At 67.6% G+C, this 57,671-nt stretch carries 54 protein-coding genes (2 of these 54 cut by a window edge); 46 read left to right on the top strand and 8 right to left on the bottom strand.

Annotated features, from left to right (window positions below; all coding sequences use genetic code 11):
• The 5 genes in view from ACIPV5_RS13215 to ACIPV5_RS13195 are tightly spaced (at most 54 nt apart) and all read left to right on the top strand, a layout consistent with a single transcriptional unit that may run on beyond the window.
• On the top strand, positions 1-333 hold the 3' portion of the coding sequence (locus tag ACIPV5_RS13215) for an A24 family peptidase (protein ID WP_187249834.1). Its footprint begins 138 nt before the window's first position; the window shows 333 of its 471 coding nt (coding positions 139-471); its start codon lies beyond the left edge, outside the window; it ends in the stop codon at positions 331-333.
• Between the two features lie 38 nt (positions 334-371).
• Positions 372-584: a hypothetical protein gene (locus ACIPV5_RS13210; protein WP_042538484.1), complete on the top strand. Its 213-nt coding sequence runs from the start codon at positions 372-374 to the stop codon at positions 582-584.
• Positions 577-1,221 (top strand): CYTH domain-containing protein, encoded by a 645-nt coding sequence (locus ACIPV5_RS13205; protein ID WP_400341194.1) that lies wholly within the window; start codon positions 577-579, stop codon positions 1,219-1,221. Before ACIPV5_RS13210 ends, ACIPV5_RS13205 begins: the two co-directional genes overlap by 8 nt.
• 54 nt (positions 1,222-1,275) lie before the next feature.
• Positions 1,276-2,430 carry a type III polyketide synthase gene (locus ACIPV5_RS13200; RefSeq protein ID WP_230100706.1) on the top strand — a complete coding sequence of 385 codons (1,155 nt, stop codon included), beginning with the start codon at positions 1,276-1,278 and terminating at the stop codon, positions 2,428-2,430.
• Positions 2,427-3,146, top strand: a complete 720-nt coding sequence (locus ACIPV5_RS13195) for a methyltransferase domain-containing protein (protein WP_320488778.1) — start codon at positions 2,427-2,429, stop codon at positions 3,144-3,146. The genes ACIPV5_RS13200 and ACIPV5_RS13195 overlap by 4 nt, the downstream gene beginning before the upstream one ends.
• A gap of 56 nt (positions 3,147-3,202) precedes the next feature.
• Here the strand turns inward: ACIPV5_RS13195 and lpdA are convergent, their stop codons facing one another.
• Both lpdA and ACIPV5_RS13185 read right to left on the bottom strand, forming a co-directional pair.
• Entirely contained in the window at positions 3,203-4,600 is a 1,398-nt protein-coding gene (lpdA, locus tag ACIPV5_RS13190) for a dihydrolipoyl dehydrogenase (protein ID WP_053096802.1), read from the bottom strand.
• Between the two features lie 9 nt (positions 4,601-4,609).
• On the bottom strand, positions 4,610-5,269 hold the full coding sequence (locus ACIPV5_RS13185) for a copper resistance protein CopC (protein WP_400341191.1): 660 nt from the start codon (positions 5,267-5,269) through the stop codon (positions 4,610-4,612).
• A 99-nt stretch (positions 5,270-5,368) separates the two neighbouring features.
• Between ACIPV5_RS13185 and ACIPV5_RS13180 the strand changes: the two genes are divergently transcribed.
• The 3 genes from ACIPV5_RS13180 (at position 5,369) to ACIPV5_RS13170 (ending at position 7,185) form a co-directional block, all read left to right on the top strand.
• A complete protein-coding gene (locus ACIPV5_RS13180; protein ID WP_150115087.1) occupies positions 5,369-5,854 on the top strand; it encodes an FHA domain-containing protein in 486 nt (161 codons plus the stop codon).
• Positions 5,854-6,540 carry a MerR family transcriptional regulator gene (locus ACIPV5_RS13175; RefSeq protein ID WP_187249830.1) on the top strand — a complete coding sequence of 229 codons (687 nt, stop codon included), beginning with the start codon at positions 5,854-5,856 and terminating at the stop codon, positions 6,538-6,540. The genes ACIPV5_RS13180 and ACIPV5_RS13175 overlap by 1 nt, the downstream gene beginning before the upstream one ends.
• Before the next feature lie 99 nt (positions 6,541-6,639).
• Complete coding sequence (locus tag ACIPV5_RS13170) at positions 6,640-7,185, top strand: MerR family transcriptional regulator (RefSeq protein WP_053096796.1); 546 nt, start codon at positions 6,640-6,642, stop codon at positions 7,183-7,185.
• A gap of 93 nt (positions 7,186-7,278) precedes the next feature.
• On the opposite strand, the gene ACIPV5_RS13165 is transcribed toward ACIPV5_RS13170, so the two are convergent.
• Positions 7,279-8,091 (bottom strand): ParA family protein, encoded by an 813-nt coding sequence (locus tag ACIPV5_RS13165; RefSeq protein WP_053099164.1) that lies wholly within the window; start codon positions 8,089-8,091, stop codon positions 7,279-7,281.
• Between the two features lie 94 nt (positions 8,092-8,185).
• On the opposite strand from ACIPV5_RS13165, the gene ACIPV5_RS13160 reads away from it, so the two are divergent.
• The 3 genes from ACIPV5_RS13160 (at position 8,186) to def (ending at position 14,052) form a co-directional block, all read left to right on the top strand.
• Positions 8,186-11,593 (top strand): pyruvate carboxylase, encoded by a 3,408-nt coding sequence (locus ACIPV5_RS13160; protein ID WP_400341189.1) that lies wholly within the window; start codon positions 8,186-8,188, stop codon positions 11,591-11,593.
• A 66-nt stretch (positions 11,594-11,659) separates the two neighbouring features.
• A complete protein-coding gene (locus ACIPV5_RS13155; RefSeq protein WP_400341187.1) occupies positions 11,660-13,561 on the top strand; it encodes a MinD/ParA family protein in 1,902 nt (633 codons plus the stop codon).
• Entirely contained in the window at positions 13,561-14,052 is a 492-nt protein-coding gene (gene def / locus ACIPV5_RS13150) for a peptide deformylase (protein ID WP_072591465.1), read from the top strand. Before ACIPV5_RS13155 ends, def begins: the two co-directional genes overlap by 1 nt.
• Before the next feature lie 57 nt (positions 14,053-14,109).
• Here def and ACIPV5_RS13145 read toward each other — a convergent pair whose 3' ends face one another.
• A complete protein-coding gene (locus tag ACIPV5_RS13145; RefSeq protein WP_056278967.1) occupies positions 14,110-15,942 on the bottom strand; it encodes a long-chain fatty acid--CoA ligase in 1,833 nt (610 codons plus the stop codon).
• Between the two features lie 151 nt (positions 15,943-16,093).
• Between ACIPV5_RS13145 and ACIPV5_RS13140 the strand changes: the two genes are divergently transcribed.
• Positions 16,094-16,792: a 1-acyl-sn-glycerol-3-phosphate acyltransferase gene (locus tag ACIPV5_RS13140; RefSeq protein WP_053099163.1), complete on the top strand. Its 699-nt coding sequence runs from the start codon at positions 16,094-16,096 to the stop codon at positions 16,790-16,792.
• A 37-nt stretch (positions 16,793-16,829) separates the two neighbouring features.
• Entirely contained in the window at positions 16,830-18,170 is a 1,341-nt protein-coding gene (locus tag ACIPV5_RS13135) for a class II 3-deoxy-7-phosphoheptulonate synthase (protein WP_056278966.1), read from the top strand.
• Between the two features lie 119 nt (positions 18,171-18,289).
• On the opposite strand, the gene pknB is transcribed toward ACIPV5_RS13135, so the two are convergent.
• Positions 18,290-20,236, bottom strand: coding sequence for a Stk1 family PASTA domain-containing Ser/Thr kinase (gene pknB, locus ACIPV5_RS13130; RefSeq protein WP_400341184.1), 1,947 nt, complete (start codon positions 20,234-20,236; stop codon positions 18,290-18,292).
• 79 nt (positions 20,237-20,315) lie between these two features.
• On the bottom strand, positions 20,316-21,512 hold the full coding sequence (locus ACIPV5_RS13125) for a LysM peptidoglycan-binding domain-containing protein (RefSeq protein WP_400341182.1): 1,197 nt from the start codon (positions 21,510-21,512) through the stop codon (positions 20,316-20,318).
• Positions 21,513-21,726: 214 nt separating this feature from the next.
• On the opposite strand from ACIPV5_RS13125, the gene ACIPV5_RS13120 reads away from it, so the two are divergent.
• Positions 21,727-22,071, top strand: coding sequence for an Rv2175c family DNA-binding protein (locus tag ACIPV5_RS13120; protein WP_332257703.1), 345 nt, complete (start codon positions 21,727-21,729; stop codon positions 22,069-22,071).
• A gap of 26 nt (positions 22,072-22,097) precedes the next feature.
• Here the strand turns inward: ACIPV5_RS13120 and ACIPV5_RS13115 are convergent, their stop codons facing one another.
• Positions 22,098-23,198, bottom strand: a complete 1,101-nt coding sequence (locus ACIPV5_RS13115; protein ID WP_400341180.1) for a polyprenyl synthetase family protein — start codon at positions 23,196-23,198, stop codon at positions 22,098-22,100.
• A gap of 86 nt (positions 23,199-23,284) precedes the next feature.
• Here ACIPV5_RS13115 and ACIPV5_RS13110 point away from each other — a divergent pair, with 86 nt between their 5' ends.
• From ACIPV5_RS13110 to ACIPV5_RS12980, 27 genes are all read left to right on the top strand, one after another.
• Positions 23,285-23,656 (top strand): DUF3040 domain-containing protein, encoded by a 372-nt coding sequence (locus tag ACIPV5_RS13110; protein WP_053096778.1) that lies wholly within the window; start codon positions 23,285-23,287, stop codon positions 23,654-23,656.
• A 279-nt stretch (positions 23,657-23,935) separates the two neighbouring features.
• Positions 23,936-24,367: a division/cell wall cluster transcriptional repressor MraZ gene (gene mraZ / locus ACIPV5_RS13105; protein WP_053096776.1), complete on the top strand. Its 432-nt coding sequence runs from the start codon at positions 23,936-23,938 to the stop codon at positions 24,365-24,367.
• Positions 24,368-24,484: 117 nt separating this feature from the next.
• Positions 24,485-25,423 carry a 16S rRNA (cytosine(1402)-N(4))-methyltransferase RsmH gene (rsmH, locus tag ACIPV5_RS13100; RefSeq protein ID WP_400341179.1) on the top strand — a complete coding sequence of 313 codons (939 nt, stop codon included), beginning with the start codon at positions 24,485-24,487 and terminating at the stop codon, positions 25,421-25,423.
• The gene (locus tag ACIPV5_RS13095) at positions 25,420-25,995 is read left to right on the top strand and encodes a hypothetical protein (protein WP_400341178.1); all 576 of its coding nucleotides are present in this window, start codon (positions 25,420-25,422) and stop codon (positions 25,993-25,995) included. Before rsmH ends, ACIPV5_RS13095 begins: the two co-directional genes overlap by 4 nt.
• Positions 25,996-26,034: 39 nt before the next feature.
• A complete protein-coding gene (locus tag ACIPV5_RS13090; protein WP_056278962.1) occupies positions 26,035-27,816 on the top strand; it encodes a penicillin-binding protein 2 in 1,782 nt (593 codons plus the stop codon).
• A gap of 28 nt (positions 27,817-27,844) precedes the next feature.
• Entirely contained in the window at positions 27,845-29,257 is a 1,413-nt protein-coding gene (gene murF, locus ACIPV5_RS13085) for a UDP-N-acetylmuramoyl-tripeptide--D-alanyl-D-alanine ligase (RefSeq protein WP_400341176.1), read from the top strand.
• Positions 29,254-30,366 (top strand): phospho-N-acetylmuramoyl-pentapeptide-transferase, encoded by a 1,113-nt coding sequence (mraY, locus tag ACIPV5_RS13080; RefSeq protein ID WP_053096767.1) that lies wholly within the window; start codon positions 29,254-29,256, stop codon positions 30,364-30,366. The genes murF and mraY overlap by 4 nt, the downstream gene beginning before the upstream one ends.
• Positions 30,356-31,894, top strand: a complete 1,539-nt coding sequence (murD, locus tag ACIPV5_RS13075) for a UDP-N-acetylmuramoyl-L-alanine--D-glutamate ligase (RefSeq protein WP_372983375.1) — start codon at positions 30,356-30,358, stop codon at positions 31,892-31,894. The genes mraY and murD overlap by 11 nt, the downstream gene beginning before the upstream one ends.
• Complete coding sequence (ftsW, locus tag ACIPV5_RS13070; RefSeq protein WP_400341174.1) at positions 31,863-33,101, top strand: putative lipid II flippase FtsW; 1,239 nt, start codon at positions 31,863-31,865, stop codon at positions 33,099-33,101. The genes murD and ftsW overlap by 32 nt, the downstream gene beginning before the upstream one ends.
• On the top strand, positions 33,098-34,174 hold the full coding sequence (locus ACIPV5_RS13065; protein WP_053096761.1) for a glycosyltransferase: 1,077 nt from the start codon (positions 33,098-33,100) through the stop codon (positions 34,172-34,174). The genes ftsW and ACIPV5_RS13065 overlap by 4 nt, the downstream gene beginning before the upstream one ends.
• A gap of 64 nt (positions 34,175-34,238) precedes the next feature.
• Entirely contained in the window at positions 34,239-35,636 is a 1,398-nt protein-coding gene (murC, locus tag ACIPV5_RS13060; RefSeq protein WP_400341172.1) for a UDP-N-acetylmuramate--L-alanine ligase, read from the top strand.
• Between the two features lie 3 nt (positions 35,637-35,639).
• Positions 35,640-36,587, top strand: a complete 948-nt coding sequence (locus tag ACIPV5_RS13055; protein ID WP_400341170.1) for an FtsQ-type POTRA domain-containing protein — start codon at positions 35,640-35,642, stop codon at positions 36,585-36,587.
• A 175-nt stretch (positions 36,588-36,762) separates the two neighbouring features.
• A complete protein-coding gene (ftsZ, locus tag ACIPV5_RS13050; RefSeq protein WP_400341168.1) occupies positions 36,763-37,914 on the top strand; it encodes a cell division protein FtsZ in 1,152 nt (383 codons plus the stop codon).
• Positions 37,911-38,615: a YggS family pyridoxal phosphate-dependent enzyme gene (locus ACIPV5_RS13045; protein WP_400341166.1), complete on the top strand. Its 705-nt coding sequence runs from the start codon at positions 37,911-37,913 to the stop codon at positions 38,613-38,615. Before ftsZ ends, ACIPV5_RS13045 begins: the two co-directional genes overlap by 4 nt.
• Before the next feature lie 43 nt (positions 38,616-38,658).
• Positions 38,659-39,123: a cell division protein SepF gene (locus ACIPV5_RS13040; protein WP_053096751.1), complete on the top strand. Its 465-nt coding sequence runs from the start codon at positions 38,659-38,661 to the stop codon at positions 39,121-39,123.
• 3 nt (positions 39,124-39,126) lie between these two features.
• A complete protein-coding gene (locus tag ACIPV5_RS13035) occupies positions 39,127-39,426 on the top strand; it encodes a YggT family protein (protein ID WP_053096749.1) in 300 nt (99 codons plus the stop codon).
• A gap of 152 nt (positions 39,427-39,578) precedes the next feature.
• Positions 39,579-40,187 carry a DivIVA domain-containing protein gene (locus ACIPV5_RS13030; RefSeq protein ID WP_053096747.1) on the top strand — a complete coding sequence of 203 codons (609 nt, stop codon included), beginning with the start codon at positions 39,579-39,581 and terminating at the stop codon, positions 40,185-40,187.
• Between the two features lie 51 nt (positions 40,188-40,238).
• Positions 40,239-40,829 carry a signal peptidase II gene (lspA, locus tag ACIPV5_RS13025; RefSeq protein ID WP_072592313.1) on the top strand — a complete coding sequence of 197 codons (591 nt, stop codon included), beginning with the start codon at positions 40,239-40,241 and terminating at the stop codon, positions 40,827-40,829.
• 2 nt (positions 40,830-40,831) lie between these two features.
• Positions 40,832-41,752: an RluA family pseudouridine synthase gene (locus tag ACIPV5_RS13020; protein ID WP_053096743.1), complete on the top strand. Its 921-nt coding sequence runs from the start codon at positions 40,832-40,834 to the stop codon at positions 41,750-41,752.
• A 42-nt stretch (positions 41,753-41,794) separates the two neighbouring features.
• Positions 41,795-42,394, top strand: coding sequence for a GNAT family N-acetyltransferase (locus ACIPV5_RS13015; protein ID WP_400341164.1), 600 nt, complete (start codon positions 41,795-41,797; stop codon positions 42,392-42,394).
• Between the two features lie 31 nt (positions 42,395-42,425).
• Positions 42,426-43,010: an RNA polymerase sigma factor gene (locus tag ACIPV5_RS13010; RefSeq protein ID WP_400341162.1), complete on the top strand. Its 585-nt coding sequence runs from the start codon at positions 42,426-42,428 to the stop codon at positions 43,008-43,010.
• Entirely contained in the window at positions 42,997-44,118 is a 1,122-nt protein-coding gene (locus tag ACIPV5_RS13005; RefSeq protein WP_400341161.1) for a hypothetical protein, read from the top strand. The genes ACIPV5_RS13010 and ACIPV5_RS13005 overlap by 14 nt, the downstream gene beginning before the upstream one ends.
• 71 nt (positions 44,119-44,189) lie before the next feature.
• Positions 44,190-47,708: a DNA polymerase III subunit alpha gene (gene dnaE, locus ACIPV5_RS13000; RefSeq protein ID WP_053096735.1), complete on the top strand. Its 3,519-nt coding sequence runs from the start codon at positions 44,190-44,192 to the stop codon at positions 47,706-47,708.
• Positions 47,709-47,821: 113 nt separating this feature from the next.
• A complete protein-coding gene (locus ACIPV5_RS12995) occupies positions 47,822-49,252 on the top strand; it encodes a hypothetical protein (RefSeq protein ID WP_400341160.1) in 1,431 nt (476 codons plus the stop codon).
• Complete coding sequence (gene hisD / locus ACIPV5_RS12990; protein ID WP_400341277.1) at positions 49,252-50,559, top strand: histidinol dehydrogenase; 1,308 nt, start codon at positions 49,252-49,254, stop codon at positions 50,557-50,559. Before ACIPV5_RS12995 ends, hisD begins: the two co-directional genes overlap by 1 nt.
• A 10-nt stretch (positions 50,560-50,569) precedes the next feature.
• Entirely contained in the window at positions 50,570-51,040 is a 471-nt protein-coding gene (gene nrdR / locus ACIPV5_RS12985) for a transcriptional regulator NrdR (RefSeq protein WP_053096729.1), read from the top strand.
• 10 nt (positions 51,041-51,050) lie between these two features.
• Positions 51,051-52,073, top strand: a complete 1,023-nt coding sequence (locus tag ACIPV5_RS12980) for a quinone-dependent dihydroorotate dehydrogenase (RefSeq protein WP_053096727.1) — start codon at positions 51,051-51,053, stop codon at positions 52,071-52,073.
• A gap of 210 nt (positions 52,074-52,283) precedes the next feature.
• Here ACIPV5_RS12980 and ACIPV5_RS12975 read toward each other — a convergent pair whose 3' ends face one another.
• Positions 52,284-52,871 carry a DUF3043 domain-containing protein gene (locus tag ACIPV5_RS12975; RefSeq protein WP_053096724.1) on the bottom strand — a complete coding sequence of 196 codons (588 nt, stop codon included), beginning with the start codon at positions 52,869-52,871 and terminating at the stop codon, positions 52,284-52,286.
• Between the two features lie 46 nt (positions 52,872-52,917).
• Here ACIPV5_RS12975 and ACIPV5_RS12970 point away from each other — a divergent pair, with 46 nt between their 5' ends.
• The 5 genes from ACIPV5_RS12970 to ACIPV5_RS12950 form a co-directional block, all read left to right on the top strand.
• Positions 52,918-54,339, top strand: a complete 1,422-nt coding sequence (locus ACIPV5_RS12970) for a dipeptidase (RefSeq protein ID WP_400341159.1) — start codon at positions 52,918-52,920, stop codon at positions 54,337-54,339.
• A 71-nt stretch (positions 54,340-54,410) separates the two neighbouring features.
• The gene (gene erpA, locus ACIPV5_RS12965; protein ID WP_053096720.1) at positions 54,411-54,776 is read left to right on the top strand and encodes an iron-sulfur cluster insertion protein ErpA; all 366 of its coding nucleotides are present in this window, start codon (positions 54,411-54,413) and stop codon (positions 54,774-54,776) included.
• Between the two features lie 96 nt (positions 54,777-54,872).
• On the top strand, positions 54,873-55,772 hold the full coding sequence (gene coxB / locus ACIPV5_RS12960; RefSeq protein ID WP_053096718.1) for a cytochrome c oxidase subunit II: 900 nt from the start codon (positions 54,873-54,875) through the stop codon (positions 55,770-55,772).
• A gap of 3 nt (positions 55,773-55,775) precedes the next feature.
• Complete coding sequence (ctaD, locus tag ACIPV5_RS12955) at positions 55,776-57,509, top strand: cytochrome c oxidase subunit I (RefSeq protein ID WP_053096716.1); 1,734 nt, start codon at positions 55,776-55,778, stop codon at positions 57,507-57,509.
• Between the two features lie 3 nt (positions 57,510-57,512).
• Positions 57,513-57,671 carry the 5' portion of a cytochrome c oxidase subunit 4 gene (locus ACIPV5_RS12950; RefSeq protein WP_053096714.1) on the top strand. The gene runs 276 nt beyond the window's last position, so the window shows 159 of its 435 coding nt (coding positions 1-159); it begins with the start codon at positions 57,513-57,515; the stop codon falls past the right edge of the window.

Raw genomic sequence — 57,671 nt, 5'->3', positions numbered from 1 at the left:
CTCGGAGTCGTCGACGCCATCACGGTCGGCCAGAGTGCCCCGTTGATCAGGGCCGTATCCGGGTTGCTGATCCTCGGCGGCTTCTACGCGACGCTCCGTCTGCTCAGCCGGGACGGCATGGGCGGAGGCGATGTCAAGCTCGCCGCCGTCATCGGTCTGGTCCTCGGATGGCACAGCTGGCAGGCGCTCGCCGTGGGAGCAGCATCCGCCTTCGTGCTCGGCGCCGTGTTCTCCCTCTCGCTGATGATGCTCCGCAGGGCGGACGGCTCCACGCGGATCGCCTTCGGACCGTGGATGATCATCGGCGCGCTCCTCGGCATCCTGATGGAGTGAGGCGCCGTGCAGGGTGCCGTCGGCGATAGGGTGAGGACATGGCACTCGCACGACTTCACGGCGGCCCGCTCGACGGGCAGATCATTCCTCTCGGCGACGCGGACGACAAGCTGATCGTCCCCTACAGCGAGACCCAGGTGGTGTACAACCGGCGCGGTGACGCGCAGAACACCGGCGACACCGACGGTCCCACCGAGATCGACTACTGGTACGACGAATCCCTCGAGGACATCAGCCCGTCGGATGACTGAGCACCCCAGCGAGTCGCCGTCTGGCTCCGAGCCCTCCAGGGTCCTCGAGGTCGAGCGCAAGTACGACGTCGATGACTCCACGCCCCTTCCGGTGTGGGTGGGGATCCCCGGAGTGGATGCCGTGTCGTCCGGAGAGGTGCGCGAGCTCGACGCTCGCTACTTCGACACCGTCGATGCTCGGCTCTCCCGTGCAGGGGTAGCCCTTCGTCGCCGCACCGGCGGCCCCGATGCCGGATGGCACATCAAGGGACCGCGAGAAGGTGACGGTCGCCTCGAGATCGGCTGGCCCCTGGGCGAAGACGACAGCATCCCGGATGCCGTGACCGAGACCATCTCGCGATGGGCGACGGCGCCGCTCACACCCCTCGCGCGGATCGAGAACACCCGCACGGCGTACCTGCTCACCGGGACGGCCGGAGTCGTCGCCGAGTTCGTCGATGACCGCGTTCGCGCGACCGATCTCCGACACGACGTGCAGCGGGAATGGCGGGAGTGGGAGTTCGAGCTCGGCCCCGCCGCGCCTGCCGATGCGGCGGGGCGAGCAGCCCTTTTCGACGCCGTGGAGCGGGTCGTCTCCGATGCCGGGGGTCGCGACGCGTCATCCGGCTCGAAGCTCGCGCGTGCTCTGGGTTTCTGACGCCCGATGCAAGCCCCTTCCGTGCTGGCGCGCGGTCATGCTTGAGTGACAGACATGACCCGCGCTGCCGTGCTCCGCTCATTGCGGACGATCGTTCCCGACACCGTCATCGAGCAGCACGAGGTGCGCGACATCTTCGCCTCGCAGCCCGATGTCGGACGCCTCGCCCAGCGGATCATCGGCGCGTCGTTCAACGGCTCGGGCATCGACACCCGCCACACCGTCATCCGAGAGCTCTCGCCCGCGGCCGGCACGGACGACAAGATGTTCTTCGACCGTGAGACGGGCCGCCTGCAGTCGCCGGGCACCGCAGCCCGCAACGACCTCTATACGCGCGAGGCGTCGCGTCTCTTCGTGGAGGTGGCGCGCAGCGCCTTGGATGCAGACCCCGACATCGTCGCCGCAGACGTTACGCACGTCATCACCGCATCCTGCACGGGCTTCCACGCGCCGGGCCCCGAGTACGAGATCGTGCGCGGGCTGGGGCTGTCCGACAGCGTGCAGCGCTATCACCTCGGATTCATGGGTTGCTACGCCTCGCTGCCGGCGCTCCGTGCGGCGAGCCAGTTCTGCGCAGCCGACCCCACGGCCGTGGTGCTCGTGGTCAGCGTCGAGCTGTGCACCGTGCACCTTCGCTCGTCGGAGGACCCGGATCTCATCGTCGCCAACTCGCTCTTCGCCGACGGGGCGGCTGCCGGCATCGTCACCGCACGCGACCTCGCCACTCCTGTTCCTGCGGTGCGTCTCGACGGCTTCCACACGGCGATAGCCGCGGAGGGCGAGAAGGACATGGCCTGGACCATCGGCGACCACGGCTTCGAGATGATCCTGTCGACGAAGGTGCCGCAGATCATCGGGGAGACCATCATCGGCGCGATCCGTCCGCTGTACGCGCGTGAGGGCGAGCTCGCAGCCGCGTTCGACGAGGGGCGCGTGGGGGAGCGGGTGGAGCACTGGGCCATCCACCCCGGTGGACGTAGCATCCTCGACCGCGTGCAGGAGCGACTGAATCTCAGCGACGATCAGCTCTTCCCGGCTCGGGAGACGCTGCGCGAGAACGGCAACATGTCGAGCGCCACTGTGCTCTTCGTCATCAAGCGGATCCTCGACGACGGCGCGGGGGACGGGTCGCGCGTCGCCGCGATGGCCTTCGGCCCTGGGCTGACCGCCGAGAGCGCACTGATGACGGTCACCACCGGCATCTCGTGAGACACGACCTCTCGACACGCGCCACCGAGGCGCGCGAGCTCATGGACGACCCGCACGCGGACATCGGGATGCTGGAGCGCACCTACCGGCGCTTCCGTCTCGTGAACGCGCTCGTCTCCCGACCTCGACTGCTCTATCGCCAGGACATCCTGCCGCGCGCCCGCCGCGGCCCGATCCGCATCCTCGACATCGGCGCGGGTGGCGGAGACGTATGCCGGATGATCGCGGCGCGAGCGCGGCGAGCTGGTCTCGAGGTGGAGATCACGGCGCTGGACGCCGACGAGCGGGCGATCCGCTGGGCGGCGGAGCACGATGGAGGGGCCGGCATCGCATATCGCTGCGCCTTCTCGTCAGACCTCGTGGAGGAGGGCGAGCAGTTCGACGTGGTCTTCTCGAATCACGTGCTGCACCACCTCACCGGGGCGCAGCTCTACGGCCTGCTGCGCGACTCCGAGGCGCTCGTCGGCAGCGGCGGTGTCGTGGTGCACCGCGACATCGCCCGCACTCGACTGGCCTACGTGTTGTACGACGTCGCGACGTGGGTCCTCGCGGGCACGCTGTTCCGGGGCTCGTTCATCCGAGAGGACGGCCTCATCAGCATCCGTCGCTCGTACACGAGGGGAGAACTCGCCGCACTCGTGCCGTCCGGGTGGACCGTGCACTTCGGACTCCCCTCCCGGCTGGAGCTGCGCAGGCGAGCCGACGCGGTCTCATGACGCACGAAGGCCCGGCCACGCGTGAGCGTGCCGGGCCTTCGAGTCGATCGCGGTGATCAGAAGTTGATCATGTGACCTGCGAGGCCGTGGAAGCCCTCCTGCAGCGCCTCCGAGAGCGTCGGGTGCGTGTGCACGTTGCGAGCCAGCTCGAGGGCCGTGAGGTCCCACTTCTGGGCCAGCGTCAGCTCGGGCAGGAGCTCCGACACGTCGGGGCCGATCATGTGGGCGCCGATGAGCTCGAGGTGCTCGGCGTCGGCGATCAGCTTGACGAATCCGACGGGCTCGCCGAGTCCGTGCGCCTTGCCGTTGGCCATGAACGGGAACGTCGCGACCTTGATCTCGCGTCCCTCGTCCTTCGCCTGCTGCTCGGTAAGACCGAACGAGGCGACCTGCGGCGAGCAGAACGTCGCGCGCGGCATCATGCGGTAGTCGCCCAGCGTCTGGGTCTCCGCGCCGCCGATGGTCTCTGCGGCCACGACGCCTTGCGCCTCGGCCACATGGGCGAGCTGCAGCTTGGCGGTGACATCGCCGATCGCGTAGATGCCCTCGACGTTCGTGCGCATGTGGTCGTCGATGTCGATCGCGCCGCGCTCGGTGAGCTTCACGCCGGTGGCCTCGAGACCGAAGCCCTCGATGTTGGGGGCGAAGCCGACCGACATGAGCACCTTGTCGGCCTCGATCGAGCTCTGCTGACCGTCCTTGCCGGTGTAGGAGACGGTGACGGACGAGCCGTTGTCCACGACGGACTCGACCTTGGTGGAGGTCAGGATGTCGACGCCGTAGTTCTTGTACTGCTTGGCGATCTCCTTCGACACGTCGGCATCCTCGTTGGGGAGGGCACGGTCGAGGAACTCGATGATGGTGACCTTGACGCCGTAGTTCGTCATCACATACGCGAACTCCATGCCGATGGCGCCGGCGCCCACGATGACGATGGACTTCGGCAGCTCGCGCGAGAGGATCTGCTCTTCGTACGTCACGACGTTGTCGCTGAGCTGGACGCCCGGAAGAAGTCGGACCTTCGAGCCCGTGGCGATGATCGCGTTGTCGAAGGTGACCTCTTCGGTCGAGCCGTCGGACTTCGCGACCGAGATCGCCTTCGGGCCCGTGAAGGTGCCGCGACCGTCGTACTCGGTCACCTTGTTCTTCTTCATCAGGAAGTGGATGCCCTTGACGCGACCGTCGGCGACGACGCGGCTGCGGTCGAACGCCTTGCCGTAGTCGATCGTGAACTCACCCGAGATGCCGAAGAAGTCGGCCTTGTGGTTGAGCGTGTGCGCGAGCTCCGCGTTCTTCAGAAGAGCCTTGGAGGGGATGCAGCCCACGTTGAGGCACACACCGCCCCAGTACTTCTCTTCGATGATGGCGGTGGACAGACCGAGCTGCGCGCTGCGAACCGCAGCGACGTATCCGCCAGGACCTGCACCGAGGATGACGACATCGTAATGTGGCATGCCTTAAGCCTATCGCTCCGAGGAGAGGTCGGAATCGGCGGATGCCGGGTCGCGACGACCGCGGACGACGAGCCAGACGACGATGCCGACGATCACGAGGACGCCGACGATCGAGAGCACCCAGACCATCGTCATCGGCGCCGCTGAGTCGTCGCTCTCGGGGGCCGGGGTGGCGTCCGTCCCGGGGCCCGCGGTCGCAGCCGGCTCGGGTGCTGCGGTGGCACTGGCAGTGGGCTCGGAGCTGGGCTCCGAGGTGGGCGCGGCCTCCGTGCTGTTCGTGACCGTGAAGTCGAACTCTCCCGAGGTCGGATGGCCGTCGCTCGACACGACCTTCCAGATCACGTGATAGCCGCCGGCTGGGGCCTCGGCGGCGAGCGGCTGAGTGACGATCGCCCCCTCGACCGTGGCGGTTCCGTCGGTGACCGAGTTGCCGGACGGATCCGTCACGACGACCTCGGTCGCGCCGGTCTCGTCGATGAGCTTCGCGCTGAAGGTGAGCGTCAATGCGGTGGGAAGCGTGTCGACCGTGCTGTCGGCCTCGGGGGAGGAGGCGAGCAGGCTGTCGTGGGCCGAGGCGGAGAGAGGTGCGAACAGCACGAGGAATGCGGTCAGGAGGGCGGCCGCAAGGGCGATCGGAGCTGCGGGGAGGCGACGGGCTGTGGTTTTCACGTGATCAGCCTATGAAGTGTCGGTATGCGGTGCCTGATAGTGACGCGAGCTCCCGCGAGCGCCGTCCGATCAGTTAGTCTGGAGGACTAGGAGGGCATAGTGACAGACAGCCAGAATCGATCGGGCGGAGACGCCGCGATCCACCGTCCCGGCGAGCAGAGGCACGACGTGACGCAGACGTTCGGGCATGACTCGGACCTCTCCTTCGTGCCTTTTGGCGTGGAGCTCACCGACGTGGAGCAGGGCGCCATCGCGGCCCTTCCCTCCGGTTCCGCACTGCTTCTCGTGCGCTCCGGAGCTCTCGCGGGGGCCCGCTACCTTCTCGACACCGATGTGACGACCGTGGGCCGCCACCCCGAAGCCGACATCTTCTTCGATGACGTGACCGTCTCGCGTCGCCATGCGGAAGTGACTCGCAACGGATCGACGTTCGAGATCATCGACCAGCGTTCGCTCAACGGCACGTATGTGAACGGTGAGCGCGTCGACCGCAGTCCGCTGGTCGACGGCACCGAGCTTCGCGTCGGCAAGTTCCGGTTGAACTTCTTCGCCTCTCCCGTCGATCGCGTCGCGGCGATCGACTGATGGCGGCTTCCCCCGCCCGCGAACGCTCAGCGTCCGCGGGCCTTCTGAGCATCGGGCAGGTGCTGGCCCGGCTCACGCCCGAGTTTCCCGAGCTCACCTCCAGCAAGCTCCGCTTCCTCGAGGTGCAGGGGATCGTCAGCCCGTCGCGCACGGAGTCCGGCTACCGCAAGTTCTCGCAGGCCGACATCGAGCGACTGCGTCTCGGTCTCACGCTGCAGCGCGACCACTACCTGCCGCTCAGCATCATCCGCGAGCAGCTCGACGAGGCAGAGGCGAACGGTGAATCCGCGACCCTGGCTCCGCCGCCCTCGATCACGCCCACTCCCCGGCGCTACCGCCGAGGAGAGCTGCTGTCGGCAGCAGGCGCGGGCCCCCAGCTTCTCAACGACGCGATCAGCACCGGCGTGATCGTCGCGCAGGAGAGCTACCCCGAGTCGACCGTCACGCTGCTTCGCGGCCTGGTCGCCCTCGATCGCCACGGTATCGAGCCCCGCCACCTGCGCTCGCTGAGGCAGGGTGCCGAGCGAGAGGTCGCACTGATCGAGTCTGCGATGTCCTCTCTGCTGCGTCGTACGGACGCCGCGTCGAGGGCGAAGGCGAGCGAGATGGCACCGAGCCTCGCCTCGAAGATCGACGAGGTGCGCTCGCTCTTCGTCAAGGACGCGCTCACCAGGTTGCTTTCGTAACGAACTGATTGCGACACACCTTCGGTGTCCCACGGATGTCATTGCCGGTGCCGGAGGCCTGCTCTAGCGTGGAGGTAACAGCTCCAGGGAGGATTTCAAATGAATGCGGATGAGCGTGCAGGCGACCCGCGGTTCGTGCCGGAACTCCTCTTCACCGACGGTCTGCCGGCGATGGACGACGAGGTCGGCTACCGCGGCGCGGTAGCGGCGCGGGCGGCCGGCATCACCTACCGGCAGCTGGACTACTGGGCTCGCACCGAGCTGGTGGAGCCCACGGTGCGCGGCGCCAGCGGTTCCGGGTCGCAGCGTCTCTACGGCTTCCGCGACATCCTCGTGCTCAAGCTCGTGAAGAGCCTTCTCGACACCGGCATCTCGCTGCAGCAGATCCGCACGGCGGTCGATGAACTCCGCCGCGCCGGCATCCGCGATCTCGCAGGAACGACGCTGATGAGCGACGGAGCCTCCGTCTACCTGTGCACCTCGAACGACGAGGTCATCGACCTGGTCAGTCGCGGTCAGGGAGTGTTCGGCATCGCTGTGGGCAAGGTCCTCCGCGAGGTCGAGTCGACGCTCGTCGAGTTCGATGCGACAGTGCCCGACCCGGTCGACGAGCTGTCGGCACGGCGCTCGAAGCGTTCCGCCTGAGCATTCGCCACCGAAGTCCCGCGAGCAGAGTCGCGCGACACGAAGAAACGGCCACCCTCGCGAGAGGATGGCCGTTCTGCTGTCCGGGGTGAGTCAGGCCTGCACGCCCGAGTCGGCGACCTGGATCCGGCCGGTGCGGATGATCCGGTCGAGCAGCTGATCGAAGTCGGAAGCGAGCTCCTGGGCCGAGTCGCCCGGCCAGATGTGGAGCGGCTTGGCTGCTCCCTGAGCCTGCTGCAGCGAGGTGCGCTCGGGCAGCTGTGGGGAGAGCACGAGCGGACCGAACATGTCGCGCAGCTCCTTGATGCGGAACTGGTGCTCGATCGACTGGGGGCGCACCCGGTTCACGACGATGCCGAGAGGCTGGAGTCGGGGGGAGAGGCCGCGACGGATCTCTTCGATCGCGCGCAGCGCGCGGTCGGCCGCAGCCACGGAGAAGAGCCCGGGCTCTGTGACGACCATCACCCGATCGCTCGCTGCCCACGCGGTGCGGGTGAGGGCGTTCAGCGACGGGGCGCAGTCGATGAGGACGAGGTCGTAATCGGCCTCGACGGCAGCGAGCGCCTCTTCGAGCTTCCAGACGTCGCGCACGCTCGGGTGCGGGCCGTCGAAGTTGATCGCGGACGGACTGCCGATCAGCACGTCGATGGTCCCGGGGTGCACCTTCGCCCAGCCGCTCGAGGTGATCGCCTGACGGACGACCTTCTCCTTCGGGTTCGCCAGGACATCGGCGATGTTGAGCCGACCTGCCACCTGGATGTCCATCCCGGTGGACACATCGGACTGTGGGTCGAGGTCGACGACGAGCGTTCGGACACCACGGGCGAAGGCTGCTGAGGCCAGGCCGAGTGTCACGGTCGTCTTGCCGACGCCTCCCTTGAGAGAGCTGACGCTGAGTACGTGCACGAACACCACGTTACCTTCCCCTAGGCTGGGTGCACACTCAGCCCCGCCCCATGCGCGCCGTATCCCGATGCGTATCGAGCTTCCAGAGGTGTGCATGTTCCAGAAGATCCTTGTGGCGAACCGCGGCGAGATCGCGATCCGTGCCTTCCGTGCGGCTTTCGAAGTCGGGGCCAGGACTGTGGCGGTGTTCCCGCACGAGGACCGTGGTTCGGTCCATCGGCTCAAGGCCGACGAGGCCTACGAGATCGGCGAACGCGGTCATCCGGTGCGCGCCTACCTCGACGTCGATGAGATCATCCGCGTCGCGAAGGATGCCGGGGCAGATGCGATCTACCCCGGATACGGCTTCCTCTCGGAGAACCCGGAGCTGGCCGAGAAGGCCGCCGCCAACGGCATCGTCTTCATCGGGCCCCCTGCGAAGGTCCTCGAGATGGCGGGCAACAAGGTCGAGGCCAAGCGTCATGCCATCGAGGCCGGCGTTCCGGTGCTCCGTTCGACGGAGGCGTCCGATGACATCGATGCACTCGTCGCCCAGGCCGCCGAGATCGGCTTCCCGCTGTTCGCGAAGGCCGTCGCCGGCGGTGGCGGACGCGGCATGCGACGCGTCGAGTCCGCAGGTGAGCTCGCTCCGGCACTCGCAGAGGCCATGCGCGAGGCCGCCAGCGCGTTCGGCGATCCGAGGATGTTCCTCGAGCAGGCGGTCCTTCGTCCTCGGCACATCGAAGTGCAGATCCTCGCCGACAAGACGGGCGAGACCGTGCACCTCTTCGAGCGGGACTGCTCCGTGCAGCGCCGTCACCAGAAGGTGGTGGAGATCGCCCCGGCGCCGAACCTCGACGACGGCACCCGCACCGCGCTGCACGGCTACGCCGTCGCGTTCGCCCGTTCCATCGGATACGAGAACGCGGGAACGGTCGAGTTCCTGCTCGAGACGGCGGGGGAGCGCACCGGCGAGGTCGTCTTCATCGAGATGAATCCGCGCATCCAGGTCGAGCACACGGTCACCGAGGAGGTGACCGACGTCGATCTCGTGCAGAGCCAGATGCGCATCGCGGCCGGACAGACGCTCGCGGAGCTCGGCCTCGAGCAGAAGGATCTCCATGTGCGGGGAGCTGCGCTGCAGTGCCGCATCACGACGGAGGATCCCACTCAGGGGTTCCGTCCGGACACCGGCAAGATCACCACATACCGCTCACCGGGTGGCGCAGGGATCCGGCTCGACGGCGGCACCGTCCATCAGGGCGCGCAGATCAGCCCGCACTTCGACTCGATGCTCGCGAAGCTGACCTGCCGTGGTCGCGACTACCCTGCTGCGGTGGCGCGCGCGCGGCGCGCGTTGGCGGAGTTCCGCATCCGCGGTGTCTCGACGAACATCCCGTTCCTGCAGGCGCTGCTCGAGGATGACGCGTTCATCGCCGGCGACGTGAGCACGTCCTTCATCGACGAGCGTCCAGACCTGCTGCGCGGACGCGAGTCGAAGGATCGCGGTACCCGGATCCTGAACTGGCTGGTGGACGTGACGGTCAACAAGCCCCACGGCATCCACCCCGGCTCGTTGGATCCGCGGGCCAAGCTTCCGGCCGTGGACCTGTCCGCCACCCCGGCATCCGGTTCACGGCAGCGCCTGCTCGAGCTGGGACCGGAGGGCTTCGCGAAGAGCCTCCGCGCGCAGAGTGCCCTCGCCATCACGGACACGACCTTCCGTGATGCGCACCAGTCGCTCCTGGCCACCCGGGTGCGCACGAGGGATCTCGTCGCGGTCGCACCGCACATCGCCAGGCTGACGCCGGAGCTGTTCTCGGTCGAGGCCTGGGGAGGTGCCACCTACGACGTCGCTCTGCGCTTCCTGGGCGAAGACCCCTGGGAGCGTCTCGACAAGCTGCGGGCCGCCCTTCCGAACGTCGCGATCCAGATGCTTCTCCGGGGACGCAACACCGTGGGCTACACGCCCTACCCGACGGCGGTCACCGAAGCGTTCGTGAAGGAGGCGGCGGCGAGCGGGGTCGACATCTTCCGGATCTTCGATGCCCTCAACGACATCGAGCAGATGCGCCCAGCAATCGACGCGGTGCGGAACACGGGTACGGCCATAGCCGAGGTGGCGCTCTGCTACACCGGCGACCTGCTGAACCCGGCCGAGGACCTGTACACCCTCGACTACTACCTGAATCTCGCCGAGCAGATCGTCGGGGCCGGCGCGCACATCCTGGCGATCAAGGACATGGCGGGCCTTCTGCGTCCTGCGGCGGCGGCGAAACTCGTCACCGCGCTGCGCGAGCGCTTCGATCTGCCCGTGCATCTGCACACGCACGACACCCCCGGCGGACAGCTCGCCACCCTGCTCGCCGCCAGCGCGGCGGGTGTGGATGCGGTCGACGCGGCATCCGCTCCGCTTTCCGGCACGACCAGCCAGCCCTCCCTCTCATCTCTCGTCGCCGCGCTCGCGCACACGGATCGGGACAGCGGCATCTCTCTCGACAGCGTCTCGAACCTCGAGCCGTACTGGGAGGCGGTCCGCCGGATGTACGCGCCGTTCGAATCCGGACTTCCGGGCCCCACAGGCCGGGTCTACCACCACGAGATCCCGGGCGGCCAGCTGTCGAACCTGCGTCAGCAGGCGAAGGCGCTCGGCCTCGCAGAGGACTTCGAGCTGATCGAGGACATGTACGCCGCCGCCGATCGGATCCTCGGCCGGGTTCCCAAGGTGACCCCCTCGTCGAAGGTGGTCGGCGATCTCGCGCTGCACCTGGCAGCGGTGAAGGCGGACCCCGCCGATTTCGAGGCGAACCCCGAGAAGTACGACGTGCCCGACTCCGTCGTCGGATTCATGGCGGGTGAACTCGGCGACCTCCCGGGCGGATGGCCCGAGCCCTTCCGCACCAAGGTTCTGGCGGGACGGTCCGTGCGCACAGGCATGACGGAGATCTCGGCCGACGATGAGGCGGCCCTCGCAGGTGACGGTGCGACCCGTCGGGCGAGACTGAACACGCTGCTGTTCCCCGCGCCGATGCGCGAGTTCACCGAGCGACGCGACGTGTTCGGCGATCTCTCGGTGCTCGACACGGCCGACTACCTCTACGGTCTCGTCCAAGGACAGGAGCACGTCGTCGAGATCGATCGCGGCGTCCAGCTGTACGTGGGGCTCGAAGCCATCGGCGATGCGGACGACAAGGGCATGCGCACCGTCATGACGACGCTCAACGGTCAGCTGCGACCGGTGTTCGTGCGCGACAGATCGGTGGCAGTGGACGTGCACGAGATCGAGAAGGCCGACACCTCGGTGCCCGGTCAGGTGGCCGCACCGTTCTCGGGCGTCGTGACGCTCAAATCGGAAGTCGGTGACTCGGTGCGCGCCGGCGAACCGGTCGCATCCATCGAGGCGATGAAGATGGAGGCCGCCATCACGGCCCCCGTCGACGGTGTGGTCGAGCGGCTCGCGATCGGTGCGACGCAACAGGTCGAGGCCGGCGATCTTTTGGTCGTGATCCGCCCGGCGCACTAATCTTGTGCGGGCGAGGCCGCGTTCGACGCAACGCACCCGAGGCCCGCACAAGCTTGGAGTGACACAGTGACCCCGAAGAACGTGGCAGACAACCCGGACGATGAGTCCAGAGGGGTCCTCGACGACGCGACGTCGTTGGACACCTCGGCGATCGGGATCCTCGGCACCGCGCAGGTGAGCGTGGTGTTGCCGACGGACGATGACGACGACCTGGAAGACGACGGCGTCATCGAGGGCGAGGTCGTCGCGGATCTGATCGTCGACGAGCCCGTCGCCGCGGCGAAGGCTGCGGCGGAGATCGCACCGGCACCGCTCGGTGCGGCGCCGATGATCATCGAGCTGCCGCCGGAGCCCGGGAAGGAAGAGATCCAGCGCCCCGAAGTCGAGGCGGAAGCAGAGCCCCAGGCGGAGCCTGAGCCTGCGGTAGAGCCTGAGTCTGAGGTCGAGCCTGAGTCCGCAGTCGAGCTTGAGCCTGAGCCTGAGCTCGAAGTTGAGCCTGAGGTCGAGCCCGAGCCTGAGGTCGAGTCTGAGGTCGAGTCTGAGGTCGAGTCTGAGGTCGAGCCTGAGCCTGAATCTGAGGTCGAGTCTGAGTCTGAGGTCGAGCTTGAAATCGAGCCCGAGCTTGAAATCGAGCCCGAGCCCGCGGTCGCTCCCGCGACCGAATCGCAGTCGGAGACCGAACAGGACGCTCAGACCGAGCCCCGGCGCACGCGTGAAAGCACTCCGGTGACTGCATCAGCCACGGATGGCGGCGCCGTTCCGTCCGCGAAGCCGGATGCAGCGCCTGCTGACGCCGTCGCCGCGGAGGCCGCTGCCGCCGCGGCGTTCATCGCCAAGGCGAAGGCGGACTTCGACGCCGCGCCGACTTCGAGGAGAGCATCGGCGGCATCATCTCTCGCCAAGAAGGAGACTTCGGCAATGGACGCACAGAAGCCCAGGAACGCCGTGGCACCCGCGACTCGATCGACCCGGGCCGACGTGCAGCTCTCGTCGAAGCGTCTGGACGACCTCGGCGACTCTTCTCGCGAGAGCGCCGACCTCCTCACCGCCGACCGACTGCTCGATCCGCACCGTCTCACCAAGCCCGAACCCGAAGGGGCGTGGAGCCACTTCCTCTACGCCATCTCGGGGCGCCGGATCAACATCGGTGACGGACGCCGCGCCCGCGAGCGGAAGGCTCTGAGCGCGCGGATCGCCGCTCCGATCGTCGGGGGAGCCCGGTTCGTCCCCGTGCTGTCGCGGAAGGGCGGAGTCGGCAAGACGACGATCACCGCTCTGCTGGGCATGGCCCTCGCCGACGCCAGGGACGATCGCGTGATCGCGGTCGACGCCAACCCCGACCGCGGCACCCTCGCCGAGCGCGTGGTGCGGCCGCACCACAACAAGTCGGTGCGCGACCTCGTCCGCATCCATGACGAGGTCCGGGGGTATCACGATATCTCTGCGATCGTGGCGCGAGACGCCACCCGCCTCGACGTGCTCGCGTCCGACTCGGATCCTCGGATCGCCGAGGCGTTCAGCGACAGCGACTATCGCGACGTGGCAGGCGTCGCCGCGCACTACTACTCGCTCGTGCTCACGGACACCGGAACAGGCATCGTGCACTCGGTCATGTCGGCCACGCTCGATCTGGCCGATCAGATCGTGATCGTGTCGGGGCTGAGCGTCGACGAGGCGCGGCTGGCGTCGGAGACGCTGACCTGGCTCGAGAGCAACGGGTACGCCGAGCAGGCCCGCGAGGCGGTCGTGGTGCTGAACCAGTCGACGCCCGGCGCCCCGCTGGTGCGCCTCAACGAGCTCGAAGCGCATTTCGGCACGAGGGCGAAGCATGTGGTGCGGATGCCGTATGACTCGCAGATCGCCGGGGGCGGGACCATCGTCTTCGCCAATCTCCAGCCTGAGACACGGGTGGCGGCACGGGAGCTGGCTGCGCTGCTCGTCGAAGGTCTGCGGGCGAAGGGCGCCTGATGGCGGTCCGTGAGATCCGGGTCTTCGGAGACCCCGTGCTTCGCACCGTCTGCGCACCGATCGACCGTATCGACGAGGGGGTGCGCGCGCTCGTCGCCGATCTGATCGACACCGTCGAGCTGCCTGGCCGTGCCGGTGTCGCGGCTCCGCAGATCGGCGTCGCGCTCCGCGCCTTCAGCTACAACATCGACGGTGACATCGGCTACGTGCTCAATCCCGTCCTGACCGAGGTCCGGGGCGAGCCCGTGCCCACGGGGGAGGGCTGCCTGTCGGTTCCCGGCCTGTGGCACGACGCCCTGCGACACCCGTGGGCCCGCGTCGAGGGCATCGACCTCGACGGTGAGCCGGTGGTGCTCGAAGGAAGCGGTCTGCTGGCGCAGGCACTCCAGCACGAGACGGATCACCTCGATGGGAAGCTCTATCTCACGAGGCTGGATGCCGAGACCCGCAAGCGTGCGATGCGCGAGGTCAGAGAGAGCGCCTGGTTCTGATCCCCGGACACTGAGAAGGCCCCGCCGGAGCGGGGCCTTTCTGCTGTCTCGCGAGCCTCAGCCGCCGATCGCGACGTTGGTCGTCGAGACGGGTTCGTCGTAGATGGCAGCGATCTCGTCGGCGAAGTCGCTCATGATCACGTTGCGCTTGATCGACAGCTTCGGAGTGAGGTGACCGGAGGCCTCGGTCCATTCGCTGTCGAGAACGGTGAACTTGCGGATGGACTCCGCACGCGACACGCGGGCGTTGGCGGCATCGACCGCCTTCTGGATCTCGGCACGGACGGCATCGTTCGTGGCGGCCTCGGCGAGCGACATCTCCTTCGGGAGGCCGGCGTTGCCGAGCCAGGTCGGCAGCATCTCGGGATCCAGCGTGATGAGCGCGGAGATGAACGGACGCTGGTCGCCGACGACGACGACCTGTCCGATGATCGGATTCGCGCGGATCGGGTCTTCCAGCGCGGCCGGCGCGACGTTCTTTCCGCCGGCCGTGACGATGATCTCCTTCTTGCGACCGGTGATGGTCAGGAAGCCCTCGGAGTCGAAGCTGCCGATGTCGCCCGTGTGGAACCAGCCGCCGTCGCTGAACGCCTCTGCGGTCGCCTCGGGGTTGTTCCAGTACTCCTTGAAGACGTTGATGCCGCGGACCTGGATCTCACCGTCGTCCGCGAGTCGCACACCCACACCGGGGAGCGCGGGGCCGACGGTGCCGATCTTCGACTTGTCTGCCAGGTTCACGGTCGCCGGAGCAGTCGTCTCGGTGAGACCGTATCCCTCGAGGATCACGACGCCGAGGCTGTGGAAGAAGTGGCCCAGACGCGAACCGAGGGGAGCGGAGCCCGACACCGCGTAGACGACTCTGCCGCCCATGGCTTCACGCAGCTTGCTGTAGACGAGCTTGTTGAAGAGCGCGAACTTGAGCTTCGTCCCGATCGGGATGCTCTTGCCCTCCTCGACGAGCTTCGAGTGCTGGATGGCGACGTCGGCGGCGGCGCGGAAGATCTTCCCCTTCCCACCGGCCTCGGCCTTCTGCTCGGCGGAGTTGTAGACCTTCTCGAAGACGCGCGGCACGGCGAGAAGGTAGGTCGGCTTGAACGACCCGAGCGCCGGCAGCAGCTGTCGAGTGTCGGGCTGGTGTCCGGTGCGCACGCCGGCGTGGATGTTGAGGATCGAGATGAAGCGCGCGAACACGTGCGCTGTCGTGATGAAGAGCAGCGTGGAGGAACCCGGTGTCTGAACCACTGCGTCGAGTGCCGTCGCGGAATTGCGGCACAGCTCGACGAAGTTGCTGTGTGTGAGGACGCAGCCCTTGGGGCGGCCGGTCGACCCCGAGGTGTAGATGAGGGTGGCGATGTCAGAACCGACGGCGATGTTGCGGAGACGCTCGATCTCGGCATCGGTGACGGATGCCCCCTGGGCGGTCAGCGAATCGATCGCTCCGAGGTGCAGCTGCCATACCTCGCGGAGCAGCGGGAGGTCGCCGCGCACCTCATCGAGCCGAGCGAAGTGCTCCGGCGACTCGACCACGAGGGCGATGGCACCGGAATCCTCGAGGATCCACTGGATCTGCGAAGGAGAGCTGGTCTCGTAGATCGGGACCATCACGGCGCCGGCGTAGAACAGCGCGAAGTCGACGAGAGTCCACTCGTAGGTCGTGCGTGCGAGGAAGCCCACCTTCTCACCCGGCTGGATGCCCGCGGCGACGAAGCCCTTGGCCAGCGCGATGACCGCGGTCTCGAAGTCGGCTGCGGTGATGTCGCGCCATCCGTCGCCATCGGGCACTGCGAAGAGGGGGCGATCGGGAGTCGCCTGGACGCGCTTCGCCAGCAGGTCGGCGATGTTCGCGTCTGGGTCGGCGGGGACGACGGCGGGGACTTCAAACTGGACCACGGCAGCTCCTTCGGTACCGGTCGGGCACTGGGTTGCACACGAGTCTAGAGCATGACACTCGGTCGCATATCAGGTGACACTCAGTCGCCGATCGGGTCTCGCGAGACCGCGGCTGTGGCGGATGCCGAGCACGACGCTAGACTTCACCTCGATGTTCTACTGGCTGATGAAGTACGTGGCGATCGGTCCCGTGGTCAAAGCGATATTCCGACCATGGGTGGTCGGGCGCGCGAACATCCCGGCGAACGGCGCGGCGATCCTCGCCAGCAACCACCTCTCCTTCGCCGATTCCATCTTCCTGCCGCTGATGATCGACCGACCGATGTCGTTCCTCGCCAAGAGCGACTACTTCACCGGACGCGGGATCAAGGGCTGGGCCACCAAGTTCTTCATGAAGGCGACGGGGCAGATCCCGATCGACCGCTCCGGCGGCAAGGCGTCCGAAGCCTCTCTCAACACCGGCCTGCAGGTACTCGGACGCGGCGACCTGCTCGGCATCTATCCGGAGGGCACGCGGAGCCCCGACGGCCGGCTCTACCGTGGCCGCACGGGGATCGCTCGGATGGCGATGGAGGCGAAGGTCCCGGTGATCCCGGTGATCATGGTCGACACCGACACCGCGATGCCCATCGGGCAGCGCCTGCCGCGCGTGGTGCGGGTCGGGATCGTCATCGGAGAGCCCCTGGACTTCTCCCGCTACGCGGGCATGGAGAACGATCGCTACATCCTCCGCTCGGTCACGGACGAGATCATGGTCGCCCTCCAGCGACTGGGTGAACAGCAGTACGACGACGTGTACGCATCGACCGTGAAGGACCGGCTCCCGGCCCGCGTCACACAGCGCTCCTGAGGCGTCCCGGCTTCGTCGCGAGCACTAGGCTGGACACATGCTCCAGCACCACATCGACGCGCTTGATGCGTGGCGCTCGCTCCCGATCAAACAGCAGCCTCAGTGGCTCGACGCAGAGCGTGTCTCCGAGGTCTCCACGCAGATCTCGACGCTCCCGCCCCTGGTGTTCGCCGGCGAGGTCGACAACCTCCGCGATCGTCTTGCGCGAGCAGCGTCCGGCAAGGCGTTCCTGCTGCAGGGAGGCGACTGCGCAGAGACCTTCGCGGGTGCCACCGCCGACCAGATCCGCAACAGGATCAAGACGGTCCTGCAGATGGCCGTGGTGCTGACGTACGGCGCATCGATGCCCGTCGTGAAGATGGGTCGCATGGCCGGCCAGTTCGCGAAGCCGCGGTCGAGCGACACCGAGACCCGTGGCGATGTCACGCTTCCCGCCTACCGCGGCGACATCGTGAACGGCTACGACTTCACCGAGGCGTCCCGCCGCGCCGATCCCGGCCGCCTGCTGCAGGGATACCACACGGCCGCGTCGACGCTCAACCTCATCCGCGCGTTCACGCAGGGTGGCTTCGCCGATCTGCGCGAGGTGCACTCGTGGAACAAGGGCTTCGCGCAGAACCCGGCGAACCAGCGCTACGAGCGCATGGCGGCCGAGATCGACCGGGCCATCAAGTTCATGGAGGCGGCCGGCGCCGACTTCGACGAGCTCACCCGCGTCGAGTTCTTCACCGGGCACGAGGGCCTGCTGATGGACTACGAGCGCCCGATGACCCGCATCGACTCCCGCACGGACACGCCGTTCAACACCTCGGCGCACTTCCTGTGGATCGGGGAGCGCACGCGTGAACTCGACGGTGCGCACGTCGACTACTTCTCGAAGATCCGCAACCCCATCGGCGTGAAGCTCGGTCCGACCACGTCACCCGAGACGGCGCTCGCGCTGATCGACAAGCTCGACCCCGACCGCGAGCCGGGCCGTCTGACGTTCATCACGCGCATGGGCGCGGGCAAGATCCGCGACGCGCTGCCGCCGCTGCTCGAGGCCGTCCGCGACTCGGGCGCGCAGCCGCTGTGGGTCACCGACCCCATGCACGGCAACGGCATCACGACGCCCACGGGGTACAAGACGCGTCGCTTCGATGACGTCGTCGACGAGGTCCGCGGCTTCTTCGAGGCGCACCGGGCCGTGGGCACGTTCCCCGGCGGCATCCACGTCGAGCTCACCGGTGACGACGTCACCGAGTGCCTGGGCGGATCCGAGCACATCGACGAGGCCGCCCTCGCGACCCGCTACGAGAGCCTGTGCGACCCGCGTCTCAACCACATGCAGTCGCTCGAGCTCGCCTTCCTCGTGGCCGAAGAGCTCGAGAAGCGCTGACCACGATCCATCAGACAGAAGGGTCCTCTCCGTAGTCGGAGAGGACCCTTTCTGTGTGGCGGCGGCGACGGGCCGCCGGCGTGCGGCCGCGGGCGATAAGCGCGGGGACCGCCCGCCTCCTAGAACGCGCTGCTGCGGATCTGGAGGGTGATCTCGGTGCCCTTCGGGCGCTGCGCGCCGGCACCCGGATCGGACCCGCTGACCTCGGTGAAGTCGTTGGGGAACGCGTTCCAGATGCCGTTCCAGGTCGGTTCGAAACCGGCATTCCGGATCACCTGGGCGGCCTCGTCGCGGCTCATCCCCTCGACCTCGGGCACGGGGAACAGTTCGGGTCCCTTCGAGACGATCAGCTGAACGGTATCGCCGGGGCGCCGATTGCCCTCTTCGGCGCGGTCGGTGACGCCGATGACGACATCCTTCGCGACCGAGTCGCTGAAGACGAACTGCGAGTCCGGGTTGACCTCGACGCCCTTGTCGCGCAGCGTGTTCGTCGCCTGATCGACGCTCATTCCCGCGACATCGGGGAACGCGCCGGCGGAGACGTACAGCTCGACCGTGTCGTCCTCGCGCAGCTCGCAGCCCTCGGCGCACGCATAGACCTCGCCGCCGTCGCGAGGCGTCACGAAGGCGTTGATCACGCGCCCGGTCTCGGCGTCGGAGAAGAGCTGCAGGGAGGTCTCTGTGACGTTGATCCTGATGTCCGCGAGGTAGTCGCGAGCTTCCTGCTCGGTCTTGCCGTTGAGGGTCTCCACCGTGTGCGACGCCGGACCCGAGGACACGAAGACGGTGATCTCGGTGCCCTTGTCGAGGCGTTCGCCCTCGCCGGGGTCCGTACGGATCGTCTCACCGGCGGCGATGTCGATGGAGCTCTCCTCGCCGCGCACCGGCACGAAGCCCTCTGCAGTCAACGCCGATGCGGCGTCGTCGTACGACAGACCGGCCACCCCCGGGACGGCCACGAGTGAACCAGGACCGGACCCGAACCACCAGCCGACACCACCGGCGACGGTCGCGAGAAGCAGCACCAGCGTCAGAAGGAACGCTCCGCGCGCGCGACGTCGTGATGAGCGGCGACGCAGGAGCGTCGCGTTGTCGACGGCAGCCGTGACCGGGGCGGTCGGGTCGGCGATGACCATCGTGCTCGGCATGACCTTGGTGAGGTCCGCGGAGTCGGCCTGCGAGCGCTGCGATGTCGTCGCAGCGGCGACGGCGGGTGCGATCCCGAGCCCACGCTCGATCTCGCGCAGTCGCTCCAGCATCTGCTGCGCATCGTCGGGACGCTCATCCGGCGATTTCTCCGTGGCCCAGAGCACGAGTTCGTCGAGCTCCTCCGGCACGCCGGGATTGCGCACGCTCGGACGCGGCACGGACTCGGTGGCGTGCTGGAAGGCGATCTGCATGGGCTGCTCGCCCTTGTACGGCTGTTCGCCGACGAGCATCTCGTACAGCATGATGCCCAGCGCGTAGATGTCGCTCCTGGCGTCGGCAGTGCCGCGAGTGACGAGCTCGGGTGCGAGATAGGCGATGGTTCCGAGCAGCTGCTGTCCGGTGGCCGTGTTCGCGGTGGTCGCACGGGCGAGACCGAAGTCGCCGATCTTGATGCGTCCGTCTTCGGCCAGCAGCACGTTCTCGGGCTTCACGTCACGGTGCACGATCCCGGCTCGGTGCGCTGCGGAGAGGCCGGCGAGGACGGCATCCATGATGGTGATCGTCTGCGGGATCGTGAGCCGCTTCTGCTCGCGCAGCAGTTCGCGCAGCGTGATGCCGGGAAGGTACTCCATCACCAGGTATGCGAGTTCGCCGTCCTGGCCCTGGTCGAACACGTTGACGACGTGGGGATCGGCCAGCCGCGCGGCAGCTCGTGCCTCTTGGATGAACCGGCTCTGGAAGGCGGAGTCGTCGCTCAGGTGCGCGTGCATGACCTTCAGAGCGATGCGCCGCTCGAGGCGGAGATCGGTCGCGACATAGACGGTCGCCATGCCTCCCCGGGCGATTCGGGCGCGCACGCGGTACCGACCGTCGACAAGCCGCCCGATGAGGGGGTCGGCCTGCTGATTGGTCGTCACGTCAAGATTCTATGGAGAACTGCCTGAAAGCCCCGGGAGCGGCTCGCCCCTTGCACCTGCGGGTTTGCCCGGAAGCGCGTCACCCGTGGACACCGAGCCACTGGTGGGCCTGGGTCTCCCACTGGCCGTAACGATCGGGGTACGCGGAGATCTGGACAGCCTGCGCGGCATCCGTGAACGACATGCTCTCCCAGCCTGAGATGTCGAAGAGCCCCCGGGAGGCCTGCCCGTTCGGGTCCGACGAGCCGCCAAAGAAGACACGGGTGCTCCGGTCGGCGTCGACCGCCTGCTCGGGCGAACCCCAGCCCATGCTGGGGCGCTGCTGGAAGAGGCCGAGGGAGTCGCGGTCACCCCATGACAGATTGCGCATGCTGGATTCGACCATGGCGGTGGCGAGAGCGATCGCGATGGCGCGGTCGGGCGCGCCGAGCTCGCGTCCGACGCGGATGATGAGCGAGGCGTTCGCGGCCTGTTCGGCGTCGAGGTTCGCGAACAGCTGGGGAGGGGGCGTGGCCGCCGCCGGGGCGGGCATCGGAGCCGGCGCTGGCGCCGCCGCGACGGTCAGCGACTGGCCGGGGTAGATGATGGCTCCGGAACCCAGGCCGTTCAGCGCGAGGAGCTGCGCGACGGTCGTGCCGTACTTCTTCGCGATGGCGAACAGGGTGTCTCCTGCGGCGACAGCGTGCGCCTGGCCACCGGTCGCGGTCGGAACGGGGGCGGCTGTCTGCGCGGGGGATGCCGGTGGTGCGGCCGACGGAGCTGACTCGCCGCTGAGCGCGAGCTGCTGGCCGGGGTAGATCACGGACGACCGGTCGAGGCCGTTCGCGGCGAGAACAGCGTCGACGCTCGTCCCGTGCTTCTGCGCGATGCCGAACACGGTCTCGCCGGCGACGACGGTGTGCGTCTCCGTCGGAGCCGCCTGAACCGGGGCCGGGGTCGGCGAGGGGGCGCTCGCTCCTGCCAACGACAGCGTCTGCCCCGGGTAGATCACCGAACGCCAACTGAGTCCGTTCCAAGCCAGGACATCGACGGTGCGCAGACCGAACCGGTTCGCGATCGACGAGATCGTGTCGCCTGGCCGCACCGTGTACACGGCAGGAGGCGCCTCGGTCGGCGCGATCCGCGTCGGCGTCGCCTGCAGTCGTTCGATCGGAGACGAGACCGCGTCGGCGGATGCGGGGGTGGCAGCGATCCCCGCAGACAGCGTGCCCAAGAGGGCGGCGGGCACCCCGAGCTGAAGAGTGCGCGTTCGTCGCGCGACGGCAGGCGTTCTCACGGGGATCCCCCTTGTTCGGCGTCCGCCCACGCTGACACGGATGTAAACGGATGTCAACAGGAGTGACGGATGGTGCGGATGGTGCCGATGTGAACCGAAGCCCGATGCGGAAAGTGCGATCGGCGCTCAGAGGTGAGATAGTTGCAACGTGTCTGTGCCGTCTGAAAGCAACCCGTCTGAAACCTCGCAGCCCGAGGCTGCGTCCGCGAACGCTGTGAGCGCCGCCGGCGTCACCGCCACCGAGTGGCTCACGATGCCCGACCTCGTGGAGGTCCTCGACGAGGCCCTGGGACGTGTGCGCAGGCTCATCGACGAGCACTACCTCGTCGGCTCGCGCCGCTCCGGCGTGTTCGCGGTTCCGTCGGTGTTCATCGTCGACAACCACCCGCTGCCCTCGCTGCGAGGCACGATCATCGTGCTGCAGGATGCGGGCTTCTCCGACGACGAGGTCATCGACTGGCTCCTCGCTCCCGAGGAGGAACTGGGTCGCTCGCCGATCGACGCGCTTCTGGCCGGACACAAGAGTGCTGTCCGCAGGGTCGCCCGCACCCTCGCCTGAACCGAGCTCTCTGAAGCGGTTCGCGCTCAGGCCGAGCGCACCGTCGCAGCGCGTGCGAGATCGCGCAGGTCTCCGACAGCGGTGTTGTCGAGCCGCGCTCCGGAGAGAGCGCGATCTGCTTCCCGCGCATAGTCGTCGATCATCCGCTCCACGCGCTCCAGGGCGCCGGAGGCCGTGATCGTCGCCTGAAGGAATGCGACCTGCTCGCTGGTGAGGTCGGGATCGCCGAGCATCTCATCGAACAGAGTGCGAGCGGACGCGTCGAGAGTCTGCCTCGTCAGAGCGACCAGCACGGTGCGCTTGCCCTCGCGCAGGTCGTCACCGGCAGGTTTGCCGGTCACGGCGGCGTCGCCGTAGACGCCGAGCAGGTCGTCGCGCAGCTGGAAGGCCATCCCGACCGGATGGCCGAACTCGCGAAGCGCCAGAAGCTGGTCCTCGTCGGCATCCGCGATCGCTGCACCGAGCACGAGGGGCTGCTCGATGCTGTACCTCGCGGATTTGAGGGAGACGACGCGAAGCGCACGCTCGACGTGCGAGTCCGTGGCGTGGACGCTCCAGGCGGACTCCTCCGCGATGTCGAGGAATTGGCCCACGGTGACGTCCCGGCGCATCCGTCCGTATTCGCGGCGGACCGCCGAGGCATGGGGGAGCGGCTCGATCGCATCCTCGAGGAGGTCGTCGCTCCAGGCCACCAGCAGGTCACCGAGCAGGATCGCCGACGAGCGGCCGAAGGCGGCGGGGTCGCCTCGCCATCCGGCTGCGACGTGCGCGCCTTCGAGCGCGCGGTGGGCCGCCGGACGTCCCCGCCTCGTGTCGGAGTTGTCGATCAGGTCGTCGTGCACCAGTGCGGCCGACTGGAAGATCTCCAGAGCCGCGCAGACGTCCCAGAGGCCCGTCGATTCCTCGGCGTCGCGGTCGCGGAAACGTGCGACCGACTGCCATCCCGCGTGGCAGAAACGGGCCCGCAGGCGCTTGCCACCCACGAGGGTGTCGGCTGCCGAGTCGATCAGGCCTTCGGCATCCGGGCCGTATTCGGCCGACTCGCCTCGCATCCGGTCGAGGAAGAGGCGCAGGCGTGCGGCGACGGCGTCGGAGACAAATGAGGGGGACGGCACGACTCCCAGCATACGTAAAGCCAACGGAGGCCCTTGAAGCTAGCCCGCAGCGGCATACCGCGCGTAGAATGGACGGACGAATACCCGAGGGGGACGAAATGCCACTCTCCGAACAGGAGCAGCGTCTGCTCGACGAGATGGAACGCCATCTCCTCCACAACGACGCCGATGTCGTCACTGCGCCGTCTGGTGACCGCGCTCTCAGCTACCGCAACCTCGTGTACGGAGCCCTTCTGCTCCTCGCCGGTGTGGGCGGGCTGATCGTCGGAGTCGTCCTCGGGGACGTCTGGGGAGTCGTGGTCGGAGTGATCGGATTCGCCGCCATGCTCGGCGGCGTCATGATCGCTGTGACCCCCGTCCGCAAGCCCCTCTCCGCTGCACCCCGCGAACGCGCGGCGAAGCAGCAGAGCTCAGCGTCCTTCATGGATCGCATGAACGATCGATGGGACCGCCGCCAAGACGGCAACTGACCCACACACCTTCACGAAGGCCCGGATGCTCTGAGCATCCGGGCCTTCGTGCGTTCGGACCCGTATGCCGGCCCGGGGCTGCGTCGTGATGCCGGGCTCCGTCCTCCACTCGCGCTCCACCATCCTCCACCGCCCTTGAGCCGCGGAAATCCGCGGCTCTTTGTTGTACGCGCACTCACAGGAGCGGTCTGGACAGGGATTGACCGTAGGTTTGTGGAGGAAAGTGGAGTAAAGTGGGGCGCACCTCGAGTTGGCCGGACGGAGAGGGGGTGATGGCTGATGTTGCTGGGAACGCATTCTCCGAAGTTGGACGACAAAGGACGGGTCATCCTTCCTGCGAAGTTCCGCGAAGACCTCGGTGGCGGCATCGTCGTCACCCGAGGGCAGGAACGCTGCCTCTACGTCTTCAGCACGGCCGAGTTCGAGACGATGCACGAGCGGATCCGCCAGGCGCCGCTCGCGAACAAGCAGGCGCGTGACTTCATGCGCCTGTTCCTCTCCGGTGCGAGTGCGGAGATGCCCGACAGTCAGAACCGCATCACCATCCCCGTGCACCTCCGTCAATACGCGGGGCTGCAGAAGGAGCTCATCGTCACCGGAGTCGGCGCCCACGCCGAGATCTGGGATGCGGAGAGCTGGAACACCTACCTCGCAGCAGGCGAGGAGACCTACGCAGATCTCGAGCAGGAGGTGATTCCGGGCCTCTTCTGACCACGGCTGTGATGCCCCGCCGCTCCTGCCCCGACACACTTCCCCGGTGCCGGGTCGTGAAGCGGAGGGGGATCAGGGCCCTGGTCACCGAGATACAGAGATCACCCGAGAAAGATCATGAACCTCCGCGACATCCACACCCCCGTACTCCTCGAACGCTGCGTCGAGCTTCTCGCCCCTGCGCTGCAGGCGGACGGAGCGGTGCTCGTCGATGCCACCCTCGGCATGGGCGGTCACTCCGAAGCGCTGCTCGAGCGGTTCCCGAACATCCGCCTCGTCGGCCTCGATCGGGACACCGACGCTCTGCGCATCGCGGGGGAGCGTCTCGCTCGTTTCCGTGACCGGGTGACGCTGGTGCACACGGTCTATGACGAGATCGGACTGCACGCTCAGGGCGCCTCGGGCATCCTCTTCGACCTGGGCGTCTCGTCGCTGCAGCTCGATGAAGCCGAACGCGGCTTCGCCTACTCGAAGGATGCGCCGCTGGACATGCGGATGGATCAGACGAAGGGCGTGACGGCCGCCGAGGTGATCGCGACCTACACCGAAGGCAACCTGCGTCGCATCTTCGAGCGCTATGGCGAGGAGAAGCTCGCGGGACGCTATGCGCGCTTCATCATCGCCGCACGCGAGAAGAAGCCGATCACGCGCTCCGGCGAACTCGTCGAGATCCTCCAGGCGGCGACGCCCGCAGCTGCTCAGCGGGCCGGGCACCCGGCCAAGCGCGTCTTCCAGGCGCTGCGGATCGAAGTGAACACCGAGCTCAACGTACTCGCGGATGCGATTCCCGCAGCCATGGATGCGCTCGCGGTCGGCGGACGCATCGTGGTGATGTCATACCAGTCTCTCGAGGACCGACTCGTGAAGCAGGCCTTCGCCGCCGGTGCAGCCTCCACCGCACCGCGGAGACTCCCCGTCGAGCTGCCGGAGCACGCGCCGCGGTTCCGCATCATCACCAAGGGTGCGGAGCTCGCCGACGACGCCGAACGGGCTCGCAACCCCCGCGCCATCCCCGTCCGACTGCGTGCCGCAGAGAAAGTGCGTGAGAGCTCATGAGTCTGAACGTCGCAGCGCCGAGGCCGAGGGCGCTCCCCGAGGCACCCGAACGCGCACCGCGTCGGCGTCTCGAGCCGGTGACGGGAACCCCCGTCCGCCGCAAGCCGAAGCTCGCCTACGCGCTGGTGGCGCTCGCAGGAGCCATGGCCATCGGAGGCGTGCAGATCGGCCTCTCGCTGGCGATCACCCAGGACTCCTTCGTGCTGGCAGGCCTCGCGTCGCAGCAGCACGAACTGGATCTGCGGACGAACGCGCTGCAGGAGGATCTCACCGGGATGAGCTCGCCCCAGTCGCTCGCCGCCAGTGCCGCATCCCTGGGCATGGTCGTGGCAGGGGCCCCGTCCTACCTCCGCCTGAGCGATGGAGCCGTCTTCGGCCAGGGAACCGGCGCGACCGGCTCGTCGACCATCGATCCGAACGGCGCCGGCGCGGTGAGCAACTCCCTGCTGAACGACGTGCCGGTGAACGCCTCCACGGCAGACGACCCCGCGCCCGACGGAGCGGCCGGGCAGTCTGCGCAGGAGCTTCCGCCGGCGATCACCGACGGACTCCCGAGCCCCAGCACTCGCTAGACGACCACACCCACCATCGAGACCTGACGGAGAGAGTCCATGACGACACGAGCCACCCGGACACCCCGGCGACGCACGGTCGTCGCTCTCGCGGTGATCCTGGCGATCCTGGCCGCCTTCGTCGTGCGGCTCGTCGACATCCAGGTGGTGAAGGCCGACGAGCACGTCGCACAGTCGCTCGAGTTCATCGCGCACCGCACCGCGATTCCCGGTGAACGCGGCTCGGTGGTCGACAGCGACGGATCCGTGCTGGCCGAGAGCGTCATGGTCTACGACGCGCAGCTCAGCCCCCAGGTCATCCGCCTCCTGGAGGAGGACGAGAAGAACCCGCCGCCACTGCCCTGGGCTGAGGCGTCGACGCGCATCGCCGAGATCATGGGGCTGGATGCGGACGAGCTGCGTGCCGATGTCGCCGCTGCCCTCGCCGAGAACCCCGATTCGCAGTACCTGCCGCTGGTCAAGGGCCTCAGCACCGAGAAGTACATCGAGCTGCGCGACCTCAAGGTCGGCTCGTATCTCGTGATGAAGCCGCGCGAGGTCAGGGTCTACCCGAACGGCGCCGTGGCGGGAAACCTGCTCGGATACCTCGACGGGACCGGCACTGCGCAGGCCGGCATCGAGAAGATGGACGAGAAGTGCCTCGCCCCCACAGACGGCGAGGAGTCGTACCGCACCGGCAAGAACTCCGTCGTCATCCCCGGCAGTGAGAGCAGGGTGGACGCGGTCGACGGCGGCACCGTGCAGCTCACGATCAACAGCGACCTGCAGTGGTACATGCAGCAGATGATCGCCGAAGAGGCGCAGGCCCAGGGCGCCAAGGGCGGCACCGTCACCGTCGTCGAGGTGGGCACCGGAAAGATCCGCGCCGCGGCCGAATGGCCCACCATGGACCCGAACGATCTCGACGCCTCAGCGCCCGAGACGTGGGTGAGCAAGCTCTTCACCTACCCGTTCGAGCCGGGATCGACGTTCAAGGCCGTGACGGCCGCTGCGGTGATGGAGAACGGCGGTGTGACGATGACGAGTCCCACGGTGTCGGCCTCCTCGCACGAGAAGTTCGACAACGGCGCCGTGATCAACGACGCGTTCGTGCACCCGACCTTCCAGTACACCCTCGCCGGCGCGCTCATCGATTCATCGAACGTCGCGCTGTCGAAGTTCGGCACGATGGTGAGCCCGGACGTCCGTCACGACTACCTCGAACGCTTCGGCGTCGGCGAGACGACGATCGGCTTCCCCAGTGAGACCTCGGGGGAGATCCACCCCACGAGCGAGTGGGACAACCAGTCGCTCTACACCACCACGTTCGGTCAGTACTTCACGGTCACGGCGCCCCAGCTCGCCGGTGCCTACCAGGCGATCGCCAACGGCGGCGAGAAGATCGGTCTCTCGCTGATCGAGTCCTGCACGGCCGCTGACGGCACGGTGGTCACGCCGGGTGCTCCCGAGTCCGAGCAGATCATCAAGCCCCAGACCGCGGCCGACCTCACGCGGATGCTCGAGAACGTGGCCGTCCAGGGCGGCAATGCCGACCGCATCCAGGTTCCCGGCTACCGGGTGACCAGCAAGACGGGTACCGCGCAGATCCCGGACGGCAAGGGCGGCTACAAGTCGGGCGTCTACTACACGAGCATGGTGGGCTTCGCGCCGGTCGACGATCCGCAGTACGTCGTGGTGGTGACTCTCGACGAGCCGACTAGAGTTACATCGTCTGCTGCTACCGCTTCTGCCTTCCAGAAGGCGATGACCCAGACCATGAAGACCTACCGCGTGATGCCGTCCTCCAGCCCGATGGACGCACTGCTTCCGAAGTTCGAATAGACGGCGCCCCGCCGCGCCTGGAGACGTCATGATCGCCCTGTCGCTTGCTGAGATCGCCGCCGTCCTCGAGGGTGATCTCCGCCTCGCCGGTTCTGCCACCGCCGACACCGTCATCGACGGTGTCGTGGACACGGACTCGCGCACCATGGCCCCCGGCTCCGTGTTCGTCGCGAAGCCGGGCGCGGAGACGGACGGACACCGGTTCGTCGGCGCTGCGCTGGCTGCGGGGGCAGCGCTCGCGATCGTCGAGCACCCGGTCGACGAGGAGATCACCCAGATCGTCGTCCCTGACGTCATCGTCGCCCTCGCCGATCTCGCCCGCGAGGTCGTCGCCCGCGTTCGCGCAGCCGGAGACCTCAAGATCGTCGGGATCACGGGGTCGAACGGCAAGACGACGACGAAGAACTTCCTCGCCCGCATCCTCTCCGACGAAGGCGAGACGATCGCCCCCATCAACTCGTACAACAACGAGGTGGGCGCGCCCGTCACCATGCTGCGCATCACGTACGGCACGCGGTTCCTCGTCAGCGAGTTCGGAGCCGACGGGCCCGGCAGCATCGCCCGCCTCGCCGGACTCGTCGAGCCGGACGTCGCTGTGGTGCTGATGGTCGGCATGGCGCACGCGGGCGGCTTCGGCGGCATCGAGGCGACGGCCAAGGCCAAGTCCGAGCTCGTCGCCGCCGCGAGGCCCACGGGTACGGCGGTGCTCAACGTCGACGACTCACGCGTCGCGGCGATGGGCGCGCTCGCGACGTCCCGCGGGATGCGGGTCGTCGGCTTCGGTCAGAGCGACGCGGCCGATGTCCAGGCGCACGACCTCGAGGTCACGGCATCCGGCACCTCGTGTGTCATCGAAGCGGCGGGGGAGCGTCTTCCGCTCCGCCTGCAGGTGCTCGGCGCCCACCACGTCGGCAACGCCCTGGCGGCCATCGCCGCCGCGGGCGTTCTCGGGGTGTCGACGGCCGACGCGATCGACCGTCTCGAGACGGTCGAGATCGCGGAGCGCTGGCGTATGCAGCCCATGGGCAGCGACCGCGTGCGCATCATCAACGACGCCTACAACGCCAGCCCGGACTCGATGGCCGCAGCCCTGCGGACTCTCGCGCAGATCACCGGTCCCGGCGAGCGGACGGTCGCCGTGCTCGGCGCCATGAGCGAGCTCGGCGAGACCGCGGGCGAGGAGCACGACCGGATCGGTCTGCTCGCCGTGCGTCTGAACATCCAGCGCATCGTCGTGGTCGGCCCCGAGGCCCGCCGCCTCTTCATCTCCGCGATCGGCGAAGGGTCCTGGGACAGCGAGGCCGTGTTCTTCGCTGACCAGGATGCCGCGTTCGAGTACCTGCGCTCCGAACTCCGCGACGGCGACCGGGTGCTCGTGAAGTCCTCCAATTCCGTAGGGCTCCGGCACCTCGGCGATCGTCTGGGAGAATTGTTCTCGTGAGATCTCTCATCATGGCGGCGGCCATATCGCTCGCCTTCACTCTTTTTCTTACTCCCGTCTTCCTCCGGCTCTTCCGGAAGTGGGGCTGGGGCCAGGTCATCCGCACCCCGGAGGCCATCGAGAACCCGAACCACGAAGCCAAACGCGGCACGCCGACCATGGGCGGCGTCATCTTCATCGTCGGCACGATGGTCGGCTACTTCACGGCCACGTACGTCGGAGGCGGAACTCCCGCGCTGTCCGCGCTTCTCGTGATCTGGCTCATGGTCGGCTTCGGGGCAGTGGGCTTCATCGACGACTACATGAAGGTGCGCAGTCAGCGCAGCCTCGGGCTCTCGGGGTGGCGCAAGATCATCGGGCAGCTCGTCGTGATGATCCCGTTCGGCATCGTCGCGCTGAACTTCCCGAACGCCTTCGACCAGACTCCGGCATCCGGCTCGATCTCGCTCTTCCGCGACATCCCGTGGTTGAACCTGTTCGCGTTCACCGCGATCCTCGGCTGGGCGCTCTATCTGCTGTGGATCTCGATCATCGGCGTCGCGACCTCGAACAGCGTCAACCTCACCGACGGGCTCGACGGTCTCGCAGCCGGCGCCGGGGTCATCGTCGTGGGGGCGTACAGCCTGATCGCGTTCTGGCAGTTCAAGCAGTCGTGCGTGGGCGAGGGGGTCGAGACCGCCGCGCTCGGCGGATGCTACGAGGTCCGCGACCCGTTCAGCCTGGCGATCATCGCGGCCTCCTTCGCCTCGAGCCTGATCGGCTTCCTGTGGTGGAACGCTCCCAAGGCGAAGGTCTTCATGGGCGATGTCGGCTCGATGGCGATCGGAGGCGTCATCACCGCGATGGCGATCCTCACCCGCACCGAGCTGCTGCTGTTCGTGATCGCCGGCGTCTTCGTCCTGGCCTCCGGATCGGTGATCCTGCAGCGCGCCTACTTCAAGATCACGCGCGGAAAGCGACTCTTCCTGATGAGTCCGTTCCACCATCATCTCGAGATGCGCGGATGGTCCGAGGTCACGATCGTGGTCCGCATGTGGATCATCGCGGGCCTGCTCGCGATCTCAGCAGTCGGACTCTTCTACGTGGAGTGGCTGACCCGTGTCGACTGACGAGAGGCTCGCGACTCTGACGAGCTGGAACGCCGACTGGTCGGGCCTGCGCGTCGCCGTTCTCGGGCTGTCCATGACCGGCTTCTCGGTGGCCGACACGCTCACCGAACTCGGTGCGGACGTCCTGGTGTTGACCGAGTCGGCGGAGGAGGAGTATGCCAAGCTCCTGCCCGTGATCGGTGCTCGTCTGGAACTGGGAACGCTGGACAGGGTCCCTGAAGCTCTGACCGAGTTCGCGCCGGAGGTCATCATCGCCTCGCCGGGATTCCCTCCCTCGCACACCGTGATCCGCTGGGCGCAAGATGCCGGCATCGCGCTCTGGGGCGATGTCGAACTCGCCTGGCGTCTGCGCGACAAGGTGACCCGCGCCGACGGCTCCCCGGCTGACTGGGTGCTCATCACGGGCACCAACGGCAAGACGACGACGACGCAGCTGACCGCGTCGCTCCTCGTCGAGGGAGGTCTGCGTGCGGCGCCGTGCGGCAACATCGGCGTGCCCGTTCTCGACGCGGTCCGCGACCCCGCCGGTTTCGACGTGCTCGTCGTCGAGCTCTCCAGCCACCAGCTCTGGTACCTCGGACTCTCCGAGACCGAAGGCGAGCTGTATCCGCACGCCTCGGTGTGCCTGAACCTCGCGGACGACCACCTGGTGTGGCACGGCAGTGCGCAGGCGTACCGCGATGCGAAGGCCCTGGTGTACCGCAACACGAGAGTCGCCTGCGTCTACAACAAGGCCGACGAGGCGACCAGGCTCATGGTCGAGGACGCCGAGGTGGTCGAGGGTGCCCGCGCGATCGGATTCGATCTCGGCATCCCCGGCCCCAGCGATGTCGGCGTGGTGGAGGGGCTGCTCGTCGATCGTGCGTTCTTGGACGACCGGGCCAGCAGCGCACTCGAGCTCACGACCGTCGCCGACCTCAGAGAAGCCGGCCTGGCCGCCCCGCACATCGTGCAGAACATCCTGGCGGCGAGTGCGCTCGCTCGTTCTCTCGGCGTCGAGCCGCGAGCCATCCACTCGGCTCTGCAGTCGTTCCGTCTCGACGAGCATCGGATCCAGGTCATCGCCCGCCATCGCGGCATCACCTGGGTCGACGACTCCAAGGCCACCAACCCGCACGCTGCCGCGTCATCGCTCCGCGCATACCCTGGTGCGGTCTGGGTGGTCGGCGGCGACCTGAAGGGCGTCGACATCGGCGAGCTGGTCGCCACGGCCGGGACCACCGCCCGGGCGGCGGTCGTCATCGGAGTCCAGCGCTCAGCCGTCGTCGCCGCATTCGAGCGACACGCGCCGGGGGTTCCGGTGTTCGAGGTGGATGCTGGCGAGACTGGTCAGGTCATGAATCGCGTCGTGGAGATCGCCGCGGGAATCGTCGATGGCGAGGGAACAGTCCTGCTGGCCCCCGCCGCCGCGTCCTTCGATCAGTTCTCCAGTTACGCGGATCGAGGACACCGCTTCGCCGAAGCGGTGCGGGACTGGATAGACCGGGGGAGCACCGATGACGCAGGTCGAACGCCCCCCGCGCTCTGATCCCGGCAGCACCGGCTCCCGCGGTCTCGCGGCGAGAGTGTCGCTCGGGCGTCGTTTCACCCCCGTGTCGACCGAGTTCCTGATGATCGCATCAGCGGCGCTGATGCTGACGATCTTCGGCCTCGTGATGGTGCTCTCGGCGACGAGCGCGACCGCGGTCTCGAAGGGCGAGAATCCGATGGACGGCGCGCTTCGGCAGGGCATCTTCGCCGTGCTCGGCGTGCCGCTGATGTTCCTGATCTCCCGACTCCCGATCCCGTTCCTCAAGCGCATGGCGTGGCCGGCACTGTTCGGATCCATCGCGCTCCAGCTGCTGGTCTTCACCCCGCTCGGCATCGAGGACGGCGGAAACCGCAACTGGATCATGATCGCCGGGTTCACCCTGCAGCCGTCGGAGTTCCTCAAGCTCGCCCTCGCGCTGTGGATCGGCTACGTCCTGATGCGCAAGCAGACCATGCTCGGCACCTGGCATCAGGTCTTCATCCCCGTGGTGCCCGTGGGAGCCCTGGCGATCGGGACGGTGATCGCCGGCAAGGACCTCGGCACCGCGATGGTGCTGGTCATCATCCTGCTCGGCTGCCTCTTCTTCTCGGGGGTGAAGCTCCGGCTGTTCATCCTGCCGGTGCTGCTCGGCGTCGTCGCCGTCATCGCGTTGGCCGTCACGAGCCCTGACCGCATGCGTCGCATCACGGCGACGTGCTCCGACATGTCGGCGTACACCGGCGACTGCTACCAGTCGATCCACGGGATCTGGGGAATGGCGTCGGGAGGAATCTTCGGCGTGGGGCTGGGCAACTCGCAGGAGAAGTACGGCTGGCTGCCCGCCGCCGGCAACGACTTCATCTTCGCCATCGTCGGCGAAGAGCTCGGCCTGATCGGCTGCATCGTCGTGCTGGCCCTCTTCACGCTGTTCACCATCGGTGCCTTCCACATCATCCGCAAGACCGCCGATCCGTTCATCCGGGTCGCGGCCGGCGGGATCACCGTCTGGATCACCGGTCAGGCCGTGTTCAACATCGGCGTCGTGATCGGACTGTTCCCCGTCATGGGAGTGCCGCTGCCGTTCATGTCGCAGGGAGGAACGGCTCTCCTCGCCGTCCTCATCGCGTGCGGAGTGCTGCTGTCGTTCGCGCGCACCATCCCCGTCGCCGAGGGTCGTTCGGTGGCACGGACTCCTTCAGCAGGGCGGGGTAAGGTCACACGGTGACCACGTACCTTCTCGCCGGCGGTGGAACCGCCGGTCACGTCAACCCCCTGCTCGCCGTCGCCGATGCGCTGCGCGCCAGGGACGCCGATGCCTCGATCCTGGTGCTCGGAACGGCCGAGGGACTCGAGTCCCGACTCGTGCCGGCTCGAGGGTATGAACTCCTCATCGTCGACAAGGTGCCGTTCCCGCGGCGACCCGACAAGCAGGCCGCGTTGTTCCCCGCCAGGTTCCGCCGCGCCGTCGCCCAGGTGCGCGATCACATCCGCGCTCACCGCGTCGACGTCGTCGTGGGCTTCGGCGGCTATGCCTCCGCCCCGGCCTACGTGGCAGCAGGCCGTGAGCGCGTGCCGTTCGTCGTGCACGAGGCCAACGCGAAGCCGGGCCTCGCGAACGTGCTGGGTGCTCGACGCGCCGCGGCCACGGGAGTCGCATTCGCCGGAACCCCCCTGCGCGGCGGCGAGGTGGTCGGCATGCCGCTGCGTCGAGAGGTCATCGAGCTCGACCGCGCGGCCTCTCGCGATGAGGCCGCCGCGCACTTCGGGCTCGACCCGGCGCGCCCGGTCCTTCTCGTCTTCGGCGGGTCGCTGGGGGCCCAGAGGCTGAACGAGGCCATCGCAGACTCCTGGGGCGACATCCTGGCCGCTGACTGGCAGCTGCTGCACGTCACGGGCGAACGCAGTGATCTGGCCGACCCCGAGGTGCCGGGATACACCATGCGCCGATACGTCGACCGGATGGACCTCGCCTTCGCGCTCGCCGACCTCATCGTGTCCCGTTCCGGCGCAGCCACCGTGAGCGAGATCAGCGCCCTGGGGATCCCCGCGCTGTACGTGCCGTACTCCGTCGGCAACGGGGAGCAGCGACTGAACGCGGCGTCCGCCGTGGCAGCCGGGGCCGCTCGTCTTCTCGACGACGCCACCTTCGACGGCGACGCGGTGCGCCGCCTCGTGATCCCCGTCATGAACGATCCGCAGCAGCTCACGGCCATGCAATCCGCCGCCGAGCAGGTGGGCACCCGCACCGGCACGGAGAACGTCGTCGCACTCGTGGATCGCGCCCTCCGGTCCTCCTGATCTCACCGTCGACACGGCTCCTCGACGCCGAATCGTCCTCACCGAAAAGTAGACTGAAACCGACATGATCAGACCTGACCTCTCCCTCCCGATCCCCGAGTCGATCTCCTCCGCGCACTTCATCGGCATCGGCGGATCCGGCATGAGCGGCCTCGCCAAGATGTTCCTCGACGCGGGGATCCGCGTCTCGGGAAGCGATCGAGCCGACAGCGACAACCTGCGCGCACTCGCGGCCGCCGGAGCGGATGTGCACGTCGGGCACGACGCGGCGCATCTCGGCGATGCCGACACGGTCGTCCACACCGGAGCGATCTGGCCGGAGAACCCCGAGTTCGTCACGGCGAAGCAGCGCGGGCTGCACGTGATCCACCGCTCGCAGGCCCTGCACTGGCTGATCGGATCGCGTCGACTGGTCTCCGTGGCCGGCGCGCACGGCAAGACGACGTCGACGGGCATGATCGTGACCGCGCTGCAGCAGCTCGGAGCCGACCCGAACTTCGTCAATGGCGGCGTGATCGAGCAGCTCGGCGTCTCGAGCGCCACCGGATCGGGTGAGCTCTTCGTGATCGAGGCGGATGAGTCCGACGGCACGTTCCTGCTCTACGACACGGCTGTCGCGCTGATCACCAATGTCGACCCCGATCACCTCGACCACTACGGGTCCGACGACGCGTTCCACGACGCGTTCGTGCGGTTCGCCGACGCGGCCACGGAGGCGGTCGTGATCTCCAGCGACGACGCCGGCGCCCTGCGAGTGGGAGCGGGGCTCTCGCACCCGAACGTCGTGACGTTCGGGCAGGCGGAGGACGCCGATGTCAGGGTGACCGACATCGTGGCGGCCGGGCCCGTCTCGGCCACCGTCAGCTCCGGAGCCGAGAGCGTGCGCCTCCAGCTCTCCGTGCCCGGCGTGCACAACGCCATCAACGCGGCAGGCGCCATCGCGGTCCTCCTCTCGGTGGGCTTCGGCCTGACCGAGTCCGCCAAGGCCGTCGAGGGCTTCGCCGGCACGGTCCGCCGCCTCGAGCAGCACGGCGTCGAGCGCGGCGTCACCGTCTACGACGACTACTCCCACCACCCGACCGAGGTGCGGGCGGCTCTCGAGGCGATGCGATCGATCGCCGGCACGGGCAGGATCATCGCGATCCAGCAGCCCCACACCTACTCGCGAACGCAGCACATGTTCCGCGAGTTCGCGGACGTGCTGGAGACGTATGCAGACCACACGGTCGTGCTCGACGTCTACGGTGCTCGCGAGGATCCGGTCCCCGGCGTCACGGGAGAGCTCGTGAGCGGGGCGTTCCACGACCCGTCGCACGTCCACTTCGTCGCCGACTGGCAGCAGGCAGCCGATTACACGGCGTCCGTCGCTCGCGACGGCGATTTCGTCGTCACGCTCGGCTGCGGCAACGTCTACCAGATCATCCCGCAGGTGCTCGAGTCTCTGCGGACCACCGAGGTCTGACGCATGCGTCGTCCGCCTCCGCTTCCCACGCCTCCCGCGGGCACCGCGGAGGACACGCCCAGGCGACGGGAGGGTCCGGCGACGCGAGGGCGCGCGCGGGACGTCGAGCAGGACGAACGCGCAGGTCCGCAGGCCGCGGCGGTCGGCCTCGACTCCGACGTCCGTGCGGACATCGACGGGGATGCCGGGGTGCGGCCGACATCGACGCGGGACGTCTGGCGGGCGGCGCGAGCGAGACGCAAGGCGCTGCGGGCCGAGATCCGACGGTTCACGCAGCGCTCCCGACGGCGTCGCATCATCTGGCTGAGCGCGGTCGGTGCTGTCGTCCTGCTGATCGGTGGCACCACCGCCGCGGCGTACAGCCCGCTGTTCGCCGTGGAGAAGATCACGGTCGTGGGCGCGACGACGCTGGATGCCGCGGCGGTGGAGGCCGCCCTCGGCGAGCAGGTGGGCACCCCCTTGGCGCTGGTCGACTCGAGCGAGGTCAAGGCCGCGCTGCTGGGATTCCCGCTGATCGAGACCTATGCGCTCGAGGCGAAGCCGCCGCACGATCTCACGGTGCGGATCGTCGAGCGCACGCCGGTCGGCGTGATCCGCTCGGATGCGGGCTATACGCTCGTCGACGCCGCGGGCGTCGCGCTGGCGACGACCTCCGATCAGCCGGCGGGACAGCCGGTGCTCGACATCGACGGCGGCACCGACTCGGTCGCCTTCGAGAGTGCGGGTCTCGTGGTGCGCTCCGTGCCCGCTGATCTGCGCGCGCTGCTCACCGGAGTGCGGGCCACGACAGCTGATGACGTGACGTTGACGCTCAGCAGCGGGCTGACGGTCGTCTGGGGCAGCTCGGATGACTCCCCGATGAAGAGCGAAGTGCTCACGAAGACGCTGCTCAGCAATCCTGAGGCGTCGACGATCGATGTCACATCGCCGCATGCGGTGGTCGTGGGCTGAGGTTTCGACGGCAAACGGGCGACACGCCCGTGTCGCTGCGTGTGCGCGGGGACGTGACGCTTACCTTCGAACAAGAGAAACCAATACCGGGAAATACTTTACACCTCTAGTTGAGGTTTAAGGTTCGGCCCGCGGAATCTCACCCCAGACAGGCTCGACTATTCGGAGGCCGGCCATGAGCCAGAACCAGAACTACCTCGCCGTGATCAAGGTCGTCGGCGTCGGCGGTGGCGGCGTCAACGCCGTCAACCGCATGATCGATCTCGGGCTCCGCGGAGTCGAGTTCATCGCAGTGAACACCGACGCGCAGGCGCTGCTCATGAGCGATGCCGACGTCAAGCTCGATGTCGGTCGCGAGCTCACTCGCGGACTCGGCGCCGGCGCTGACCCCGAGGTCGGCCGTCGCGCCGCCGAGGATCACGCCGAGGAGATCGAGCAGGCGCTCACCGGTGCCGACATGGTCTTCGTGACCGCCGGCGAGGGCGGTGGAACGGGAACGGGTGGAGCCCCCGTCGTCGCGCGCATCGCGAAGTCGATCGGCGCACTGACCATCGGCGTCGTGACGAAGCCCTTCTCGTTCGAAGGCCGTCGTCGTCAGAGCCAGGCTGAAGCCGGTGTGGTGAAGCTGAAGGAAGAAGTCGACACCCTCATCGTGGTGCCGAACGACCGTCTGCTCGAGATCAGCGATCGCGGCATCTCGATGATCGAGGCCTTCGCGACCGCAGACCAGGTGCTCCTCGCCGGTGTCCAGGGCATCACCGACCTCATCACGACTCCCGGTCTCATCAACCTCGACTTCGCCGACGTCAAGTCGGTCATGCAGGGCGCCGGTTCGGCACTGATGGGAATCGGATCGGCACGCGGTGCCGACCGTGCCATCAAGGCCGCCGAACTCGCGGTCGAGTCGCCGCTCCTCGAGGCCAGCATCGAGGGTGCTCACGGAGTCCTGCTCTCGATCCAGGGTGGTTCGAACCTCGGCATCTTCGAGATCCACGACGCTGCGGACCTCGTGAAGGAAGCCGCGCACCCCGAGGCCAACATCATCTTCGGTACGGTCATCGACGACACGCTCGGCGACGAGGTGCGTGTCACCGTGATCGCGGCCGGCTTCGACAGCGGTGAGCCTTCGCTGCGCCTCGACCCCATGGTCGTCTCGCGGCCCGCCGCGGCCAGCACGCTGCCCGAGGTGGCGCTCTCGAACGACGAGGAGAGCAAGTCCGCTGCCGAGGCGCCCGCGCCCGAGAAGCCGCAGCAGCGCGTCCCGGCGACGAGCATCGAGCCTGCTTTCGCGGACGACGACATCGACATCCCCGAATTCCTGAAGTGACGCAGGCGCAGGGCCAGGCCGGGTCCGGTCTGGCAGCGCGGCTGTCGGCGATCGATCATCGGATCGCCGACGCCGCGCGCCTGGCCGGCAGGGACCCGGCGGAGATCTCCCGCATCGTCGTGACCAAGTTCCACCCGTCGTCGCTCGTTCGCGAGCTGCACGCGCTGGGTGTGCGCGACGTGGGGGAGAACCGCCAGCAGGAGCTCTCGTCGAAGATCGCCGAGCTGACGGACCTCGACCTCCGGTGGCACTTCATCGGGCAGGCTCAGACCAAAAAGGCCGGTGCGATCCGCCGCAGCGCGGATGCCGTGCACTCGGTAGACCGCGACCGGCTGGCCGACGCACTGCATCGGGCGGCTGACGGGGATGACCTTCTCGACGTGCTCGTGCAGGTCAATCTCACCGATGATCACGGACGCGGCGGCGTCGCGCCCGCCGAGGCGGCCTCTCTCGCCGAGCACATCATGACGCTGCCCTCGCTGCGGCTTCGCGGTGTGATGGCGGTCGCGCCGCTCGATGAGGAACCCGCTTCCGCGTTCGCGCGCCTGCACTCGATCGCAGAGAGCGTGCGCGCCGTCGAGCCGTCGGCGACCTGGATGTCCGCAGGGATGACGGGCGATTTCGTCGAGGCCATCGAGGCCGGCGCGACACACCTGCGGATCGGCTCCGCAATCACGGGACCCCGCCCCGACCGGGGTTAACCTGTGAACAGACCAACCCGACACGTTCGAACCGGAGGACACGATGGGTAACCCGCTGAAGAAGACCATGGTGTATCTCGGCCTCGCTGACGAGGAAGAGGTCTACGAGGAGGAGCCGACCCCGGCCCGCTCGCACCGCGAGCGCGAACGCGAGGAGCCCGCTCCCGCGCCCGTGACCCCGCTACGGCGCCCCGTCGCCGTGCGCCAGCCCGCAGGAGGGGCAGTGAACGAGATCCTCACCGTGCACCCGAAGCAGTATCGCGATGCTCAGCTCATCGCGGAGAGCTTCCGCGAGGGTGTGCCGGTCATCATCAATCTCTCGCAGATGAGCGACGCGGACGCCCGCCGTCTGATCGATTTCGCCTCCGGACTCTCGCTCGGCCTGTACGGCCGCATCGAGCGGGTCACGTCGAAGGTCTTCCTCCTGTCGCCGGAGAACATCGCGGTCTCGGGTCACGGGGGAATCGCGCACGCGGACGCCGAGTCCGCGGGCTTCGACCAGTCGTAGACCGTGGGGTTCGTCGTCTCCATCGTCGCCAGCATCGTACATCTGGCTTTGCTGCTGTACCTGCTGGTGCTCTTCGCCCGACTCATTCTCAGCTACATCCCGATGTTCAATCGGGAGTGGCGACCGAAGGGCGCCGGACTCGTCGCGGCTGAGCTCGTCTACACGGTGACCGATCCGCCCGTCCGGTTCTTCCGGCGGATCATCCCTCCTCTGCGAATCGGCTCGCTCTCCCTGGATTTCGGCTTCTCGATCACCATCCTGATCGTGCTGATCCTGATGAGTGTCGTCCGAAGCTTCATCTGAGACCCCTGGGACTTCGGCGCTCTGGAGTGTCGCGGGATCGCGACTGACAGGCTCGGGGACTATGCTTGGCTCCCAGGTGCGCGCCCCGGGTTCGCGCCGAATCTCGACCACGCCATTCCAAACTGGCAACCGAACTCATCGAAGGAGCCACCATGGCACTTACCCCGGATGACGTCGTCACCAAGCAGTTCCAGCACGTCCGCTTCAAGGACGGCTTCGACCCGGACGAGGTCGACGACTTCCTCGACGAGATCGTCATCGAGTGGCGCAAGGCCCTCGAAGAGAACGTCGAACTCAAGGCCAAGCTGGCCGCGTACGAGTCCGGCGATGCACCGGCCGCTCCCGCAGCCGCTGCAGAGGCACCCGCCGCCGTGGTCGAAGAGGCTCCTGCGCCTGCTGCTGCCGCTCCCGCGGAGCCCGCTCCGTCGGGTTCGGCGACTGCGACCGCCGGCATCATCGAGCTCGCTCAGCGCCTTCACGACGAGCACGTCGCCGAGGGTGAGGCCAAGCGCGCCCAGCTCATCGCCGAGGCCGAAGGCGAGGTCAACCGCATCCGCACGGAGGCCGAGGCCAAGCAGCGCGAAGAGTCGGCTCGTCTCGAGCGCGAGCGCAACGCCCTCGAGGCCCGGATCACCGAGCTCCGCAACTTCGAGCGCGATTACCGCTCGCAGCTGCGCGGCTACATCGAGGGTCAGCTCCGCGATCTCGACGAGAAGTCGGCGTCGACGGACTCGACTCCGGTTTCCGCGATCGGACTGTAGGTCGTCCTTTTGCCAGGACGCCGTCCCCTTCGTCGGTCGGCGGCCGGCGCGATAGTTGCGGTTCTCGCAGCGATCGTGCTGGCCGCCGATCAGTTTGTGAAGTATCTCACGACCGAGAACCTGCCGCTCCAGCAGCCGGTGCCGGTGCTCGGTGAGTTCCTTCAGCTGTACTACGTGCGCAACCCCGGCGCAGCGTTCTCGCTCGGATCCGATGTCACATGGATCTTCACCATCGCTCTGGCGGTGGTGGCCGGTGTGATCGTGTGGAAGGCCCTGGGTCTTCAGTCACGCCTCTGGGCCGTCGTCCTGGGCTGCCTGCTCGGTGGAGTGCTCGGAAACCTCACCGATCGTCTCTTCCGCGATCCTGGTTTCCCCATGGGGCACGTGGTCGACATGATCTCGATGCCGTGGATGATGCCGGCGATCTTCAACGTCGCCGACATCTTCATCGTCACCGGGATGATCTCGGTCGCGCTGCTCGTCGTGCTGGGACTCCGCTTCGACGGCACCCGGGAGCGTGACCACGCTCCTGTGGAGACCGATGACGAAGCCGAGGCTGCCGCGTTGGCCGAGGAGACCGGAGGCGAGACCTCTCGCCCGGGTACCGCCTCTCCGGATGCCGCCGCCGCGGACGGACGCTGAGCATGGAATTCCGCACCCTCCCCGTTCCTGACGGGCTGGACGGGACGCGCGTCGACGCGGCACTCGCGAAGATGCTGGGCTTCTCGCGCACCTTCGCCGCCGAGGTCGCCTCGGCGGGCGGCGTGCGCGTCGACGGGGTGACGCTCGACAAGTCCGATCGCCTGCGCGGCGGAGGGTGGCTCGAGGTGGAGTGGCAGCCGAAGGAGGAGCCGCGGATCATCCCGATCGCGGTTCCGGAACTCGGAATCGTCTACGACGACGACGACATCGTCGTGGTCGACAAGCCCACGGGCGTCGCCGCTCATCCCTCGCTCGGATGGGAGGGGCCGACCGTCGTCGGCGCTCTCGCAGCGGCGGGGTTCCGGGTCGCCACGAGTGGCGCTCCGGAGCGGCAGGGGATCGTGCATCGTCTGGATGTCGGCACCAGCGGGCTCATGGTCGTCGCCAAGAGCGAGACGGCGTACTCGTCGCTGAAGCACGCGTTCAAGGAGCGCACGGTGGAGAAGATCTATCACGCCGTCGTCCAGGGGCACCCCGACCCGCTGACGGGGACGATCGATGCTCCGATCGGCCGGCATCCGAATCACTCCTGGAAGTTCGCCGTCGTTCCCGACGGCAAACCGTCGGTGACCCACTATGAGACCCTCGAGGCCTTCCCGGGTGCCTCGCTGCTCGAGATCCATCTCGAGACCGGACGCACGCACCAGATCCGCGTGCACATGGCGGCCCTGCGGCACCCGTGCGCGGGCGACCCGCTCTACGGAGCAGATCCGACGCTGTCGGCACGGCTCGGACTCACCCGACAGTGGCTGCACGCGCACAAGCTCGCCTTCACCCACCCGGCGACGGGGGAATGGGTGCAGTTCGAGTCGGGGTACCCCGCGGATTTCGAACGTGCCCTGGAGATCCTGCGCGGCGAGTGAATCGACGCCGTCGATGTCGGCGGTGTGGGTCAGACTGAGCCCATGAGCATCGAGGTGCGACCCGGTACCGACTTCGACGACGTGGCTGCTCTCGTCGGCCCCAAGAAGCCGACGTCGAACGTGTGCTTCTGCCTGAGCTACCGCATCGGCAGCGCCGAGAACAGGGCGCTGCGAGGCGAGAAGCGAGCGGAGCGCGTGCGTGAGCTCTGCCACCAGGATCCGCCTCCAGGCGTGATCGCGTACCTCGACGATGAACCGGTGGGCTGGGCGGCGGTGCATCCGCGCAGGGAGACGAGCTTCGCGCGCAACAGACTGATCCCGCATGTCGACGATCTCGATGTGTGGTCGCTCTGGTGCATCCGCGTCCGTCCAGGCCATCGGAAACAGGGCATCTCGCACGCTCTGATCGACGGAGCGGTGGCTCATGCGAAGAAGAGCGGCGCCCCCGCGATCGAGGGGTATCCGGTCGACAACCGTGGCGAGACGGTGAATCTCACAATGGCCTACGTCGGCACGATGGGGCTCTTCGAGAGTGCCGGATTCGCGAAGGCGGCCGACACCGGCTCGACGCTCGACGGCTTCCCGCGGGTGCTCATGCGACTCGATCTGCGAGATCCGCGCAACGGATCGAAGAAAGCGTGAACCCGACTGCACGTCAGAGGCAATACATAGTGTGAGCACAGACAGTGAGATCATCCGGCGGTCGCTGAGTCGGCCTGAGGCGTTCGCCGAGCTGTTCGACCGACATGCACGTGCGGTGAACGCGTTCGCGACATATCGGGTGGGTGCCCATGCCGCCGAGGACGTGCTCAGCGAGACCTTTCTCGTCGCCTTCCGCCGTCGAGGGGACTTCGACCTGAGCAAGCACTCAGCCTCTCCCTGGCTGCTCGGAATCGCCTCGCGGCTCATCCGTCGGCACAGAGCCGTCGAGGCACGGCATTGGCGCTCGTTCGCCGCGGTCGTCGGGGAGGACCATACGTCGCTCGGTGGACTCGATGACGCGATGCGGCGCGTGGACGCCGAGCGCGAAGTGCGGGCCCTGCGGCAGAAGATCGCGGCGTTGTCCCCGAAGGATCGGGAGACGCTTCTGCTCTACGCCTGGCAGGGGCTGAGCTACGGAGACATCGCGGAGACTCTCGGTGTGCCTGTGGGCACCGTGCGCTCCCGGTTGAATCGCGTTCGCACGCGACTCGATCCGGCGCGAAAGGCCCGTTCGTTCGAGATGCAGCAGGAAGGAGAAGTCCGTGGACGTGTTTGAGAAGGTTCAGAAGACCAAGCCGGATGTCGATGGTGTGGACTCGCATCTCGACTCGGCCCGCGCTCGACTGATGAGCGAGATCGCCGCGGGGAAGACCTCGGTGTCCGCTCGCCCTGCCGCACCGAAGCGGCTCGTGGCCGGCGTGCTCGTGGGCGCCGCACTGGCGGCCACGGCGGGCGTGCTGGTGATCACGGGGCTCACCGAACAGCCGAAGCCCGTGATCGAGGCCGTTCCGACGCGGGAGCCAGGACAGACGCTGAAGCCGTCGCCGACGCCCGCGCCGACACAGGAGCCGATGACGGCTGCGGGGGCCTTCGGCGCCGCCGCGACTGCGGCTCGGTCGTTCACCGGCCTGACGTTGGCACCGGGACAGTACCTGCGCGTGCACACGCAGTCGGAGCAGATCGTCTATCACCAGCCCGATCCGAACGGCGGGCAGTATCAGGCGGATCGGTCGAACGCTCAGAACGCCTGGCGCGGAAGCTCCTCCTGGAACTCCTATGCGCCGGCCGACCCGACGCAGCAGTGGTTCTTCGCCACCGATCAGCCCTGGACGGTGAGCGACACCTTCGGGCCGGACGCCGCGGCGCTCGCCCAGGCGCACAAGGAGGCGATGGCCTCGGGCGGCGATCCGTACTTCTCGAACGGGCCGTCAGCACCCTGGGCCACCCCGGACGGGTACGGGCTCGTGGCGTTCTTCTCGGCGATGCCCACGGACCCGGCGGCGCTCATCGCGTGGATCCGAGAGAATCAGGGGATCGTCGCGGGCGATCAGGACTACAAGGTCGGGTGGGTCCTCATGGAGCTTCTGTCGTACAACATGGGGTCGGGGGCTGAGCGGGCGACGATGTACGACGCCCTCAGCATGCTTTCCGGGTCTGAGATCGTGTCCGCCGATGCGACCTCGGCGACGCTGCGGTTCTCGGCGTCGACAGAGGCTCTGGCGGGTCAGCCAGCGGTTCAGCGGCGCTCGATCACGATCGACACGACCACGGGGCTCGTCACGGAGACGACCGCGGTGCTCGACGTCGCCTCTTCGCTGATCCCCGCCTCCCTGGCAGACGAGAGGCACGTCTTCACCGTGAGCGTCGTGGACTCGCTCCCCTGAAGCGATGCGGGACCCCGGAGCGGCAGGTGCGGCGACGCTCGATGTCGGATGCCGAAAGTAGACTCGAAGGCATGGCATCCGACTCCTTCGTCCACCTGCACGTGCACAGCGAGTACTCGATGCTCGACGGGGCGGCGAAGATCGCGGCGATGACGCAGGCGGCGGCAGATTACGACATGCCGGCCATCGCCGTGACCGATCACGGCAACACCTTCGCGGCGTTCGAGTTCTACAAGGCGGCGAACGCCGCGGGCGTCAAGCCGATCATCGGTCTCGAGGCCTATGTGACTCCCGGCACGCATCGCAGCGACAAGACGCGTGTGCAATGGGGCTCCCCGGATCAGAAGAGCGACGATGTCTCCGGCTCCGGTGCCTACACCCACATGACGATGTGGAGCGAGAGCACGCAGGGGATGCACAACCTGTTCCGTCTCAGCTCGCTGTCGAGCATGGAGGGCTACTACTTCAAGCCCCGCATGGACCGGGAGCTCCTGCAGACATACGGCAAGGGCCTGATCGCCACCACAGGATGCCCCTCGGGTGAGATCCAGACGCGACTGCGCCTCGGCCAGTACGACGCCGCACGTGCGGCGGCCGCCGAGTTCCAGGACCTGTTCGGCAAGGAGAACTACTTCGCCGAGATTATGGATCACGGTCTCTCCATCGAGCGCAGGGTCATGACCGATCTGATCCGGCTCGCCAAGGATCTGAACATCCCGCTCGTCGGCACCAACGACTCGCACTACACGCACCAGCATGAGGCCGATGCCCATGAGGCGCTGCTGTGCGTGCAGTCCGGTTCGACGCTCGACGATCCCAACCGGTTCAAGTTCGACGGCGACGGATACTACATCAAGACCGCCGCAGAGATGCGTCAGCTGTTCCGCGACCACCCCGAGGCCTGCGACAACACGCTGCTCATCGCCGAGCGGTGCGAAGTCGAATTCAACACCGCGGCCAACTACATGCCGCGCTTCCCCGTGCCGGACGGCGAGACGGAGGACAGCTGGCTCATCAAGGAGGTCGAAGCGGGCCTCCACTACCGATACCCGAGCGGCATCCCCGACAAGGTGCGCAAGCAGGCCGAGTACGAGACCGGCATCATCCTGCAGATGGGGTTCCCCGGCTACTTCCTCGTCGTCGCCGACTTCATCAACTGGGCGAAGGACAACGGAATCCGCGTCGGTCCGGGCCGTGGCTCGGGCGCCGGGTCGATGGTCGCCTACGCCATGAAGATCACCGACCTCGACCCGCTCGAGCACGGTCTCATCTTCGAGCGCTTCCTCAACCCCGACCGCGTCTCGATGCCCGACTTCGACGTCGACTTCGATGACCGTCGCCGCGGCGAGGTCATCGACTACGTGACGAGGAAGTACGGCTCCGAGCGTGTCGCTCAGATCGTCACCTACGGCACGATCAAGTCGAAGCAGGCTCTGAAGGATGCGGGGCGTGTGCTGGGATTCCCGTTCAGCATGGGCGAGCGGCTGACGAAGGCGATGCCGCCGCCCGTCATGGGCAAGGACATGCCTCTCGACGGCATGTTCGACTCGGCGCACCCCCGCTACAAGGAGGCGAGCGAGTTCCGTGCGCTCATCGAGACCGATCCCGAGGCGAAGACGGTCTTCGACCGCGCCCTCGGTCTCGAAGGTCTGAAGCGCCAGTGGGGCGTGCACGCCGCCGGTGTGATCATGTCGTCCGAGCCCCTGCTCGACATCATCCCGATCATGCGCCGCGAGCAGGACGGCCAGATCGTCACCCAGTTCGACTACCCGTCCTGCGAGTCGCTCGGGCTGATCAAGATGGACTTCCTGGGGCTCCGCAACCTCACGATCATCTCGGACGCTCTCGACAACATCCGCACCAACCGCGGGGAGGAGCTCGACCTCGAACACCTCGCCCTGGATGACCGCGGCGCCTACGAGCTGCTCGGTCGCGGCGAATCGCTCGGCGTCTTCCAGCTCGACGGCGGGCCGATGCGATCGCTGATGCGCCTGATGCGTCCGGACAACTTCGGCGACATCTCCGCGCTCATCGCGCTGTACCGCCCGGGTCCGATGGGTGCGAACTCGCACACGAACTATGCGCTGCGCAAGAACGGCCAGCAGCCGATCACACCGATCCACCCGGAGTTCACCGAATCGCTCGCCGACATCCTCGACGAGTCCTACGGCCTGATCATCTACCAGGAGCAGGTGATGGCCATCGCCCAGCGCGTGGCCGGGTTCTCGCTCGGCCAGGCCGACATCCTGCGCCGAGCGATGGGCAAGAAGAAGAAGTCCGAGCTCGACAAGCAGTTCGAGGGCTTCCAAGCCGGCATGCACGCGAACGGGTACTCCGACGGTGCCGTCAACGCGATCTGGGAGATCCTCCTCCCGTTCTCGGACTACGCCTTCAACAAAGCGCACTCGGCGGCATACGGGGTCGTCTCGTACTGGACCGCCTACCTCAAGGCGCACTATCCCGCCGAGTACATGGCCGCGCTGCTCACCAGCGTCGGCGACTCGAAAGACAAGATGGCGCTCTATCTCAACGAGTGCCGTCGAATGGGCATCAAGGTGCTGCCGCCCGATGTCTCAGAGTCGATCAAGTACTTCGCCGCTGTCGGCGACGACATCCGATTCGGGCTCGGTGCCGTCCGCAACGTCGGCAGCAACGTGGTCGAGGGCATCATCGCGGCCCGCAAGGATGAGCGATTCTCCTCGTTCCATCACTTCCTCGAGAAGGTCCCGCTGCACGTCTCGAACAAGCGCACGGTCGAGTCTCTGATCAAGGCCGGCGCGTTCGACTCGATGGGCGACTCGCGCCGTGCGCTGCTCGAAGTCCACGAGGATGCCGTCGAGGCGGCTGTGGATCGCAAGCGGAACGAAGCACAGGGTGCGATCGGCTTCGACTTCGACAGTCTGTACGACGGAATGGAAGAGGCGCCGCCTGCCAAGGTGCCCGCCCGCCCCGAATGGATCAAGAAGGACAAGCTCGCTTTCGAGCGCGAGATGCTCGGGCTCTACGTGTCGGACCACCCCCTGGCCGGGCTCGAGGTGCCTCTGGCGAAGCACGCGTCGATCTCGATCCACAACCTCATCAACTCGGAGGACATGCAGGACGGTGAGCAGGTCACCGTCGCCGGTCTCGTCACGAGCGTGCAGCATCGCGTCGCGAAGGCCAGTGGCAATCCGTACGGAATGATCACCGTCGAGGACTTCAACGGCGAGGTGACGGTCATGTTCATGGGCAAGACGTACACCGAGTTCCAGCACATCCTGCAGCAGGACTCGATCCTCGCCGTGCGCGGCCGGGTGTCGAAGCGTGATGACGGACTCAACCTGCATGCGCAGTCGGCGTTCGCGCCGGATGTCGGTTCCTTCGACGCCGCGGGTCCGCTCTCGCTCGTGCTCGCCGAGCAGAGGGCGACGGAGCGGGTGATGCACGAGCTCGCCGACGTGCTGCGCCGTCACAACGGGGACACCGAGGTCGTGCTGCGGGTGCACCGCGGCGGCACGGCGAAGGTCTTCGACGTGCCGATGCCGGTCAAGGTCTCGGCCGATCTGTTCGGAGATCTCAAATCGCTGCTCGGGCCGACCTGCCTGGGCTGAGCACCAGCGGGCGCTGCCGCTCGATGGGTCCTCACGGACGCACCGGGTAGTATCGGGACGCGTTTGGGTGCACGACGACTAAGGCTCTGCACCGTGGCGAAAGGACCCTCCCCATGAGCACGGAATCACCCTTCCTGAACAGTGACGACTCAGCTGCAGACCGGTCGTCGGCGTCAGACGAGTCACCTCTCGACGAGGACTTCTCCGATGACGACGGCGTCCTCTATGACGATGAGGTGACGCCGGAGTACGGCATCCTCGGATTCACCCTGCGGGAGCTGCTCATCGTCGGCGTGTGGCTGATCGCCTTCATCGCGTCGTTCTTCCCGTACGTCGGGGACTCGTCCATCTGGGGTGCTGGAATCCAGTGGGTCCTCCCGATCGGCGTGCCGACGGTCGCCGTGTTCCTGCTGGTCCTCCGCCGTTTCTCACCCGACGGCATCCGCCGGGTCGGCTCGCTGGGGATCGACCAGTTCGCTTCCGTGGCGTTCTCCGTCTCAGCGGTCTTCTGGCTCGGCGCACTCTGGAACGCCGTCGCGTTCGCGATCGAGTTCGGTGTCTTCGGGCTGCCCTGGAACGGCGTCGTTCAGCTGCTCGCAGCGCTCGCGCTCGTCGTCCTCACGGTCTTCGCTCCGCTGGTGCCCGGCCTCAAGGAAGACTTCCAGGGCCGACTCGTCACGCTCGCGCACCGCAACGCCAATCCGGTCCGACCGGTCATCGCGCGTCCCCGCCCCGAGCCTGCCGCCCCGGGCGCCGACGCTCCCGTCGCCGTCGAGGCCGATACTTCGGCCGACACGGACCTGCGACCTGCGTCGTACGCATCGCCCGCCTCGTCGAGCGATGTCGCTCCTGAGGCCCACACCGCCGCGACGGATGCCGCGCCGACGGCCTACGCGACGGACGCTGCACCGACGGCCTACGTGACGGACGCCTACGGGACGGACGCCGCGCCGACGGCCTACGGGACGGACGCCGCACCGACGGCCTACGCGACGGACGCTGCCCCGACCGCCTACACGACACCCTCGGCGGAGGGGATCGACGTCGAACTGTCCCGTGAGCAGGCGACCGATGAGGTCGCCCGTCTCGATATCGCCGAGCAGGTGCCACTGTCCTCCCACGCGTCGGGCGGGGGGACCGGGACCGAGGAGACGACCTCCGATGAGGAGTACACCCCGGCGTACTCGCGCCGGTCGCGCGGCCAGGAACCCGAGATCGTGTCCGACACCGGAAGCATCGAGTCGCTTCTCGGTGCGACCGCGCGCGATGTCTCGTCGCCCGAGACGACCGCGTTCCCCGCCGTCGAACACGACTCGGACTTCGCCGCGACGAGCCCTCAGGACGCCTACTCGACCCCGCAGCCCTTCTGGATCCTCGCGCCGACCGAGCGGGACGTGCATGACGAACGCGGCGAGGTCATCTTCCGAATCGGACCGAATGCGTGGGCGCTCGTCATCGAGGACCGCGGTGGCGCCTATGTCATCCGACACGACGACGGTCGCATCGGCTACCTGCACGACATCTCAGACATCACGAAGGGCTGATCTTGCGCACGATCGATCTGCGAGGGCGCACGCTCTCGCCGGCTGACATGCTCGCGGCCGTGCCGCGAGCCACCCAGGCACGGGCCGAGGCTCTCGACACCGCCACGCGTATCGTCGACGACGTGCGCGAGCGCGGCGAAGAGGCGCTGCGCGAGCAGGCTGAACGCTTCGATCGTGTCACGGGTCATGAGATCCGCGTGCCCGCGCAGCACATCGCCGATGCTCTCGAGACCCTCGCGCCTGCTGTCCGCGATGCCCTCGACGAGGCGATCCGCCGGGTGCGCATCGCCTCCGAAGCCCAGGTTCCCGAACGTCGGATCACCCGGATCGGCGCCGGCGCGACGATCACCCAACGCTGGCAGCCTGTTCACCGCGCGGGCGTGTACATCCCCGGCGGCAAGGCGGTGTATCCCTCCAGCGTCATCATGAACGTCGTCCCCGCCCAGGTCGCGGGCGTCGAGCAGATCGCGCTCGCTTCACCGCCCCAGGCGGATCAGGGAGGTCGCGTCCACTCCACGATCCTCGCCGCGGCAGGCCTCCTCGGCATCACGGAGGTGTACGCCATCGGCGGCGCCGGCGCCATCGGTTCCTTCGCGCACGGCGTCGCCGGCATCGGACTCGACCCGGTCGACGTGCTGTCAGGGCCCGGCAACAACTACGTCGCCTCCGCCAAGCGGGCGGTGGCCGGGGTCGTCGGCACGGATTCCGAGGCGGGGGCCACCGAGATCCTCGTCGTCGCAGATGCCGCCGCCGACCCGCGTCTCATCGCCGCCGACCTCGTCAGTCAGGCCGAGCACGACGAGCAGGCTTCGGCCGTCCTCGTCACCGACTCGCCTCAGCTCGCCGATCGTGTCGCCGAAGAGGTGGCGCGGCAGGCCGGCGCGACCCGTCACGCGACCCGGGTGGCCGCAGCTCTCGACGGACCGCAGTCCGCGATCGTGCTCGTCGACGACCGTGCCATGGCCACGGCGTTCAGCAATGCCTACGCTCCCGAGCACCTCGAACTGCACCTCGAGGATGCCGAGGACGCCGCCGGCAGCTTCACGAGCGCAGGTGCGGTGTTCGTCGGCGACCACACGCCGGTGAGTCTGGGCGACTACATGGCGGGCAGCAACCATGTTCTGCCGACCGGGGGACAGGCGCGCTATGCGCCGGGACTCGGCGCCTACACGTTCCTTCGTCCGCAGCAGGTGATCTTCTACGATCGGGCCGCCCTGGCCGAGGTCCGTGAAGGGGTCGTCGCCCTCGCCGAGACCGAAGTGCTCCCCGCGCACGGCGAGGCGATCGAGGCGCGTTTCACCGCGTAGGATCGGTCAGATGCACTGCCCCTTCTGCCGTCACTCGGACTCTCGCGTCATCGATTCCCGCACCAGCGACGACGGTCTCTCGATCAGGCGCCGTCGTCAGTGCCCTGAGTGCGGCGGGCGTTTCACGACCACCGAGACGGCCAGCCTCAACGTCATCAAGCGTTCGGGCGTCATGGAGCCGTTCAGTCGCGAGAAGGTGATCTCCGGCGTGCGCAAGGCGTGTCAGGGGCGCCCCGTGACCGAGGCCGATCTGGCGGTCCTCGCTCAGCGTGTCGAGGAGGCCGTGCGGCAGACAGGTGTCTCGCAGCTCGATACGAACGAGATCGGCTTGGCCATCCTCGGACCCCTCCGCGACCTCGATGAGGTCGCATACCTGCGGTTCGCGAGCGTGTATCAGGCTTTCGACTCGCTCGAGGATTTCGAGAGCGCCATCACGGATCTGCGTGCCGACCACGTCAAGCCGGAGCCTGCCGACCGGTAATCTGGCAGGGATGTATCCGCTGCTCTTTCGCGCTGTCCTGTCGCGCTTCGACCCCGAGTTCGCCCATCACGCCGGTATGGCGGTGATCCGCGTGCTCGGAGTGCCGCCGCTCTCCTGGGCGACGCGGGCACTGACGAAGCCGGATCCGTCGCTGCGTGTGGACGCACTCGGACTGAGCTTCTCCTCGCCCTTCGGCATCGCCGCCGGGTTCGACAAGAACGCGATCGGTGTCCGCGGTCTTGCAGCGCTCGGCTTCGGCCACGTCGAGGTCGGCACCGTCACCGCGATCCCGCAGGAGGGCAACCCGAAGCCCCGACTGTTCCGGCTGATCGCCGATCGTGCGGTCATCAACCGCATGGGATTCAACAACGAGGGCGCGGATGCCGCGGCCCGGCGCCTCGCGCGGTTGCGTCGCGGCGCCCCTGACACGGTCATCGGAGTCAACATCGGCAAGAGCCGTGTCGTCGACGTCGAGGACGCCACTGCCGACTACGTCGCTTCGGCGACGCGGCTGGCCCCGCTGGCCGACTACCTGGCCGTCAACGTCTCGTCCCCGAACACCCCGGGTCTTCGGGGACTGCAGGCGGTGGAGACCCTGGCTCCGCTGCTCAGGGCGGTGCGCGCGGCATCCGGAAAGACTCCGCTGCTCGTCAAGATCGCCCCCGATCTGGCTGACGACGAGATCGCCGCGATCGCGAAGCTCGCCGTCGGCGAGGGCCTCGCCGGCATCATCGCGCACAACACAACGATCAGCAGGGATGGACTCACGACGGACGCGGCGACGGTCGCGGGCATCGGAGCGGGCGGCCTCTCCGGCGCGCCCCTCAAGGAGCGCTCGCTTCAGGTGCTGCGTCTGGTTCGCTCGACCGTGCCCGCCGAGTTCTGCGTCATCGCCGTCGGGGGAGTGGAGACGCCCGCGGACGTGCAGGAGCGACTCGAAGCGGGCGCGACGCTCGTGCAGGGCTACACGGCGTTCCTGTACCGCGGTCCGTTCTGGGGACGCGAGATCAACCGGGGCCTGGTCGCACGCTGAGAAGCTGCGCGTACGAACAAGAGAGGCGGGGGGGGGGGGGGTGGGGGGGGGGGGGGGGGGCCGGGGGGGGGGGGGGGGGGGGGGGGGGGGGGGGGGGGGGGCGCGGGCGGGGGGGGGGGGGGCCCCCCCCCCCGCCCCCCCCCCCCCCCGCCGGCCCCCCCCCCCCCCCCCCCCCCCCCCCCCCCCCGCCTCTCTCGATGATTCAGGGGATCAGGCGGGGCGGTCGCCGCGCTTGACCTGCGGCTTGGGCAGACGCATGAACCGCATCTGCAGCGACCGCATCGCGGCGTACCAGCCGAGACCGCGCTCCATGCGGTCCTTGCCGAACTTCGCGGCGACCTTGCGCTTGACGCGCATCCCCAGCAGGATCATGCCGCCGATCGCGAGGATCAGGTACGCCATCATGACCAGGTACGCCCAGCCGGCGATCGCGAAGCCGCCGATGGCGAGGTTGGCCGGAAGGAGCGAGATGAGGATGACGAGCACCATGACGCCCATCACGAACTCGGCGGGGTGCCATCCGGCGTCCACGTAGTCGCGGACCCAGCGGCGCTGCGGGCCCTTGTCGCGAGCCGGGAGGTACTTCTCCTCGCCGGCCGCCAGACCGGCCTGCGCGCGGTTGCGTCGCTCGCTGAGCTCGGCGCGCGCTGCGGCCTTGGCCTCCTTGGTGTTCGCGACCAGAGGACGGCGGCGGGCCGCTTCCTGCTCGGCCCGGGTCGGCGTCGCGCGTCCCTTGCCCGACGCGGTCGTCTCGGCGGCGTCGTCGTTCGTCGAAGGGGGGACAGGGGTAGTGGCCACGAGGTTCCTCGGTTCAGTGAAGGCGGATCACCTTAAGATTACTCGCATGACATCTCCTGCCCAGCCCGGCGACCAGAATCTGTCCAGCGAACGCGAGCCGGCCGTCCTCGAGGCCGCAGCCACAGGGTTCCCGGCCGCGCTGAGCGACCTGGGCGCACTCGTCCGCATCCCCGGCATGGCCTGGCCTGCGTTCGACCAGACACAGCTCGAACGCAGCTCGGAGGCGGTCGCCGCGCTCGCGACGGCGACGGGGGTCTTCGACGACGTGCGAGTGCTGCGCGCCGCGATCCCCGGCACCGACGAGCACGGGCAGCCTGCCGTGCTCGCGACGCGTGCTGCGCGCAACGGCAAGCCGACGATCCTGCTCTACGCGCACCACGACGTGCAGCCTCCGGGAGACGACGCGCTGTGGGAGACGCCGCCGTTCGAACCAACGGTGCGCGACGGACGCCTGTACGGGCGCGGAGCCGCCGATGACAAAGCGGGCATCATGGCGCACATCGCCGCGATCCGCGCTGTGGCCGAGGTCGTCGGAGACGAACTCGAGCTCGGGATCGCGATGTTCATCGAGGGGGAGGAGGAGTACGGATCGCGCTCCTTCGCTCAGTTCCTCGCGGACAACAAGGAAGCGCTCCGGGCGGATGCGATCGTGGTCGCCGACTCTGGCAACTGGGATTCGGTCACCCCCGGCCTCACCGTCTCGCTCCGTGGCAATGCGCGCTTCACCGTGCGCGTGCGCACCCTCGACCACGCGTCCCACTCGGGCATGTTCGGCGGAGCGGTTCCGGACGCCATGATGGCCACGGTGAGGATGCTCGCCACGCTCTGGAACGAGGACGGCTCCGTCGCCGTCGAGGGGATGACCGAGCGCGACGCGCCGACGCCGGAGTACACCGAGGAGACGCTCCGCGATGAAGCGGGTCTTCTTCCTGGCACGTCTCCGGTCGGCGGCGGGAGCATTCTCAGCCGGATCTGGAACAAGCCGGCGGTCACGGTCATCGGGATCGATGCGACGAGCGTCGCCGCGGCGTCGAACACCCTCCTTCCCGAGGTGACGGTGGTCGTGAGCGCGCGCGTCGCGCCAGGGCAGACGGGGGAGGAGGCGTATGCCGCCCTCGAGGCGCATCTGCGCGCGAACGCGCCGTTCGGTGCGGAGCTGACCTTCACCGACGTCGACCTGGGAAACGGCTTCCTCGTCGACACCAGCGGCTGGGCGGTCGCCCTCACCCGCGATGCGATGCGCGACGGGTACGGTGTGCCGCCGGTCGACCTCGGCGTCGGCGGTTCGATCCCGTTCATCGCTGATCTGGTGCGGGAGTTCCCCGACGCGCAGATTCTCGTGACCGGCGTCGAGGACCCGCACTCGCGTGCCCACAGCCCGAATGAATCGCTGCACCTCGACACGTTCCGCCATGCGGTCGCGACCGAGGCTCTGCTGCTCTCGCGCATGAACGACATCATCATCTGAGCCGCATCCGCGAGCCTGAGGGTAAAATCGAGATACCAGCCGTGCAAGCGCGGCCCGTCACAAGGAGCGACATGAGCGACACCACACTGACTTCGGCAGAGACCACCCAGGCGCACGGCGTGAAGCTGACCGATGCCGCGGCCACGAAGGTCAAGAACCTTCTCGAGCAGGAGGGCCGCGATGACCTGCGTCTGCGCGTAGCCGTTCAGCCCGGCGGATGCTCCGGCCTGATCTACCAGCTGTACTTCGACGAGCGATTCCTCGAGGGCGACGAGACCGTCGACTTCGACGGCGTCGAGGTCATCATCGACAACATGAGCGTCCCGTACCTCGACGGCGCCTCCATCGACTTCAAGGACACGATCTCGGAGCAGGGCTTCACGATCGACAACCCCAACGCCGCAGGCAGCTGCGCCTGCGGAGACAGCTTCCACTGATCCGAACCCCTCCGCCAACCTGCGTGGTTGGCATGAATCAGGTGTGAGGTTGCCCTAGACTTGGGTGTGCCCTGTCCGCAATCTGAAAGGTGCATCGTGCCCTCGAAACGCCGCCTTCGTTGGGCCGCTCTCCCCCTGGGAGTAGCGGCAGCCGTGGCCCTGGCGGGATGTACTGCCACTGAGCTGAACGGTTACCTCCCGGGCTTCGTGGAGGGTGAGCCTGCGGCCACCAACCAGACCGAGCGCGTCTCGTCGCTCTGGGTCAACTCCTGGATCGTCCTCCTCGCCGTCGGCGTGATCACCTGGGGCCTGATGGCCTGGGCCGCGATCGCCTACCGTCGCCGGAAGGGTCAGACCGGACTGCCCGTGCAGATGCGGTACAACATGCCGATCGAGATCTTCTACACGGTCGTGCCGCTGATCCTCGTGCTGGGCATGTTCTTCTTCACCGCGCGTGACCAGTCGGCGATCGAGACGAAGTGGGACGAACCCGACGTCGAGATCACGGCCATCGCCAAGCAGTGGGCGTGGGACTTCCAGTACGACGGTGAAGAAGAGGACAACTCCGACGCCGTCTGGACGATGGGAATCCAGGCCCAGCCGGACGCGGACGGCACCATCGATCAGGCGCAGCTTCCGACGCTGGTGCTGCCGGTCGACCAGAAGGTCACGATCAACCTGCAGTCCCGCGATGTCATCCACTCGTTCTGGATCATCGACTTCCTGTACAAGAAGGACATGTACATCGGGAAGGACAACTCCTGGTCCTTCATCCCGACCCGAGTCGGCGAGTACGCCGGCAAGTGCGCCGAGCTCTGCGGCGAGTACCACTCGATGATGCTCTTCAACGTCAAGGTCGTCGAGCAGGACGAGTACGACGCCTACCTCCAGACTCTCGAGGAGGAAGGCAACACGGGAGACATCACGGACGCGTACGACCGTCTGTCGAACTACCCGGGGACCACCGCCCCGACCTCCGAGGAAGGAGAGGAGTAAGCCATGTCGACCACTGAAGCCCCCCGCACCGACGAGGCCCCTCGCTCTCGACCCACCACCCTGCCCGCACGTCAGGCTGCTCTCATGAGCTCGTCGCGTGTCGAGCAGAAGGGCAACATCGTCGTCAAGTGGATCACCTCCACCGACCACAAGACGATCGGGTACATGTACCTCATCGCCTCGGTGCTGTTCTTCCTCCTCGGCGGCGTGATGGCACTCGTCATCCGTGCAGAGCTCTTCGCTCCGGGAATGCAGATCATCCCGACCAAGGAGCAGTACAACCAGCTCTTCACGATGCACGGCACGATCATGCTGCTGATGTTCGCGACACCGCTGTTCGCCGGATTCGCCAACGCGATCCTGCCGCTGCAGCTCGGCGCCCCGGACGTCGCCTTCCCGCGTCTGAACGCGTTCGCGTTCTGGCTGTTCCTCTTCGGCTCGACGATCGCCGTCGCCGGCTTCCTCACCCCCCAGGGTGCGGCCTCGTTCGGATGGTTCGCCTATCAGCCGCTCGCCAGTGCGTCCTTCTCTCCGGGTGCCGGTGGAAACCTCTGGATGCTGGGTCTCGGCATCTCGGGCTTCGGAACCATCCTCGGCGCCGTGAACTTCATCACCACGGTGATCACGATGCGCGCACCGGGTATGACGATGTGGCGCATGCCGATCTTCTCGTGGAACACGCTCATCACGAGCCTCCTCATCCTGATGGCCTTCCCGGTGCTCGCCGCCGCGATCTTCGCCGCAGGTGCGGACCGCGTGCTCGGCGCTCACATCTACGACCCGGCCAACGGCGGTGTCCTGCTCTGGCAGCACCTGTTCTGGTTCTTCGGTCACCCTGAGGTCTACATCATCGCTCTGCCGTTCTTCGGCATCGTCTCCGAGATCTTCCCGGTCTTCAGCCGCAAGCCGATCTTCGGATACAAGACGCTCGTGTACGCGACGATCGCGATCGCCGCACTGTCCGTCGCCGTGTGGGCTCACCACATGTACGTGACCGGCTCTGTGCTGCTGCCGTTCTTCGCCCTCATGACGATGCTCATCGCAGTGCCGACGGGTGTGAAGATCTTCAACTGGATCGGCACGCTGTGGCGTGGATCGGTGACCTTCGAGACCCCGATGGTGTTCGCACTCGGCTTCCTGGTGTCGTTCGTCTTCGGTGGCCTGACCGGTGTCATCCTCGCGGCTCCGCCGCTGGACTTCCACCTGTCCGACTCGTACTTCGTGGTCGCGCACTTCCACTACGTCGTCTTCGGCACCGTCGTGTTCGCCATGTTCGCCGGGTTCTACTTCTGGTGGCCGAAGTGGACCGGACGCATGCTCAACGAGCGCCTGGGCTATGTGCACTTCTGGATGCTGTTCATCGGCTTCCACATGACGTTCCTCATCCAGCACTGGCTGGGCGTCGACGGCATGGTGCGTCGCTACGCCGACTACTCGCCGGAAGACGGATGGACGTGGGGCAACCAGGTCTCGACGATCGGCGCGATCATCCTCGGTGCCTCGATGCTGCCCTTCTTCCTGAACGTGTGGATCACGGCTCGCAAGGCTCCGAAGGTCACGGTGAACGACCCGTGGGGCTACGGCGCTTCGCTCGAGTGGGCGACGTCCTGCCCGCCGCCGCGTCACAACTTCACGTCGATCCCGCGTATCCGCAGTGAGCGTCCCGCGTTCGACCTGAACCATCCCGAGGCTGCGGAGTTCACGCCCGCTGCGCCCGGCGAGCGAGAGGGCCACTGAGCCATGCGCGACAATGTCATCCTCTGGTGGGTCCTGACCGCCTTCTTCGCCCTGGTCGGCGTCGTCTACACCGGCTGGCACATCCTCGCCACGCCGTCGGACAACTTCGCCGCGCGGATCGAATGGGTCGGCACCGTGGCGCTGTTCTTCGCCGCGTTCATG

It is taken from the genome of Microbacterium sp. NPDC090014, assembly GCF_044748285.1.
In the GTDB taxonomy this organism is placed as follows: Bacteria; Actinomycetota; Actinomycetes; order Actinomycetales; family Microbacteriaceae; genus Microbacterium.
Note: the sequence above shows the minus strand (reverse complement) of the source record. Positions and strands in the feature narration are given on the sequence as shown.

Bases quoted from the DNA above. Each gene is read 5' to 3' on its own strand.
- ftsW (WP_400341174.1), top strand. From the start codon at position 31,863: ATGACGCAGGTCGAACGCCCCCCGCGCTCTGATCCCGGCAGCACCGGC.
- murF (WP_400341176.1), top strand. From the start codon at position 27,845: ATGATCGCCCTGTCGCTTGCTGAGATCGCCGCCGTCCTCGAGGGTGAT.
- rsmH (WP_400341179.1), top strand. From the start codon at position 24,485: ATGAACCTCCGCGACATCCACACCCCCGTACTCCTCGAACGCTGCGTC.
- erpA (WP_053096720.1), top strand. From the start codon at position 54,411: ATGAGCGACACCACACTGACTTCGGCAGAGACCACCCAGGCGCACGGC.
- ACIPV5_RS13175 (WP_187249830.1), top strand. From the start codon at position 5,854: ATGGCGGCTTCCCCCGCCCGCGAACGCTCAGCGTCCGCGGGCCTTCTG.
- ACIPV5_RS13030 (WP_053096747.1), top strand. From the start codon at position 39,579: ATGGCACTTACCCCGGATGACGTCGTCACCAAGCAGTTCCAGCACGTC.
- ACIPV5_RS12995 (WP_400341160.1), top strand. From the start codon at position 47,822: ATGAGCACGGAATCACCCTTCCTGAACAGTGACGACTCAGCTGCAGAC.
- lpdA (WP_053096802.1), bottom strand. From the start codon at position 4,600: ATGCCACATTACGATGTCGTCATCCTCGGTGCAGGTCCTGGCGGATAC.
- ACIPV5_RS13090 (WP_056278962.1), top strand. From the start codon at position 26,035: ATGACGACACGAGCCACCCGGACACCCCGGCGACGCACGGTCGTCGCT.
- ACIPV5_RS13210 (WP_042538484.1), top strand. From the start codon at position 372: ATGGCACTCGCACGACTTCACGGCGGCCCGCTCGACGGGCAGATCATT.
- ftsZ (WP_400341168.1), top strand. From the start codon at position 36,763: ATGAGCCAGAACCAGAACTACCTCGCCGTGATCAAGGTCGTCGGCGTC.
- ctaD (WP_053096716.1), top strand. From the start codon at position 55,776: ATGTCGACCACTGAAGCCCCCCGCACCGACGAGGCCCCTCGCTCTCGA.
- mraZ (WP_053096776.1), top strand. From the start codon at position 23,936: ATGTTGCTGGGAACGCATTCTCCGAAGTTGGACGACAAAGGACGGGTC.
- nrdR (WP_053096729.1), top strand. From the start codon at position 50,570: ATGCACTGCCCCTTCTGCCGTCACTCGGACTCTCGCGTCATCGATTCC.
- ACIPV5_RS13040 (WP_053096751.1), top strand. From the start codon at position 38,659: ATGGGTAACCCGCTGAAGAAGACCATGGTGTATCTCGGCCTCGCTGAC.
- murC (WP_400341172.1), top strand. From the start codon at position 34,239: ATGATCAGACCTGACCTCTCCCTCCCGATCCCCGAGTCGATCTCCTCC.
- ACIPV5_RS13055 (WP_400341170.1), top strand. From the start codon at position 35,640: ATGCGTCGTCCGCCTCCGCTTCCCACGCCTCCCGCGGGCACCGCGGAG.
- ACIPV5_RS13170 (WP_053096796.1), top strand. From the start codon at position 6,640: ATGAATGCGGATGAGCGTGCAGGCGACCCGCGGTTCGTGCCGGAACTC.
- ACIPV5_RS13140 (WP_053099163.1), top strand. From the start codon at position 16,094: ATGTTCTACTGGCTGATGAAGTACGTGGCGATCGGTCCCGTGGTCAAA.
- ACIPV5_RS13015 (WP_400341164.1), top strand. From the start codon at position 41,795: ATGAGCATCGAGGTGCGACCCGGTACCGACTTCGACGACGTGGCTGCT.
- ACIPV5_RS13135 (WP_056278966.1), top strand. From the start codon at position 16,830: ATGCTCCAGCACCACATCGACGCGCTTGATGCGTGGCGCTCGCTCCCG.
- ACIPV5_RS12980 (WP_053096727.1), top strand. From the start codon at position 51,051: ATGTATCCGCTGCTCTTTCGCGCTGTCCTGTCGCGCTTCGACCCCGAG.
- ACIPV5_RS13095 (WP_400341178.1), top strand. From the start codon at position 25,420: ATGAGTCTGAACGTCGCAGCGCCGAGGCCGAGGGCGCTCCCCGAGGCA.
- ACIPV5_RS13200 (WP_230100706.1), top strand. From the start codon at position 1,276: ATGACCCGCGCTGCCGTGCTCCGCTCATTGCGGACGATCGTTCCCGAC.
- ACIPV5_RS12970 (WP_400341159.1), top strand. From the start codon at position 52,918: ATGACATCTCCTGCCCAGCCCGGCGACCAGAATCTGTCCAGCGAACGC.
- ACIPV5_RS13115 (WP_400341180.1), bottom strand. From the start codon at position 23,198: ATGCTGGGAGTCGTGCCGTCCCCCTCATTTGTCTCCGACGCCGTCGCC.
- ACIPV5_RS13110 (WP_053096778.1), top strand. From the start codon at position 23,285: ATGCCACTCTCCGAACAGGAGCAGCGTCTGCTCGACGAGATGGAACGC.
- ACIPV5_RS13020 (WP_053096743.1), top strand. From the start codon at position 40,832: ATGGAATTCCGCACCCTCCCCGTTCCTGACGGGCTGGACGGGACGCGC.
- dnaE (WP_053096735.1), top strand. From the start codon at position 44,190: ATGGCATCCGACTCCTTCGTCCACCTGCACGTGCACAGCGAGTACTCG.
- ACIPV5_RS13205 (WP_400341194.1), top strand. From the start codon at position 577: ATGACTGAGCACCCCAGCGAGTCGCCGTCTGGCTCCGAGCCCTCCAGG.
- ACIPV5_RS13160 (WP_400341189.1), top strand. From the start codon at position 8,186: ATGTTCCAGAAGATCCTTGTGGCGAACCGCGGCGAGATCGCGATCCGT.
- def (WP_072591465.1), top strand. From the start codon at position 13,561: ATGGCGGTCCGTGAGATCCGGGTCTTCGGAGACCCCGTGCTTCGCACC.